General features: G+C 38.4%; 55 protein-coding genes (1 of these 55 only partly in view). 8 read left to right on the forward strand and 47 right to left on the reverse strand.

Annotated features, from left to right (window positions below; all coding sequences use genetic code 11):
* Positions 1–67: 67 nt before the first annotated feature.
* On the reverse strand, positions 68–997 hold the full coding sequence (glsA, locus tag KI375_RS18085; RefSeq protein ID WP_212974843.1) for a glutaminase A: 930 nt from the start codon (positions 995–997) through the stop codon (positions 68–70).
* Positions 998–1632: 635 nt separating this feature from the next.
* On the opposite strand from glsA, the gene KI375_RS18090 reads away from it, so the two are divergent.
* Entirely contained in the window at positions 1633–2448 is an 816-nt protein-coding gene (locus KI375_RS18090) for a ZIP family metal transporter (RefSeq protein ID WP_212974844.1), read from the forward strand.
* Between the two features lie 57 nt (positions 2449–2505).
* Here KI375_RS18090 and KI375_RS18095 read toward each other — a convergent pair whose 3' ends face one another.
* The 11 genes from KI375_RS18095 to KI375_RS18145 all read right to left on the reverse strand — a co-directional run bounded on the left by KI375_RS18095 (position 2506) and on the right by KI375_RS18145 (position 14881).
* On the reverse strand, positions 2506–3054 hold the full coding sequence (locus tag KI375_RS18095; RefSeq protein WP_212974845.1) for a hypothetical protein: 549 nt from the start codon (positions 3052–3054) through the stop codon (positions 2506–2508).
* 252 nt (positions 3055–3306) lie between these two features.
* Positions 3307–4557, reverse strand: a complete 1251-nt coding sequence (locus KI375_RS18100) for a YeeE/YedE family protein (RefSeq protein WP_212974846.1) — start codon at positions 4555–4557, stop codon at positions 3307–3309.
* 236 nt (positions 4558–4793) lie between these two features.
* Positions 4794–6839, reverse strand: a complete 2046-nt coding sequence (locus KI375_RS18105; RefSeq protein ID WP_212974847.1) for a DUF4179 domain-containing protein — start codon at positions 6837–6839, stop codon at positions 4794–4796.
* 382 nt (positions 6840–7221) lie between these two features.
* On the reverse strand, positions 7222–7806 hold the full coding sequence (locus tag KI375_RS18110) for a GNAT family N-acetyltransferase (protein WP_212974848.1): 585 nt from the start codon (positions 7804–7806) through the stop codon (positions 7222–7224).
* A gap of 265 nt (positions 7807–8071) precedes the next feature.
* Entirely contained in the window at positions 8072–9448 is a 1377-nt protein-coding gene (rlmD, locus tag KI375_RS18115; protein ID WP_212974849.1) for a 23S rRNA (uracil(1939)-C(5))-methyltransferase RlmD, read from the reverse strand.
* A 74-nt stretch (positions 9449–9522) separates the two neighbouring features.
* The gene (locus KI375_RS18120) at positions 9523–9732 is read right to left on the reverse strand and encodes a YdbC family protein (protein ID WP_212974850.1); all 210 of its coding nucleotides are present in this window, start codon (positions 9730–9732) and stop codon (positions 9523–9525) included.
* 73 nt (positions 9733–9805) lie between these two features.
* On the reverse strand, positions 9806–10036 hold the full coding sequence (locus KI375_RS18125) for a hypothetical protein (RefSeq protein ID WP_212974851.1): 231 nt from the start codon (positions 10034–10036) through the stop codon (positions 9806–9808).
* Between the two features lie 22 nt (positions 10037–10058).
* The gene (ftsH, locus tag KI375_RS18130; protein ID WP_212974852.1) at positions 10059–11894 is read right to left on the reverse strand and encodes an ATP-dependent zinc metalloprotease FtsH; all 1836 of its coding nucleotides are present in this window, start codon (positions 11892–11894) and stop codon (positions 10059–10061) included.
* 22 nt (positions 11895–11916) lie between these two features.
* The gene (locus KI375_RS18135; protein WP_212974853.1) at positions 11917–12369 is read right to left on the reverse strand and encodes a MarR family winged helix-turn-helix transcriptional regulator; all 453 of its coding nucleotides are present in this window, start codon (positions 12367–12369) and stop codon (positions 11917–11919) included.
* Between the two features lie 183 nt (positions 12370–12552).
* Entirely contained in the window at positions 12553–14139 is a 1587-nt protein-coding gene (dacB, locus tag KI375_RS18140; RefSeq protein ID WP_244852812.1) for a D-alanyl-D-alanine carboxypeptidase/D-alanyl-D-alanine endopeptidase, read from the reverse strand.
* Positions 14140–14164: 25 nt separating this feature from the next.
* Positions 14165–14881, reverse strand: a complete 717-nt coding sequence (locus KI375_RS18145) for a metallophosphoesterase family protein (RefSeq protein ID WP_212974854.1) — start codon at positions 14879–14881, stop codon at positions 14165–14167.
* A 390-nt stretch (positions 14882–15271) separates the two neighbouring features.
* Here KI375_RS18145 and KI375_RS18150 point away from each other — a divergent pair, with 390 nt between their 5' ends.
* Complete coding sequence (locus KI375_RS18150; protein WP_212974855.1) at positions 15272–15790, forward strand: hypothetical protein; 519 nt, start codon at positions 15272–15274, stop codon at positions 15788–15790.
* 9 nt (positions 15791–15799) lie between these two features.
* Here KI375_RS18150 and KI375_RS18155 read toward each other — a convergent pair whose 3' ends face one another.
* The 3 genes from KI375_RS18155 to KI375_RS18165 all read right to left on the reverse strand — a co-directional run bounded on the left by KI375_RS18155 (position 15800) and on the right by KI375_RS18165 (position 18585).
* Positions 15800–16420 (reverse strand): hypothetical protein, encoded by a 621-nt coding sequence (locus tag KI375_RS18155; protein WP_212974856.1) that lies wholly within the window; start codon positions 16418–16420, stop codon positions 15800–15802.
* Between the two features lie 95 nt (positions 16421–16515).
* The gene (locus KI375_RS18160; RefSeq protein ID WP_207448838.1) at positions 16516–16659 is read right to left on the reverse strand and encodes a paeninodin family lasso peptide; all 144 of its coding nucleotides are present in this window, start codon (positions 16657–16659) and stop codon (positions 16516–16518) included.
* Positions 16660–16800: 141 nt separating this feature from the next.
* On the reverse strand, positions 16801–18585 hold the full coding sequence (locus KI375_RS18165) for an ABC transporter ATP-binding protein (protein ID WP_212974857.1): 1785 nt from the start codon (positions 18583–18585) through the stop codon (positions 16801–16803).
* Positions 18586–19045: 460 nt separating this feature from the next.
* On the opposite strand from KI375_RS18165, the gene KI375_RS18170 reads away from it, so the two are divergent.
* Positions 19046–21100, forward strand: coding sequence for a right-handed parallel beta-helix repeat-containing protein (locus KI375_RS18170; protein ID WP_212974858.1), 2055 nt, complete (start codon positions 19046–19048; stop codon positions 21098–21100).
* 131 nt (positions 21101–21231) lie between these two features.
* Here KI375_RS18170 and KI375_RS18175 read toward each other — a convergent pair whose 3' ends face one another.
* From KI375_RS18175 to KI375_RS18320, 30 genes are all read right to left on the reverse strand, one after another.
* Positions 21232–23007: an ABC transporter ATP-binding protein gene (locus tag KI375_RS18175; protein ID WP_212974859.1), complete on the reverse strand. Its 1776-nt coding sequence runs from the start codon at positions 23005–23007 to the stop codon at positions 21232–21234.
* Between the two features lie 5 nt (positions 23008–23012).
* Positions 23013–24191, reverse strand: coding sequence for a glycosyltransferase (locus tag KI375_RS18180; protein ID WP_212974860.1), 1179 nt, complete (start codon positions 24189–24191; stop codon positions 23013–23015).
* Positions 24192–24193: 2 nt separating this feature from the next.
* A complete protein-coding gene (locus KI375_RS18185) occupies positions 24194–25390 on the reverse strand; it encodes a glycosyltransferase (RefSeq protein ID WP_212974861.1) in 1197 nt (398 codons plus the stop codon).
* 61 nt (positions 25391–25451) lie between these two features.
* The gene (locus KI375_RS18190; protein WP_212974862.1) at positions 25452–25985 is read right to left on the reverse strand and encodes an acyltransferase; all 534 of its coding nucleotides are present in this window, start codon (positions 25983–25985) and stop codon (positions 25452–25454) included.
* A gap of 34 nt (positions 25986–26019) precedes the next feature.
* Positions 26020–26436 carry an FAD synthase family protein gene (locus tag KI375_RS18195; protein ID WP_212974863.1) on the reverse strand — a complete coding sequence of 139 codons (417 nt, stop codon included), beginning with the start codon at positions 26434–26436 and terminating at the stop codon, positions 26020–26022.
* Complete coding sequence (locus KI375_RS18200; RefSeq protein WP_212974864.1) at positions 26423–27607, reverse strand: CDP-glycerol glycerophosphotransferase family protein; 1185 nt, start codon at positions 27605–27607, stop codon at positions 26423–26425. Before KI375_RS18200 ends, KI375_RS18195 begins: the two co-directional genes overlap by 14 nt.
* Positions 27591–28664 (reverse strand): glycosyltransferase family 2 protein, encoded by a 1074-nt coding sequence (locus tag KI375_RS18205; protein WP_212974865.1) that lies wholly within the window; start codon positions 28662–28664, stop codon positions 27591–27593. Before KI375_RS18205 ends, KI375_RS18200 begins: the two co-directional genes overlap by 17 nt.
* 50 nt (positions 28665–28714) lie before the next feature.
* Positions 28715–29056: a helix-turn-helix domain-containing protein gene (locus tag KI375_RS18210; RefSeq protein ID WP_212974866.1), complete on the reverse strand. Its 342-nt coding sequence runs from the start codon at positions 29054–29056 to the stop codon at positions 28715–28717.
* A gap of 27 nt (positions 29057–29083) precedes the next feature.
* Positions 29084–30241, reverse strand: coding sequence for an aminotransferase class I/II-fold pyridoxal phosphate-dependent enzyme (locus KI375_RS18215; RefSeq protein WP_280528659.1), 1158 nt, complete (start codon positions 30239–30241; stop codon positions 29084–29086).
* 149 nt (positions 30242–30390) lie between these two features.
* Complete coding sequence (locus KI375_RS18220) at positions 30391–31032, reverse strand: acetyltransferase (RefSeq protein WP_212974867.1); 642 nt, start codon at positions 31030–31032, stop codon at positions 30391–30393.
* A complete protein-coding gene (locus tag KI375_RS18225) occupies positions 31029–31643 on the reverse strand; it encodes a sugar transferase (protein ID WP_212974868.1) in 615 nt (204 codons plus the stop codon). The genes KI375_RS18220 and KI375_RS18225 overlap by 4 nt, the downstream gene beginning before the upstream one ends.
* Complete coding sequence (locus KI375_RS18230) at positions 31640–31807, reverse strand: YwzD family small protein (protein ID WP_212974869.1); 168 nt, start codon at positions 31805–31807, stop codon at positions 31640–31642. The genes KI375_RS18225 and KI375_RS18230 overlap by 4 nt, the downstream gene beginning before the upstream one ends.
* A gap of 23 nt (positions 31808–31830) precedes the next feature.
* Complete coding sequence (gene galE, locus KI375_RS18235) at positions 31831–32862, reverse strand: UDP-glucose 4-epimerase GalE (protein WP_212974932.1); 1032 nt, start codon at positions 32860–32862, stop codon at positions 31831–31833.
* Between the two features lie 86 nt (positions 32863–32948).
* Positions 32949–34151: a glycosyltransferase gene (locus tag KI375_RS18240; protein ID WP_212974870.1), complete on the reverse strand. Its 1203-nt coding sequence runs from the start codon at positions 34149–34151 to the stop codon at positions 32949–32951.
* Positions 34120–35283, reverse strand: coding sequence for a glycosyltransferase family 1 protein (locus KI375_RS18245; RefSeq protein WP_212974871.1), 1164 nt, complete (start codon positions 35281–35283; stop codon positions 34120–34122). The genes KI375_RS18240 and KI375_RS18245 overlap by 32 nt, the downstream gene beginning before the upstream one ends.
* A gap of 40 nt (positions 35284–35323) precedes the next feature.
* Entirely contained in the window at positions 35324–36400 is a 1077-nt protein-coding gene (locus tag KI375_RS18250) for an EpsG family protein (protein WP_212974872.1), read from the reverse strand.
* Positions 36397–37242 carry a glycosyltransferase EpsE gene (epsE, locus tag KI375_RS18255; RefSeq protein ID WP_212974873.1) on the reverse strand — a complete coding sequence of 282 codons (846 nt, stop codon included), beginning with the start codon at positions 37240–37242 and terminating at the stop codon, positions 36397–36399. The genes KI375_RS18250 and epsE overlap by 4 nt, the downstream gene beginning before the upstream one ends.
* Entirely contained in the window at positions 37232–38404 is a 1173-nt protein-coding gene (locus KI375_RS18260) for a glycosyltransferase (RefSeq protein ID WP_212974874.1), read from the reverse strand. Before KI375_RS18260 ends, epsE begins: the two co-directional genes overlap by 11 nt.
* A 289-nt stretch (positions 38405–38693) precedes the next feature.
* The gene (locus KI375_RS18265; RefSeq protein WP_212974875.1) at positions 38694–40526 is read right to left on the reverse strand and encodes a polysaccharide biosynthesis protein; all 1833 of its coding nucleotides are present in this window, start codon (positions 40524–40526) and stop codon (positions 38694–38696) included.
* Between the two features lie 301 nt (positions 40527–40827).
* The gene (locus tag KI375_RS18270; RefSeq protein WP_212974876.1) at positions 40828–41487 is read right to left on the reverse strand and encodes a CpsD/CapB family tyrosine-protein kinase; all 660 of its coding nucleotides are present in this window, start codon (positions 41485–41487) and stop codon (positions 40828–40830) included.
* Positions 41474–42214, reverse strand: coding sequence for a YveK family protein (locus tag KI375_RS18275; protein WP_212974877.1), 741 nt, complete (start codon positions 42212–42214; stop codon positions 41474–41476). The genes KI375_RS18270 and KI375_RS18275 overlap by 14 nt, the downstream gene beginning before the upstream one ends.
* A gap of 186 nt (positions 42215–42400) precedes the next feature.
* Positions 42401–43585, reverse strand: coding sequence for a nucleotidyltransferase domain-containing protein (locus KI375_RS18280; protein ID WP_212974878.1), 1185 nt, complete (start codon positions 43583–43585; stop codon positions 42401–42403).
* The gene (locus KI375_RS18285) at positions 43578–44060 is read right to left on the reverse strand and encodes a lasso peptide biosynthesis B2 protein (RefSeq protein WP_212974879.1); all 483 of its coding nucleotides are present in this window, start codon (positions 44058–44060) and stop codon (positions 43578–43580) included. Before KI375_RS18285 ends, KI375_RS18280 begins: the two co-directional genes overlap by 8 nt.
* Before the next feature lie 11 nt (positions 44061–44071).
* On the reverse strand, positions 44072–44368 hold the full coding sequence (locus tag KI375_RS18290; protein WP_212974880.1) for a lasso peptide biosynthesis PqqD family chaperone: 297 nt from the start codon (positions 44366–44368) through the stop codon (positions 44072–44074).
* Positions 44362–45300, reverse strand: a complete 939-nt coding sequence (locus tag KI375_RS18295) for a phosphoenolpyruvate carboxykinase (ATP) (RefSeq protein ID WP_212974881.1) — start codon at positions 45298–45300, stop codon at positions 44362–44364. Before KI375_RS18295 ends, KI375_RS18290 begins: the two co-directional genes overlap by 7 nt.
* Before the next feature lie 150 nt (positions 45301–45450).
* Positions 45451–45585: a paeninodin family lasso peptide gene (locus tag KI375_RS18300; protein WP_212974882.1), complete on the reverse strand. Its 135-nt coding sequence runs from the start codon at positions 45583–45585 to the stop codon at positions 45451–45453.
* 18 nt (positions 45586–45603) lie between these two features.
* Positions 45604–47535, reverse strand: a complete 1932-nt coding sequence (locus KI375_RS18305; protein ID WP_212974883.1) for an asparagine synthase-related protein — start codon at positions 47533–47535, stop codon at positions 45604–45606.
* Positions 47536–47849: 314 nt separating this feature from the next.
* On the reverse strand, positions 47850–48848 hold the full coding sequence (locus tag KI375_RS18310; protein ID WP_306419839.1) for a Gfo/Idh/MocA family protein: 999 nt from the start codon (positions 48846–48848) through the stop codon (positions 47850–47852).
* A 443-nt stretch (positions 48849–49291) separates the two neighbouring features.
* Positions 49292–50326 (reverse strand): acyl-CoA dehydrogenase family protein, encoded by a 1035-nt coding sequence (locus KI375_RS18315; protein WP_212974885.1) that lies wholly within the window; start codon positions 50324–50326, stop codon positions 49292–49294.
* Between the two features lie 17 nt (positions 50327–50343).
* Complete coding sequence (locus KI375_RS18320; RefSeq protein ID WP_212974886.1) at positions 50344–50880, reverse strand: GbsR/MarR family transcriptional regulator; 537 nt, start codon at positions 50878–50880, stop codon at positions 50344–50346.
* A gap of 497 nt (positions 50881–51377) precedes the next feature.
* Between KI375_RS18320 and KI375_RS18325 the strand changes: the two genes are divergently transcribed.
* From KI375_RS18325 to KI375_RS18340, 4 genes are all read left to right on the forward strand, one after another.
* Positions 51378–52595, forward strand: coding sequence for a quaternary amine ABC transporter ATP-binding protein (locus KI375_RS18325; protein ID WP_212974887.1), 1218 nt, complete (start codon positions 51378–51380; stop codon positions 52593–52595).
* On the forward strand, positions 52595–53440 hold the full coding sequence (locus KI375_RS18330; protein WP_212974888.1) for an ABC transporter permease: 846 nt from the start codon (positions 52595–52597) through the stop codon (positions 53438–53440). The genes KI375_RS18325 and KI375_RS18330 overlap by 1 nt, the downstream gene beginning before the upstream one ends.
* Before the next feature lie 57 nt (positions 53441–53497).
* Positions 53498–54448 carry a glycine betaine ABC transporter substrate-binding protein gene (locus KI375_RS18335; protein WP_212974889.1) on the forward strand — a complete coding sequence of 317 codons (951 nt, stop codon included), beginning with the start codon at positions 53498–53500 and terminating at the stop codon, positions 54446–54448.
* 167 nt (positions 54449–54615) lie between these two features.
* Positions 54616–55551 (forward strand): glycine betaine ABC transporter substrate-binding protein, encoded by a 936-nt coding sequence (locus tag KI375_RS18340; RefSeq protein ID WP_212974890.1) that lies wholly within the window; start codon positions 54616–54618, stop codon positions 55549–55551.
* A gap of 72 nt (positions 55552–55623) precedes the next feature.
* On the opposite strand, the gene KI375_RS18345 is transcribed toward KI375_RS18340, so the two are convergent.
* A complete protein-coding gene (locus KI375_RS18345; protein WP_212974891.1) occupies positions 55624–56328 on the reverse strand; it encodes an NAD-dependent protein deacylase in 705 nt (234 codons plus the stop codon).
* A 447-nt stretch (positions 56329–56775) separates the two neighbouring features.
* Between KI375_RS18345 and KI375_RS18350 the strand changes: the two genes are divergently transcribed.
* Positions 56776–57081, forward strand: a complete 306-nt coding sequence (locus KI375_RS18350; RefSeq protein WP_212974892.1) for a hypothetical protein — start codon at positions 56776–56778, stop codon at positions 57079–57081.
* Between the two features lie 418 nt (positions 57082–57499).
* Here the strand turns inward: KI375_RS18350 and KI375_RS18355 are convergent, their stop codons facing one another.
* Positions 57500–57671, reverse strand: the end of a protein-coding gene (locus KI375_RS18355) for a ThuA domain-containing protein (protein WP_212974893.1). Its footprint extends 551 nt past the window's final position; only the last 172 of its 723 coding nucleotides appear in the window; the start codon falls outside the window, past its right edge — the gene reads right to left on this strand; its stop codon occupies positions 57500–57502.

Here is a 57671-nt window from a genome sequence, read left to right on the forward strand (position 1 = left end):
AAGCAAAAATTTTATCATATTGCTGCCCTTCTTCAATGGTATCTTTGGCTTTTATTTAAAATAAACATTAAAACATACTCAACTCATACCGTTTAGAAAGCAGCTCCAATAATTTGATTCCCGCTATACTATTCCCTTTCTCATCTAAGGCGGGACCGAAAATGCCAATGCCGAATTTCCCTGGAACGGCTCCCATAATTCCACCAGACACACCGCTTTTTGCCGGTATACCAATTTTTATCGCAAATTCACCAGAGGCATTATACATTCCACAAGTCACCATGAATGTTTTACAGATACGAGCAATATCGGTAGGAATAATTTGCTTACGGCTTTCGGGGTCTACCCCATCCATTGCAAATATCATGCCAATGCGCGCTAGTTCTAGACAGTTCATTTCAATCGCACATTGTTTCGTGTATAAATCCATTAACACATCAACATCTTCCTGAATCATCTGATGTTGTTTTAAAAAATAACAAAGCGCCCTATTTAAAAAGGCGGTTTCAAATTCAGATTTTGCTACTTCCTCACAATAATGAATTGTCGAATCGTTGGCCATTTCTCTTATCAACGATAAAAGCCTGTCAAATCGATCCTCCATACTGTTTCCTTTTATCATATTTGTAACAACAAGTGCTCCCGCATTAATCATTGGATTTAATGGTTTTGCAGGCGTTAAATTTTCTAACTTGGCAATTGAATTGAATGGGTCCCCCGTCGGTTCCATCCCAACACGTTCAAACACATAATTTGTTCCTCTATCCATTAAAACTAAGGCCAAGCTAATCACCTTTGATATACTTTGAAGAGATATTTTTCGTTCAATATCACCGGCAGATGTACATTGCCCATCTGGATATTTAATCGCAATCGATAAATCGTGCGGATTAGCTTTTCCGAGAGCAGGAATATAATCCGCCACCTTGCCGTCCTTGGTATACTTCTTGGCTTCCCTCACTAATTCAAATAATTCATCATTCGATTGACATGGCATCATCATCACCCAAACATAGTATGGACTATTAAGGAAATATCACTCAAATTAATCAAAAGTTCATGAAGATGCCACTAAAATCAAATCGATTAACTATTCAATTTTCGTTTCATTTAGTAGGATCTCAGCAAATTTCTGTAAGCCCATATTAGTAGCAGTTTTTTTCCTTCACATGATTGGGTGCTTTCTAAATTGTTCCATAAAATTACTAATGGCTCCGCTATTTTTCATTCTATAAGTGTCTATTCGACAAATAAAGATATTATCCTCTAAAAAATAATCACTTAAACTGCCTTCATCAACTATAATTTCCTTTCAACATTAAACATTCATGAACAACGGATTTTCCTTCTCTTCCTCAATTTATTCACACTTCCAGCTATCGAAAGATGTGAAAAGACGTTACATGCAATTCCATTTTGCATATGATAAACTTGAAGGTATCGATTATGGATGGTCCTTCTCTGCCTGACAATTGGCTTGTGATTATAGCGGAGTGGAATTTTCTTGGAATTGATTTAGAACTGAATGTTGATGTTATTAGGTTCAGCAGCAGTTGCCAGCAAGCTTTATGAGCCTTGAGTAAGTCAGCTCCAATTCATTTTTACCATTATTTTTAGAGGAGTTCGTCCCATATGGTTGAGTTTTTTCAAAATTTTGATCCCATTACACAAGCGTTAATCGCTACTTTATTTACATGGGGAATGACGGCTCTTGGTGCTAGTGTCGTTTTTGCCACAAAAACTTTAAACCAACGCCTATTGGATAGTATGTTAGGTTTTGCTGGTGGTGTGATGATTGCGGCTAGTTATTGGTCTTTACTGGCACCAGCTATCGAAATGTCGGATGACCATGCGATTGGGAGTTGGTTTCCAGCAGCATCGGGATTTTTATTAGGTGGAGTTTTTCTATGGGGAATTGATAAAATTTTACCCCATCTACACCCAAATACCCCCATTGGGCAGGCGGAAGGATATTATCCAAAACAAAGAAAAAGAAGTACATTATTAGTACTCGCCATCACACTTCATAATATCCCGGAAGGCTTAGCAGTCGGAATTGCTTTTGGTGCCCTTGCAAATGGAGGAACAGAGGCAACTTTGGCAGGTGCCTTGACGCTCGCAGTTGGAATTGGTATTCAGAATTTTCCCGAAGGTGTTGCGGTTTCCATGCCCTTAAGAGGAGAGGGAATGTCTCGAAGGAAAAGCTTCTTCTACGGACAATTTTCAGGTATGGTCGAACCAATTGCTGCAATTCTTGGTGCAATCGCTGTCGCATTTATTGAACCTATATTGCCCTACGCTCTGAGCTTTGCGGCTGGGGCCATGATCTTTGTTGTAGCTGAAGAAGTAATCCCAAGTTCACAAGAAAAAGGAAATAAAGATTTGGCTTCCATGAGTTTAATGGTTGGTTTTGTTTTAATGATGATATTGGATGTGGCATTGGGGTAAGCCGGAGAGGACAAGGTGCGGCTCAATCCCAACACCCTTTGCATGATGCTCGTCCTATTACGCATTTTTGATTTTAAAAATTTCTCTTTCGTGTTCAGATATTTTTTTATCAAAATATTCTAGATCCTCTTTTGTTGCAAGGACCTCAAAATAGGAAATAGTTTCTGAGTGATATTCTGATAATTTTCCTGTTTGCTCGTGGATGGAATCTTGTTTTAATTCTAGATTAGATAGGCGCTCGTCCATTTTAGCCATGTGTACGGATGTTTTTTGTTGTTCAACTTTTAGTGTGGAGACATCTTCTTTGAGGTTTGAAACATCAGTTTTGAGAGTTGTGACATCTTCCTTAAGGCTCGAAACATCAGTTTTGAGAGTTGTGACATCTTCCTTGAGGCTCGAAACATCGGTTTTGAGAGTTGTGACATCTTCCTTAAGGCTCGAAACATCGGTTTTGAGAGTTGTGACATCTTCCTTAAGGCTCGAAACATCAGTTTTAAGAGTTGTAACATCTTCCTTAAGGCTCGAAACATCGGTTTTGAGGGTCGAGACGTCAGTTTTTATCCCTCTTATTTCTACAAGGATTTGATTTAATATTTTTTCGGACATTTTCCTTTCACCTCCTTTTTTATAGAAACATAAATCCATTATACTACAAAATTCTACACTATTGTCGTTATTTTGTTTCTTTGTCGCCAATCTGAATTGGAATAAACTGAATCTTGATAAGTGGATTATTTTAATTTGATCCAAAGCTTATTGCTCCCCCACAAACTTTCAATATGGAATTTTATAAAAATACAACGATGCTGTAATCAGAGCACCGTTGTATTTTTATAGGAATATAGGAAGCCAATGTAATCAACAAAACGAATCATTTTTACTGGGATTACTCAAACCAAAGATTTTCCTGCAATATAAGCCAAAGAAAGAGCCCGCAAGTGCCATGACCATCCAGACCCAGCCATGTAAACTGAATGAAGCAATCCCACTGAAATATGCCCCTATATTACAGCCAAATGCAAGTCTAGCACCATACCCCATTAGAAGCCCGCCAATAATCGATGAAGCAGCTACACCTGGCTTGATTTTTCCCGGTTTAAAATTACCTTGAAATGCAGCAGCAATAAATGCACCAAGGATAATACCAAAATTCAATACACTTGTAGAGTCTGCCAACACTGTTTGTTGTAATGCTTGTGTATTACCTTGCCAATAAGACCAGCTTGCTACATCCATTCCAAAAAATTGTAGAAATTTAGATCCCCAAAGTACAAAAGCTGATGTAACGCCCCAAGGTGTACCTCTCACTGAAAGTACTAGTGCATTGAGTACAGCAAGTACAACACCAGCTGTCACTAATGGCCATGCTCCTCGCCATATTTTTTTGAAACCACTTGTTGTAGCGAGTGGCTTCATTTGTGGAGGTTTTTTCTTTTTAGAAATTTTTACAGTTACACCATAAATGCCAAAGAAAATAAGCAGCTGCACAATCCATCCACCAAAATATCCAAGCCCTGTTGATTCTGCTAAAGAAATTGGCGGAAGTGATGGCAAATCTAACCAAAACCCAAGATGATAAGCACCTATAACAGACCCAGCAATAAATGCAATTAAGGTTAAAATCATCGAGGATTTACCGCCCCCTAAATTATATAGCGTACCGGACGCACAGCCATTTCCCATTTGCATGCCAATACCAAATACAAATGAACCAACAAGAATACTGACACCCACTGGAGAAACAGATGCTGATGGTGTTACGCCTGTAAAACTGAAACCAGTACCCAGTATAATCGCAAATAGTGTTGTCGCAACTGCTAACATAATCATGTGGGCCTGTATTCCTTGCACATTCCCAACCGATACCAACCGTCTGAATGCAGATGTAAACCCAAAGCGCGCATGTAGCAAAGTTACACCCAAAGCAATGCCCAACAGATATAAAACCGCTTGTATGGAACCTGAAGTAACCAAGATCATTACAAGTAATATAGCAGCCGCGATTGCACCAATCCATAAAAACGGCTTTTGAATAGGATTAAGCTTCGTCACGATCGTAGTTGGTTGCTCTAGATTTCGTACATTTAAGCTTCTCGCAACTTGTGCCATTCTAATCCCCTCTAATTCCTATAAATTTACTCGACTTTAATGATTAGAAATATTGTAATACATTTTGGGAGGAATGTAAATGGCAAATTTAAAAATTAGCACTTCCTAATGCGATTGCCTACTTCTTCCTACATGCAATGAAATAAGCAACTATTTCATTGCATGATAGCTTGATTGTTTTTCATTTTCCGTATTTCTTATCTATTCATTTTCCCACATCATGTAAGCGATCAATATTACTCCAACGAAATCTCCACATTCTCATTCAAATATTTTGTTGTACTATATTCATAAATCTCAAGGCTTTTGGGGATCACATTCTTATCAGCACGGTTACCGTATAACTGTATCGTTTGGACAGTAAAGAAATAACGAGGCTGGTCAATTTCTTCATATGGGACAGGATTTTTATTCATATCATATTCGATGCCATTTATATCAACTAGTACACCTTCAGAATTCATTTCCATTGAACTAATTCCTTCACCATCCTCATCCAAAATATGGAATTGAATCCTCTCATATTCTCGATTCTCAATTTCATGATTGCTGATGACGACTTCGGTAGGCCCCCCCACTTCAATCTTGTCGATTGAGATTGTACTGCCCATATATTCAAAGGTCTGAGGATATTCTTTGGTATCATCCAGCTCGATCGTTTTATGGTCTTCAACGGTTAGTTGAACAGATTGGAATTGCACGTTAACATCCTTTGGTTTTTTTCCAAAAAATGGGGCAAAGGATGTTTGAAAAGTAAGCCCATTATCATACGAAAGACGACCGCCATATGGATCCGTTTCCAACATTTTATTATTTATTGTAATATGATCAAGATTCAGAAATTCTATCCACTTCTGTTCCAGTTCGTCATGGATAGACACATCCAGAATCGTCTCCGTTGGGGCAATCGTTAGTTTATCAAATCGAATTGGCATCCCCTCAACTTCTGTTTCTTGATCCAATTCATATTCAATCAAGGGCTGTTTTGTTACAGGAATCTCGAAGTTCCACTCACCTGTTTCAGATTCCGCCCCCGTAATATTATTTTGGTCAGAAGCATCACGACTCAATCTTTGAAGTGTTGTGATGTTCAGTTTAATGGTCTCTTCATCCTTTATTAGTGGCAGTAGACTAATTTTTCCTTGATACACATTCTTTTTTTTATTATTTAGATCCGATGTAAGATCAGGAGGAGAGTACCTTGGGAATATTTTATGATTCATGATTTCATATTCATTCTCCACAAAAGCGCCCCCATTATAACTCATTATATATTGGTTATCTTTATCTGTGTCCTCTATTTCGTAAAAAACAAGTGTTTGAATATCATCAGCAATCACACTTTTAATCTTAATTTTCACCCCATTGCTTTCCGCTTCCAGGTTCAACCTTTTACCCAGTCCCTGTTGTAGAAAGGTGCGTAATTGCTCGTCTTCTTCTGTCCATGTATAGTATAGGTTCGTAAATGAGCCTGTAAACACTTCTATAGCTATTAACAATGCGCAAACGCTTGCAAAAACAAGCCCCATTTTTTTGCGCTTCTTGCTCTTCTTTTGTCTCTGCTTCTCCTTTGCTTTCAACCTATCTTTGACGTTCTCCATGAAACCAGCGGCCATATGGAAATCCTCAATTTTTCCAGCAAGACTTACCAGGACTTCCTGAAAGGTCCCCAAATCCTCTTGACAGTTTTGGCAATGATAAAGATGCATCTCGAAATCAATCTTCTTAGGCCGATCCAGGTTTCTTTCCAAGTAATCGAGGTAATACTTATAATACTCCTCACAGCCATTAAAGGATAAGCCAAACCCCATTTCTTTTCGAAGTGACTGTATGCCGGAAAACAAAAGCTCTTTCACCTTTTCAACTGATGCTTGGAGAAGATGTGCGACTTCCTTCTGTGGGGTTCCTTTTACATATGTAAGAACCACCGCTTCTTTCTCATCCTCTTTCAACTGATCGAGTGCCCTAAATAAATCCTGACTCGCTTCCCCTTCCTCAGACACTTGTAAACTACTATTATCAGAAAACTCTCGGCATATATGTATAAAAATTGATGTTATCCACATGTCTAATGATGTTTCCCCATTAAATCGAGGCAATTCCTTATGTACTTTGATAATCGACTGGTAAAAAACCTCTTCCAATTGCTGCCGATGTCTAAGATAGCACCGACCAAGTGTATAGAACAATCGTTGATGCTGCTCGAACCAATCAAAGATGGATTCAACGTCTTTTTCTTTTATCCTAGTGATTGAGATGGGATCTATTTTTGCTGGGATCATACATGTATCTCCCCCTTCCTTTATAGCTATATTTATTTTTTTAAATCTTTTATTATTCTATTTGAAGGTAAAACCAAAAATCTAGGTACCTATCTGCAATTGTTGGACTTAGATGCCGGATAATATATGGTTTAGATCTATTATAGCGTGGTTCAAGTCTTTAATAAATTTGCCTCAAGCTGGAAAATTCAAATGAAATTAAAGCTACATTGTTATTTCTCCATTGCAAATACCTTTCATAAAATCTAGGTGGCTGAGACTTTCACTCAAGACAAAACCAAGACTAGGTGCATATCCCCCGCTCCGGAAATATACTTCGCTAAGGCAATACATTCGTCTTTGGACTTAACATTTTGGTTATGTCACAGCCTCTTTTTTGTACTCACTCCCTCTCTTTCTCCTCCATTAGATCAACACCACGTTGTTCATCAAATGTTAACACTTCTTCCACCTTTTGTTCAGGCTTACCATAAATTTCTTTCGCTTTATAAGAATGAACGGTTTCATACATCATTTGAACTTGTTTAAAAATATCTTCTTCTGTTTCGTTTTTATTTGGTGACCAATATAAAATTTCTAAAGCGAACGGTTCATCCGTCATTAAAGAACGGGATTTGTAGCCAATCGACTGAGCATGAATAAATCCCTCACGATTATAAAAACGCAATCTTTTTTCCGTATCAGAATCATCGTAATCAATCGGTTCAACCTCTAATAAAATGGGCTTATTTTTCTTTTTCATTTTTTCAATTAATGTGCGCCCAATACCTTGCCCCCTTGATTTCGAGGATACCCATATATAATCAATAAAAATAAATGAATCGAACTCTGCGTACATCATCACATGATATGGACCTTCATCCTTATAATAAATATCCCCTTTTTCACTTAATAATTTATCCATATGCTTTTTTGATTTCATTTCCTCTGCAGGAAAGTATTCGTTTAATTTATTATACCAACTCATGACACGTCTCCTTATTATTTCGTTCAATAGAAGTATAAAATGTATGTTCTAGTATCTGCAAAAACTCAACTTTCATTCACGAATCGAGGCGTCATTTACCAAGCTTTCGGTTCACATGAATGGGGCTTTCTGATTCATTGATCGTCCCTCATTATGGTATAGATAATTTTAACAAGCTTCATGCATAGATTCATTTCCATGCCAAAAACCTCAGAAAAATATTGTTCTGAGATTTTTATTATGAAATAGACAGAAATCGGAGAGTTTATTTTCTTAATTCCAGCTTTGCAACGGACTCAACATGTGCAGTCATTGGAAACATATCCACCGGCTGCACTTCAATTGTTTTATACCCGCCATCCTCCAAAACGCGTAGATCTCGGGCCAAGGTGGCAGGATTGCAAGAGACATACACAACCTTCTTCGGTTTCATTTGGATAATCGTATCTAACAGTGCTTGATCACAGCCTTTGCGAGGCGGATCTACGACTAGAACATCGGCTTCGATTCCTTGCTTGTACCAGTTTGGGATAACTGTTTCTGCTTCCCCAACAGCAAATTCTACATTTTCCAATCGATTAAGTTGGGCATTTCTCTTGGCGTCTTCAATGGCTTCTGGAACGATCTCGACTCCGTATACCTTTTTTGCCTTTTGGGCTAAAAATAACGAGATGGTACCAATTCCGCAATAGGCATCAATCACAGTCTCTTTTCCTGTTAATTCTGCATACTGAAGGGCTTGATCATAGAGGACCTTCGTTTGCTCTGGGTTGACTTGGTAAAAAGAGCGAGCTGAAATTGCGAATTGGATATTCCCGATATAGTCTGTGATTGTTTCTCTTCCCCACAGCACTTTCGTCTCATTTCCGAAAATGACGTTCGTCCGTTTTGAATTGACGTTTTGCACGATTGATTTGAGATTTGGAATAGTTTCTACCAATTCTGCGACAAGCTTTTTCCGATTCGGAAATTCGGCTGTTCTTGTAATCAAAACAATCATCATTTCACCAGATATCTTTCCATAGCGTGCCATCACATGGCGAAGCAAACCTTTATGTGTTTTTTCTTCATAAGGCTTGATTCCATACTTTCCACATATCTCTTTTACCTTTTTCAAAACATGATCATTTTCCTCGACCTGAATCAAACATTCCTTCATATCAATAATATCATGTGTTCGTTGTCGATAAAATCCACCAATTAAGCCACCTTCTCGTTCACCGATCGGGACTTGCGATTTATTTCGATAGCGCCAGGGATTTTCCATTCCGAGAACAGGGTGGATGGGAACATCTTCTATTTTTCCAATCCGCTGCATCACATCACGGACTTGCTTTTCCTTGGCAATTAATTGCCCTTCATAGCTTAAATGCTGAAGCTGGCAACCACCACATTCCTCATAAATCGGGCATTCGGGAATAACCCGATAGCGACTTTTTTCATAAATATCAATAACTTTTGCAAAACCGTAGCCTTTATTCAGCTTCGTTACCTTTACTTTTGCCTTTTCGCCTGGCAGCCCATTGGCAATAAACAGTGGATATCCTTCCACTTTTGCTACACCATTACCGTCATGGGTTAGATCCTCAAAGGTCACATCGATGATTTGATTTTTTTGAACTGGTAATTGTACTTTCCCCATTATTGTCGTCCTTTTCCAAGTTGTCTTCATTGTCTCTGCACATTCCCCGGGTAATATATTTTAGGGACCTTATCTTATTTTAATGCAGCTTTTATCTTTTCAATTTCTTCTTCCGTTAATGTGACACCTTTTCCCATTTTTTCATGGTTAGGAGCCCAATCGCGAATATCGTATTTTGGTTCTCGTCCGTTCCAACTAATTAAATTAAGCTCCTTTGTCCAACCCTTTGGTGATTCTGAAAGAACAGCAATTTGCTCAGTAATTTCAAATTTAATCTCGGCCATTTCTCATTTCTCCTTTCATTTCACTGGTTGTATTAGTTAGATATTACCACAGAATGACTTCCTTACATAACCACTATACTTCAGTTTCTTCAATGGAGATGACACTCACTCGCCCTTCCCTTTTTCTTCTACTTTCATCAAAACGGGGACGGCCAAACCTCTCGCCCTTCCCCTTTTCTTCTCCTTTCATCAAGACGGGAAGGGCCAATCCTTTCACTCTTCCCTTTCCGTCTACTTCCTCAAAAATGGAGATGGTGTCACGGCAATGCCTTTCCCATTTCCCATGCTGAAAAAGAAGATCCAACAGCCAGTTGGATCTTCCTTGCTTATAGATTTGATTCTTTTGCTTCTAGGATGGTCATAAACTCTTCACCGGTAATCGTTTCTCTTTCTAATAAATACTTTGTGAGTTCATGTAATTTTTGCTTATTGTCTTCCAAAATTTGAATGGCCTTCTGATGGCAGCTTTTGATGATATTTAAAACTTGTTCATCAATTTTGGCAGCTGTTTCGGATGAAACTAAGAGTGACGTGTCGCCACCTAGATAAGGATTATTGACCGTTTCGAGGGCCATCATATCAAATTCTTCACTCATTCCGAATCGCGTTACCATTGATCGCGCAATTTTTGTCGCTTGTTCAATATCATTGGAGGCTCCTGAAGTGACTCGATTAAAAATAACTTCTTCTGCCGCACGTCCGCCCATAAAGGTAGTAATTTTATCCAAGGCCTCTTCTTTGCTCATGAGGACCTTCTCACCTTCTTCTACCTGCATCGTATACCCTAAAGCACCAGAGGTCCTTGGGATAATCGTGATCTTATGAACAGGAGCAGAATGACTTTGTTTTGCAGCTACAAGTGCATGACCAATTTCATGGTAAGAAATCGTTAATTTATCTTTCATGGAAATAACGGAATTTTTCCTCTGATATCCAGCTAATACCACTTCAACCGATTCCTCTAAATCACTTTGGTTCACTTCTTTTCGGTCCATTTTCACTGCACGAAGCGCGCCTTCATTTACCATATTGGCTAAGTCAGCACCAGAGGCTCCTGATGTCGCTCTTGCAATTGCATTAAAGTCAACATCTTCCGCCATTTTCACTTTGTGTGCATGAACTTTTAAAACTTCTTCCCTGCCTAAAAGATCAGGTAATTCGACAGGTACACGCCGGTCAAATCTTCCAGGCCGCAGCAATGCTTTATCTAATGTTTCTGGTCTGTTTGTCGCTGCCAAGATGACAACGCCTTTGTCAGCATCAAAACCATCCATCTCAGTTAATAGCTGATTCAGAGTTTGTTCTCTTTCGTCATTTCCGCTTGGTCCACCTGAGGTCCTGCTTTTTCCGATTGTGTCGATTTCATCAATAAACACAATACAAGGTGCCTTTTCTTGAGCTTGTTTAAATAGGTCTCTTACTCTTGCAGCACCCATTCCAACAAACATTTCTACAAACTCTGAACCGGAAATTGAGAAAAACGGAACTTTTGATTCTCCAGCTACAGCCTTGGCTAATAAGGTTTTTCCTGTACCAGGAGGTCCTACTAGCAGCGCGCCTTTAGGAATAATGGCGCCAATTTCCTGGTATCTTTTCGGATTATGAAGAAAATCGACAATTTCTTGTAAAGCTTCCTTCGCTTCCTCTTGTCCTGCTACATCTGCAAATGTTTTACCAGTTTGTGCTTCTACATAGACCTTTGCTTTGCTTTTTCCAAAAGTCATGGCATTTCCGCCGCCACCCATTTTTCCAGACAATTTACGCATAAGAAATTGTCCGACTGCAATAAAAATGACTAATGGTAAGATCCAGGCTATGATAAACTTTAAAAACGGAGAGACTTCTTTTGGGACAACCTTTGTAAACTCTACATTAGCGTCATAAAGGCGATTTACGAGCTCTGGGTCATCCATTCTTCCAGTCACATAGACCTTTTCCCTGCCACTTCCATCTACAGTGGTATAACCAATTTGGTTATCTTGGATCTCAACTGTACTAATATTCCCTTGTTCAATTTGGTTTAAGAAGGTCCCATAATCCACTTCTGATACTTTTTGCTGAATAAGAGAAGGAAAGACAAAAGCATTTAGGACTAATACCACCATCACGGAGATTAAAATATAATAGATGAGTGGTTTCTTTGGATTTTTTTGTATTTTCATAAATGTTTGCTCCTCATTCTGATTAATACCTTTCAGTTTGCCCCATCTTTTGCAATAGCTTATTTAATTGTTTTAAGCCAATAATAATCTCATGCATAGTTTGCTCAGATTCTGCTTTTGTATATAAAGTGATTTTTTCAATAATAATCTGATCAATTTCTGAGACAATATCTTGTCCTTTTTGAGTAAGGATAACCAAGACAACTCGTTCATCCTCAGGTTTTCTAATACGCTCTAATAGCGCCATTTTTTCCAACTTTTTACACATTGTTGAGATATTGGTGCCAGCCATTTTGATTTCATTCGCCAGACTTCCGATGGTGTGGGAGCCACTCTGGCGAATCCCCATAAGGATGCGAAACTGAAGTGTTGTCAGGCCAAATTGTTCAATGATCGGATTAAACACTCTATTTGTATTTTCGTTTATTTCCCGTGAATAATTCCACAGACATTGTTTAAACTCATCCATATCCATAAAAGTCCCCCCTATCCGAAATATATATAAACTATATATATTATATTTTATATTATCTATAAGGTAATTTCAATATAATTGCATACTACAAAAAGCCCGCTCTTCAAGTATGTTTGAAAAACGGACATAATATTATAGACATTTTTCCGGCTATGGATGAGAAGCGGTAGTGTTTAGATTACACTAACCATCCTCTATCAGCACCTGACAGATTTCATCCTGTATTTTCCTCATCGATCCATGTATGTAATTATTCATCATAATGGAAAAAATTAGCTTTTCCCCGTTTGCATTTGTTACATATCCAGAAAGTGTGCTTACCCCTGTGAGTGTACCTGTCTTCGCCTTTACCTTACCTTTCAGGCCTTCCGCAGTCATACGGGAGCGTAAAGTTCCGCCGATCATCCGATCTCGTTCACCCGCAACAGGTTGTGCCTGTTCAAAAGCAGGGTACCAGCTTTTTTTCTGGACTTCAAACAGTAATTTTGTTAATTCATTTGGCGGGATTAGATTTTTGTCAGAAATCCCGGAGCCATCCCGGAGTAAAATTTGCTTTTGATTTAATTCGAAATCATCAAGCGTTGCCTTCATAACATCCAGTCCACTCGGCCAACTTCCGTCATCATGGATCACTTTCCCCATTTCTTTTACCAATGTTTCAGCATGAATATTATTGCTCAGTTTCATAAAGGGGACGAGTAACTCCTGCAATGGCATCGATTTTATCGTCGCTAAAACTGAGGCAGACTCTGGTGTGACTCCTGTCTTCGCTTTTCCATTCCAAGTGATGCCATTCTTCTTTAAAGCTCCTCCCATTAAATCAACAACAAAACCAGTCGGTTCCCAAAGCGCAATCTTCACCCTTGTATGATTTGTTTCAAGTGGGATTTCTCCTTGAATAATAATTCGATTGCTGCCATGTTCTCTTCCAATCGACAGCTTATCAGGCTCTGCATTTTCGACTGTTATGGCCTTGTTGACAATCTTTACATAGCCTGTCTCCGACTTCATTTTAATTATGACAGGTGTTCCTGACTTTTCCCCTGGCTGTATATCCAGAAGTATACTGCCTGCATCATAATCCTCATCAGGGGAAATCGTAAGGGCTGAAATTTGCCCGCCATAGAACTGCTGTTCATCAGACCACATTAAATCTTGGGAGTAGCGGACATTATCATACCAGCTGTCGTCCCCAATCATATCGCCTTTAATTTTTTTAATCCCCTTTTTCTTTAAGAGGAGAGCCAATGTATCTAGGTCCTTTTGCAAAAGGGTTGGATCGCCTTTCCCCTTCATATACAAGTTCCCTTGCAGTACACCTTTTTTTATTTTCCCATCTGTTAAAATTTCTGTAGAAAAACGATACTCTGGTCCCAACACTTCCATCGCTACTGCAGCGGTCAGTAATTTCAGATTAGATGCTGGACGCAATTGTGTATCTCCATGATGGGAATAGATCAATTCTCCGTCCTCTGCTTTTCGCACACTAACACCTGTCACGACTCCATCAAGTGACGTTTTTTGTAAAATCGAATTGATTTTTTCGGCTAAGGAGGTGGATTCGGATACAGGCTCTGTTTGCTGTTTACTGAACGCAGGATAAACGACCGTACTTAACTGCGAAAACTTTCCTTCTAATATGGTTAATGGATGGGGGAACTGTTGAGCTTGGGCAGGGAGCGGTTGACTTGGCAAGGTAAAAAGGAGCAAGCTAACCAAAGCAAGAAAGATAACAAATTTGGTTTTGTTCACATAGCTTTTTTGCTTCAACTGCTTGTCCCCCTGTTCAAATCAATTAAACGCTGCCGCTTCTCCAAACATTTATAAGAAAATCTTTATTAGGATAATCCGATTGCTGTAATTTATGAATGGTTTCATCAATATTATAATTTACCCGTACTATCGATGCCTGCGCACGCCCAGGTTCCAAATCGATGAGACAGTAGGATGCTTTTTTGACTCCATCAAATGGTAAGCCCACACTTCCTAAATTCACAACTGTTTTTCCATTAATAAAGCGAATATAAGCTGTATGGATATGACCATAAAGATAGACATCTGCTTCCTGGATCATTATACGATCCTGTAACTGCTCATTACTTGCAAAGGCTGGCACAACATCAAACAAACTATTCGGTGTTGCATGAAAAGCATGGACATTTATGCCTCTTAACGTTGTGATAATTTCAGTTGGTAGATTCTGTAAATAAGTGGCATCTGCTTCATCAAGCTGAGCATGCGTCCATTCCCGTTCTTGTTGCATGATTTCCAATGCTTGACTGGGAACTTCTCCTTCTTGGACTCCTCTAACAACCCACTCATCGGCATTGCCCTTAATCACATCACATCCGAGCGATTGAACAAGTTCCAGCGAGCGCTTTGGCTCTGGTCCACGAAAGCATATATCTCCTAATACAAAAATTTGGTCTACTCCTTTATCCTTTATGTCCTCTATTACGGCTTCTAGAGCGGTTGCATTCCCATGTATATCGGAAAGAAACGCGACTTTCATTTCAACATCCCCTCCTGTATCTTTTTAAAAAGCTTATCCTATTTAATCCGATGATTCAATCACGAAACACTTGGTTCCTAATGCATGAAACTTTTCCTCATATAAAACGTATGTATTAATAGAGACAAGATAAGTGTTATGGACGTTCTCTTTCTGCTCCCTCTTCTGTATATGAGCTTTTTAAACGAAGGAAACAATCAAGTCGTTCTATCTCTTCTCGTGATGATTGCTATCGCTATTATGGTGTGAATTAGCTGGTGAGTTCTATTGCAATGGTAAAATTCATCCTTGCAGCTCTGATATTATTTGCATGTGGAAGTGGGTCCAACAAAGTGTTAAGACGGGTAACATACGGAGGATGAAACTCTCGATATACTGGATGTGTGTGTTTTGAAAATATTAGTATTACTGACGATTGTATTCAGCATTTCATTTTTGCTGATCTATACAATTATTTATAAAGAAAATAAAAAAGAGGATGAAGAGAAAAAGCTGAATGGATTTGGCCGACTGTTCGTAGCATGCATACTTGCATTAGCACCTACAGCCGTAATTGCACTTATTCTCTTTGTTTTGCTCAGCTCAACCAGTGCTATTAATATGCTATTTTCACTACAAATAAGCACAAAACAACTGATTATACTTGTAATTTCCTTCATTATCTATTTGTTCTCACTTGATAGTTTAATCGAAATAATAGTGAAGCATATAGTCGGCAAAAATCCACTTTATTATCTACTGCTACTGTGCATACGGATTTTTGCAGCTTATACTATTGGCCTCTTCATCGGTTTAAATCAACTAAACAGCTTTGCAATTGCAACGGGAGCCACGATGATTGTGTTACTCATCGAAATTTTATATGAGTTACATGGAAAGAAGAAAGGTGAATCATCCAATTCCAATTGAACATTCACCTTAGCGACGAGCGATTTTTTTCAATACGGGTTGTAGGGTAAGGAAGATTCGATTGCGACGGGGAGACTTATAGGGAGACATTCCAAAAAATCGATTTACGGCTTCCTGATTCTGCATAATTTGCTCAACATCGAAAATAACAGGGACAAGCTCTGTACTTTGCCCAGGCAATGATTCTCCCCTTTGTTCCACGGCTAATCCAAAGCAAATACGCATCATGCGAAAAAGGCGTTTTTCCATTAACCCAATATAATATTTGGGCTGATGTTGACACATATGATGATAAAACACAGACCAAAAATGCTTAAAATAGCCTTTCCGTTGATAATCCTTATGCAGACAAAGTTTGTCAATCTCCCATACACGCTCTTGATCATCACGAATATCTGTGTATTGTGAAAATGCCCATCGTCCTTCCACAGTGCTATTAGGGTTTTTCGGATCATATGGTATAAATTCGATTGTCCCAATAACAATTTTTCTTTTGTTGGGATTTAATAAATTATAACGGATGCCATTTTTAGCATAAGGGTCATTATACCAGCCATATAATGCACAAAAATATTCCCATGTCTCTGCAAATCGTCTTTGCTGACGGGCGGTTTTGACGATCTCAAACATTCATTTCACCTACTTTATTTTTTAAAAATAAGCCTCCCATACTTCTTTCCCTATACTAAGAAGTGTATGGGAGTCTATATATTTTCCTGTGCTATCTAACTATCAAGACCTGGAGTCGATGGATCTGTTGGATCACCCGGATCAGGATCTTTCCCTCCACCTTCTGGAGGATTATGCCATTTCATCGTCATGCTTACATCTAGAATTTCTAGATCTGGTTTCTGCCATGTTTTCTTCATTCTTTTCACCCTTTCTTTTTCTTCTATAGGACTATTACTAGCTCTCTATGGGAAATCCTAATATTTGAAATGACTCACCCCCTTAAATGCTTTTTCCCGAAATCCTCACCCCCTTAAATGCTTTTTCCCGAAATCCTCACCCTATGAAATAATCTCCATCTGTCCGGCTAATAGTTTGTGAAACACATTGTTTTTTTCTTGTGATAGTTGTCTGAACCCACCTTGTTGGATCATTTCTCCATGTTCTAAGACAATAACTTGATCCGCGTTCCGGATGGTGGAAAGTCGATGAGCAATCACCAGAATCGTCATTTTCCCCTGCAATTTTTCTAAAGCTACTTGAATTTCCCTTTCACTTTCAGTATCAAGCGCACTTGTCGCCTCATCTAACACAAGAATAGAAGGTTTCTTTAAAATCGCTCGCGCCAGCACAATCCGTTGCCTTTCTCCACCCGAAAGCTTAATCCCTCGATCTCCTATTAACGTATCTAAGCCTTCTGGGAGCTTTTGCACAAACGTAGCAGCAGAGGCAAATTCTAAAGCCTCCCAAATTTCCCGCTCACTTGCCTCAGGCACAACCATTAGTAAATTTTCACGAATGCTCGTATTAAACAAAAATGGGTCTTGCGGAACATAGCCAATCATTTGCCGCAGCGACGGTATATTTTCAGTCATTAAGGGTTTGCCATCTATAAAAAATTCACCCCGTTCTGGTTGATTAAGTCCCATAACGATGTCAATTAAAGTGCTTTTCCCTGCACCTGATTTTCCTACAAAAGCGGTCATCTGTTTGGCAGGAAGGAACAGAGAAATATTTTTTAAGGCAAAGCACTCTTGGTTATAACGAAAGTCAATCCCCTTTAGCTCAATTCCCTTTTCTAATCTAAGAGGGGTTCCCCTTTCACCTTCTATACATTCTACGGATTGTAAACACTCCAACTGTAAGGATTTTACTGCCTTAAAGGATGGTATCGTTTTTGCAATTTGTTCTAAAGATGATTGAATACCCGCTACCCTTGGCCATAGTCGCGAAAAGATAATAATAATAAGCATTAACTGACCAACCTGTGAATGGAACATTTGCACAGTGAAAAAGAGAAACAAGACCATAAATACGGCCGCAGCGATTTTATAATATTGCTGAGAGGTCATTCTTAATTTCGTATATTCTACCTGTTCTTGCTCCATTTGTTTGGTTACAGATAAAAACCACTGCAATCGAGATTTCTCCAAGGTATTACTTTTAATATCTTTAATACCATTGATTTGGTCCGTCATCCCAGCTAGAAAGGTTTTCCCAAGCTCATAATTTTTCTGTCCTAATGTCATGGATCTTTTGAGAAACTTTCGATTCAAAAAAACAATCAGAACCCCTGATAATAAAACAAAGATCGTAATTTTTGCAGATAAGAAAAAAGCAAGAATGATTTGAACGATCGTAAAAATCAGGGAAGCCATAAATTGTAAAAACGCATATGTGCCTCCACTCGTACGAGTAACTTCTGTCAGCAAAAGATTCACGAGATCTGATTTTCTCTTTTGGATAAAAAACTTCCAATTCGATTGGATTACAGCTGTGTATGTCTGGATTCGCATATGACGGAGAAATCGATTTTGAATAATTGCATTTCGAATCATAATTTGTTTCTCTATCAAATTATGTACAATCACAATGAATAGATAGATTCCTAAAATAAGTGGTAAACCGATTGTAATCGAGTCATTTTGAAAAAACTGAAATAAATTTCCAATGGAAGAATCCCCTAAATCAAGTTCGATCAGGCCACTCATGCGAATCATGGGAATAAGTAATAAGATGCCAATACCATCCAATAATCCAATCAGTGACATCGCAATTAAATTTATATAGAGGATCTTTCCTGAAAACAGATGAATTTGCTTTAAAAAATACAATAGATCGCTCATATATGCTTCTTTCCTCCCTTCTTATTTTTCATCAGCAATTCCATATAAAGAACATTAATTTGTTTATTTTTCTATATTAAATACCATTCCCTTTATTTTCGTTCTCAATAGTGAACGACATACCATTACTATATCCCCTCCCGCTACAGTAGTCAACAGTTATTTAGTGAATTTTTCTACTTTATCCCGGTGCAAGCGTCCGTATGACCTACGCTTCAAGACTAGGAGATTTCAAAGAAGTCTATGTGGGGGTAACGGATGCTAACACCCCGCTAAGTCTCACTAACTATCAGTGAGGGATGAAGAAAATCCCATTGAGAGCAGTCTCGCTTTATAAAATCCTCTTTGCACAAGCCGTTACATTCATGCCGTCTCCGAATACCTTACTAAAGAGGGGTTTTTTTGAGCCCTAGCAAACCAAATGGAGGTTATAAGATGAACAGATGGAATCTGAACCAATATGCCTGAGGGGCTGTATTTAATTGAGTTAGATCGTTGGAAAATAAAGAATGATGGAACCGAAGCTAGCCAAACTGCCAAAGGCATTAATGAAGCATTACTTTGGGCAGCCAAACAGGGAAATGCAGAAGCAATTTTACCGAAGGGCACCTATTTAATTGATGAAAATATCCCAATTCAGCCACAAAGCTATATGACTTTCAATCTTGGAGGAGCAACGTTAAGAATAAAAAATAATAACCAATCTAAGTATTCGATCGTGTTGTTTCAAAATAATCGATACGCACGGATCACAAATGGAAAAATCGTCGGTGACCGCCATGACCATGACTTCTCGAGTGGTGGAACTCATGAGTTTGGTGTTGGTGTCGAGCTAAGACATGATGTTGAATACATTACAATTGATAATCTCGAGATTTCCGATTCAACAGGTGATGCCATTTTTGGGATAACCTCTTTCGGTGGCATTGGTGGAAACTTTCCGAAACTAGCTGGGAATATGGAAAGTGGTGGAATCAATACCTCCACTGGGGCCTTAACCGCAGACACAAATCGAATTCGTTCAAAAGTAAGTATTCCTATGGTCTCACAAATTATGAATGCTGGTTACTTTGGCCTTTATGGTGACAGTTATGGCGGGATCGGCAAAGACATTACCACCAACACCTATGATGTAATCTTTTACAAGAGTGATGATACGTTCTTAACCTCTATTCAAAATCTTCATTTCTTCGATGAAGTCGAAGTCCCTACAGATGCTAACTATGCTAAGATCGTACTCCATCAATCCACAGTCCCTTCCACTACCGGGAACACCATTACCATCCGCACTCCCCAATTCCCAAAACATATTTACATTGAAAAGTGTAATCTCCACCATTGTCGCAGATTAGGGATTGCCATTTGTGGCATGAAACATTGCTATGTACGCGGGTGTGCAATTCATCATATCAGTGGAACTTCTCCCCAAGGGGCAATCGATATTGAAGATGGTTATGATATCAACCAATTTATCCATATAGATGGCAACAATTTTTATAATAATAAGAGTTACAATATTATCGTCGTTGCAGGAAAGCATATCAATATTACAAACAATAAAATTCGTGATAACATTTTTACAGTTAATAATGGAGTTGACAAAGCAATTGTTGTAGATAATCACTTTCTACATTGCAGTACCCGTCTTACAGGAGAAATAATTTTTGCCAATAATCACCTCTATCACACTCGAACACTTTTAAACGGAAATGGGAAAGTGTTGGTTGACAGTTGTTCCTTTCATAATAGTCCATTGAATTTTGATAAACAGGAAGCCTATATTGCCCAAGTTAATAATAGTCGTTTTTTATTCGATCAAGATTTTGCCACAGAATCGAGTAACTCAGGTGCTCCTTTGATCTTTAGTACAGAACCTCAAAGCATCACGAATTCTACCTTTGAGGGAAGTGGTCAGCAAGCCTTCACAGTAGTATCCAATCAATCACATAATTGGGTTTTAACAAATGTCTCGTTTCTCAATATTAAACACAAGGAAAATCGAATTACCCCCTTGCCCCCTGGCACTTATCATGGATGTCGGTTTATTAATAGTGGAAGACTACGAGAAAATGCCAGTAATGACGGCGTAAGTAACTACGAATTTAATCACTGTTATTTTGAGTGGGATTCCACCCAGTTATTCTATATGAGACCAGAACAATCGATTGATTTTTTTCAAGTCCATGACTGCTATTTCCTTAATACAAAAGATGTAAATCCCGCCTTTTTTATCGATGGAAAATGGGGAACTCTCCGTTTTTCACAAAATACCTTCTATTTTCCAGAGGGAGACACTCGCTACATGATTGATATCCGTCCGACCGTGGTTGCGGAAACCATCTATTTTACAGATAATATTTTTCAGTCAAAGCAAGGTATGACAAGTGTAAGTGCCGATAAATCACCAAATATCCCTTTATTTTTCAAAGAAAATATATTAAAAAATGCACCCGCTAATTTAAGTAGTAATCACATATCTGACGGGAATATGAACAATACAAAACTGCAGCCGTGATCTGGCCTAACTGCTGATTTTGCCGAAAGGAGAGTTCTCTCCTTTCCAGTTATTTTGCTCCAAATGAACGTATAGATTATTGGTTTTAATATACTCATATTGTTTCTCACTAGTCCTCCGTACCCTCTTTTTTAAATTACAGACTTTTCGATTCCATATTGAATAGCCTCAATACGGCCACGCTTTACTTTAAAAATCCGATCACAATTTTCAATGGTACTTAATCGATGAGCAATGATGATGATTGTTTTTTCTCCTTTTAAACAATCGATCGCTTTCATCATTTCCTGTTCCGTTTGATTGTCTAATGCCGAGGTTGCCTCATCCAGAAAGAGAATTTCAGGATTATGATATAGAGCACGTGCAATGCCAATTCTTTGTCTTTGCCCTCCAGATAGCTGAATCCCTCGCTCTCCAACGGTTGTATTAAGTCCATCAGTCAGATTTTCCACATATTCTCTTAATTGTGCTTGTTCAATGGCTCTCCATACTTCCGTATCATCAATACAAGCAGGATCTATCCCAAATGCCACATTATTGCGAATGGAATCATCCGATAGAAAGATCGATTGCGGAACATAGCCGATTTTTTGTTGCCATGTTTCGATTTGTTGAAAAAGCGGCTTTCCATCCACTAACACCTCTCCTTTCTCTGGCTGAAATAATCCGAGAATAATATCGACAATCGTTGTTTTTCCAGCTCCTGATTCGCCAATAAAGGCAACCGATTCACCAATAGGGATTGTAAGTGAGACATTTTCAATAGAAAACTCCTGTTGATTGGGGTAACGGAAAAATACTTCTTTTAAATCAATACTGTCTTGAAAATATCCTTTGCCCTTAAATGGCGCCCTTGATACTTGATTAAGATTAGTTTCTTGGAAAGGTTTCTCTTCTTTTAATAAATCTTCATAGATAACAGTTAAAGCAGGTTGACTATACTTAATGGTTGTAATCATCGCAACAACACGATTAATTGAAGGCATCAAGCGGAAGGCAGCCATTGAAAATAAAGCCATTGTGGAGACTAGTTGTGATGTATCTGTTCCTTGAAAAATAATCATTAGCATCGTGATCAAAATAACTGATACGAGTAATGTCTCAATAAATAGTCTTGGAATCTGTTCCAACACTTTCATATAACGACTATTATTGGCCTTTATTTGACTTTGTTTCGTATAGGATTGCACAAAAAATGCTTCTTTGCCAGAGACCTTCACTTCTTTACTAGCTCCCAATCCTTGATTCACCCATTTAATCACCGATCCACTCACGACTTGTTGTTCTTTACCGAGAGTACTGATCTTCTTACGAAAGACTTTAAAAAACAAACATACACTTCCGCCTAATAGAATAGAAGCTATCACCGTTGCTTGAAAAGCTGTCACTAAAAGTAAAACAAAAATACAAATAATCACAAGAGCTTCTGTCAATAATTGGAAGGTCGATAATACGATCCCTTGAAATACTCGCGGCACTTCCTCATTTACATTTCTCAGCAATTCTGCTGAATTACGTTGCAAATGGAACGTATAGGGTTTTGTCAAATATCTCTGTAGCAGTCTTTGTGAAAGTCGCACCTGTTCATTGAGAACAATCCGATACTGAATATAATGAAAGAATAAAAGATAGCTATTTTTAAGCATAAAAATCGATAATAATACCACAGTGGCAAAGATCATAAAAGCACTCGTCGATTGAAAGTGAAGCATATCGTAAAGAAAAGATAACAAAGCGTTTTCTTGAATAACAGACGGATTGGTCATCATCCCTACAAAAGGCACAATCAAACCAATTCCGCCTGTTTCAAAGACCGCGGCCATTATCATCATAAAAAGTAAGATAACCAATTTCTTCTTTGCCCTTTTATTAAACAGCATTAGCAACTTATCAATTGTCGTTCTCAATCTATTCACACCTCTATATTACGTTTAATCGAGCATTCAACACATTCTAGCTGTAAATTCCTAATCAGCTTTCTTTGTAATCCTTCATCTGTAATTAAGCAGATGATCGCCTGGTAGATCTGTTCCTCATCAAAATCTGTTAAGAGTCCTGTTTCTTCCTGTTTGATTTGTTCACATGCCCCGGTAAACTTTGTACTAATAATTGGTTTTGACAAGTACCGTGCTTCCGTCAAGGTAATACAAGAGCCTTCATGTCTGGATGGCTGAACATAAATGTCACATTGCTTCATAAATGGGTAAGGATTAATCTTTGTACCTAATAAAATAAAGTCATCTTCAAGCTGGTGCGCTTCAATTAGCTTTTCGTATTCATGTCTTTCCTTACCATCCCCGATGCAATACCATCTGACTTTAAAACCAACCATTTTTAATTGCGCCAACACTCGAATCGCTAAATCTTGCCCCTTTTCTTTACTAAGCCGTCCAACAGTCAAGATCCTCATGCCATCATATGGATCGCCAAAACCAGTTCCTTGAATCGCCATCTCTCTTACTACTTCTTGTGAAACTACATTGGGAAATACCTCTGTTTTGTATCGAAGTGTAGGCATTAGTTGATCTAATCGAGCTTTTCCTTCATGTGAAACAACATAAATTCTTTCAAATTCCCTATATACCTTTGCCGCAAAAAAGCGATTAAATCCAATTTTTGTTACATCAAAATGTATCCATTGGAATTTCCTTTTCGCTTCGATCTTTCGGGCAATAAAAAAGCTTATCAAGTCCATAGGACCTGCATAAGCGATCGCAATATCATACTCTTTTTCAGCTAATGGTTCATTCCTTAAAAGATATTGATACAATAAAGTGCTATCCTTTGTCAATTTACCTATGATAGAAAAGCCTGCCAAGACGAGGGATTGGATAATTTTTCCCTTTTTAAGAGAGTGCCAAGCAGTTACATGTAATGGATGATGGACGATCTGTTTGATTTGTTGATAGTCTGATATATATGTCACCTTGATATCCTTTGGAATTGATTCAAGAAACCCTCCATATTCTTCCAACAGTAACAGCGTAATCTCGTATTGCTCTCTCGGCATTTGCGTCACCATATTGAGCCATGCCTTTTCGGTACCGCCTACATTCATATTAATCAACATAAAAAGGACTTTTTTCTTCATATTTAATCTCCATTAATCAATTGGTAGAATTTCTCTATTTCTTCTATATTTCCTTTTTTCTCAGCTTCAAGATATGCAATAATATCCTTTTGTAATGGCTTATCTGTTATCAGATTCAAAATTCCTTGACATATCGCTTTCGCATCGATATCGACTACCAATCCATTTTTCTTGTCAATCATTTGGTTGCAAGCAGCAGCAAACCTTGTGGTCACAACCGGGATATTGAGTATCCTCGCCTCTGTAATCGCTAAACCAAATCCCTCTACTCTTGATGTTTGCACATAGATGTCTGCATCCTTTATAAATGGATAGGGATTGGCTTTCACCCCAAGTAAAATAAAATGCTCCGATAATCCCTTTTCGGCTATCATCTGTCTTATCTCTTTTTCTAATGGCCCCTTCCCAAGGACATACCACTTAAAATGAACGCCTGTATCTCTCAGTCTTGCACATGCCTCGATCGCCAATTCATAGCCCTTCTGTGCCGAAAAACGACCAATTGTTAAGATTTTAATCCCTGTAAAATCATCATTATAGCTATCTCCTATTTTTATCATATTCGCAATAAATAAAGGATTGATCATATCATAAATGACCTTCATATGGTTTCTAAATTCAGGAAAGGTTTCAGCTAGTATATCCCTAGCATAATCAGAAACAGCCACAATATTATTAAATTGTTGATAATACTTTTTTTGAAATTCCTTATCTGCTGCTTCCAAGGAATAACTTGCATTAACCCAAGCATATTTTTTCTTTGCTGCTACTTTCTCTGCCACATAAAAGGTGGGAATCCCCTGTGCATAACTAATCGCAATATCATATTTTTTTGGTTGATCTTCAATGACTTTGGAGATAGCTTGCCAGAATATCCTTGCCTTTTGCGGGTTCGTATATTTCTTTCCACGAATTCTCACTGAATACTTGATCCTGGAAACGAGCATCCTCCCATTTGAATGTTTCATTGATTGAATGAATGCCTTCTTTAAAGGAGTCTTTGAAAAAAGCGTATATTTTAAGGGTGGGAGAAGATTGACATCCTTTGGTACTATTTCCTCTAATGCTCCCCCATGGCTAAATAATAAAAGGTCAACAGAGTATCTGGAATAATCCAATAGTGATAGTAAAGTAACTAAGCTTTTCTCCGCTCCAGCACATTCGAGGGAATCGATCACAAATAAAAGGCTTTTTTTCATTTTTATACTTTCCTTTATCATATATTCAGTTTCTAATAAACCATCTTAATTTCCCAATCGGTTACTTTATGTTTGCATTGACTTCCCTATTTTCGAGTGGACGAATTTCTTTTGCTGGTACCCCAGCGTATAAGGTATGGGCCTTACAATCCTTGTTTACCACTGAGCCAGCTGCAATAATACATCCATCTCCGATCGTTACCCCTGGGAGGATGGTTGCCCTTGCTCCAATCCAACATCCCTGGCCAATCACAATTGGTTTTCTGTCAGAATCCCCCACCCTCTTGAATGGCCCTCCAATTTTATGACTTGATGTGCAGATTAACACATCAAAGGCGATCGCTGTATTTTCTTGGATCAATACCTTCTCCCAACTATCTATGAAGACATTATGATTTAGAAAAACACCTTGTTCAATGACGAGATTTTTCCCTCTGAAACTACATCCAGATCTAATATTAGCCGAAGCAGTTCTCATCCCAGCCATTTTATATAATAAAAACCGAATCGATTGAGGAGTAAACATTGATTTTCCAAGCGTATTGACAAACAAATTCCATACGATTAATGAAAGATAATATTTTAGCTTCAGCATCTGCTTATTCCTCTTCTTTTTAAGAATGGGCCCTTTACACCTTCATTTTTTCCTTCACCAATGTTGACGACACTCCTTTCGTATATGGAAAATAGACAATTTCCACCCCTACTTGAGAAAGTTTCCTTTCGACTTCACTAAAAAGAGGGCTCCCCCTCCAGTCATCGCCAACAAACATGACATCAAATTGAATCTGTTCCCATGCTGAAAGCTTATTCCGATCCAATTGCGGAACAGCTTTGTCAACATATTTAATACCTTCGATAATTTCCAATCTTTCATGATAGGGGATTACCGGTGATTTCTGTTTATATTCCTTAACAAGCTCATCAGTACTAACCCCAACAATTAGGTAGTCACACTGATCCTTTGCCTTTCTGAGAATATTTAAGTGTCCGACATGAAATAGATCAAATACCCCAGTCGTATAGCCAATTTTATACGGCTTCATTTCTCTTCTTCCCCCCTTCAAAACAAATTTCAGTGATTCGTTCTACTACTTTTTCACTTGCTTTTCCTTCCTCAAATGAGCCCACTTTCTTAAAAAAGGTATGAAGATCAACATGATAATTTTCTCCGTCAAATGAAGCAATTGTTTTCAGTAATTGTTCTTGGTTCTTGGCAATTCGGAATGGGAGTGCTTTTAGATCGAAATATAGTGAACGATCATGTCGAGTATACTCTTCCAAATCCGGAACATATAAAAAGCAAGGTTTCTGAGTTATTCCGTAATCAAACATTAAGGATGAATAGTCTGTAATTAAAACATCCACAATACTTAACAATTCCTGGACATCATCATATTGGGTTACATTCAACACATTTTCATGAGACTCAAGTTTAGAGGATTCCAAAAGTAAATGAGGATGTAGTTTCACTAGAGCCATCCACTCTCCTCCAAATTTTCTACGAAGTGATTGCAATACACTCGCATAATTTAAATCATAAATCGCCAAATCCTCGTTTTTTCGAAAGGTTGGGGCATATAATACAATTTTATAATGTGTAGGGATTCCCAAAGCAGAGCGTATGTTTACTTGTTTGGTAGGGTCCTCTTTAAGCAGTACATCATTTCTTGGTGTTCCTTGTTCAAAGATTTCTCCCCCATACCAAAAAGATCTCTTTAAAATCGCGGTGCTGTACTGGCAACCCGATAATAAGAGATCACATTTTTGTGAATCCTTTTTTGCCATTTCCACATAATTGGCAGGTAAGCTTGCGATTGCATCCTTCTCAATTTGCTTTAAACGCAGGGAGCTATGCCATGTTTGGATGTAATACTGACCCTTTCTCTTCCTAAATAAATTTGTTGTACGGAAATTCGTAATGATTACTTTGGATGTACATATTTCATAAAAGTAAGAAATGGACATCATCTTAACCTTTCTTATCCCCTTTATATCCTTTATTTTCGTTGGTTCCGAAAAGGCCCAGACAATGTCAAACTTGTCTTTAGGAATATGTTCGATTATATATTCCGTAATATATTTAGGATTACACCCATATTGACTCCCATAATAACTAAAAAAGAAGAGTTTATTCTTTTTAATAGGAAGGAACTGGAAAAAATATTGAATCACGAAGATAATGTGTTTTTTTACTCTCTCAACCAATCGACTCATTGACTTCATCCCCTTCTTTAAAGTGAGAGCGCAGGTTCATTCGTTCCAGCCCAGGTGGCTTCTGTAAGATTCGTACTTTCCTTAAAATCTTCCGTATAACGAGAAAACAGATATTTAGATAAGGATGAATGGTGAATAAAGTTAATTGTCTTTTTAAAGCAACATCTAAATTTACCGCCTTTTTAAATTGAGGATTGTTTTCCTTAATATACGCATAAATTTCTTTCTTTCGTATGTGTGCTTTGTCTTTTCTCCCCTTCATCACTAATAGATTATAGTGAATGAGTGCAGTCTGTATGATCAGTTTATACGATTCTGCTTGCAGTTCTGGGTAATATTGTTCAACAAATTGATGTCTTTCTTTTAAAGCGTCCAAGATATCTAGATTTTTTGGCGTATAGTTGGAAACAATGCTATTTTCTCTTTGGTAGTAGTAACATAGAGGTTCGTGAACCATCACATAGGTCTCGACTTGTTGCATGACGTGATGGGCCCAGAATACATCTTCAAATAGTACGCCTTTTTTGAATGGGATATTCTGAATCAGTTGCCTTCTATAAAGCTTTCCCCAAGCGAAATTTTTGACCTTGTCGTTTCTAATTAACTCCGCCATTAATTGATTATTCGTTAAAATGGTTGGAGCGTCTTCCTTTGCATAAAAGCGAGAGTCAGACAATAAATGGTCTTTATAGGCATAATAAAAAGCCGATTGAACAATATCAGCTTTATACAAGGAAGCAGTATTGACTAATGTACGAATCATATGTCTTTGCAGCCAATCATCACTATCGACAAAGAGGATAAATTCCCCGCTAACATATTCCATCCCAGCATTTCTTGCATCTGATAACCCGCCATTTTCTTTATGAATAGAGATGATGCGTGGATCCTTCGCAGCATATTCATCAACAATTTTTCCAGATCGATCTGGAGAGCCATCATTGACTAAAATGATTTCTAAGTTTGGATAGGTTTGCTCGCAAATACTATCAATACAGCGATGGAGATATGCTTCTACCTTATAAATCGGGACAACCACACTTACTTTTGCTGACATATCGACTCCTCTATTTCTTTTTAATTTATTCATTGAATTTCCGGGAGCTTTCACTCCTCTGATTGTTCGTTCTTCCATTTTATAAATTCAATCAAGGTTTTATATTTTTGAATTTCTTCCTTCTCAATGCCAGTTTCTTGCAACTCGTATATAAATTTGACCCATTCTTCATCCAATTCTTGTGATTTTACTCTTTTTGAAGATGATAATAACGAGCGCACATCCACCCCCAATACTTCTGCTATTTTTTCCATCACTTGAATGGAGGGGTTCTGATTAACATTTCGTTCAATATTACTCAAATTTGATTTGGCTATTCCAGCGCGTTCTGCTAGCTCCGTTAGTGTGAGTCCCTTTTGTCTGCGAATCTGCTTGATCTTTTTCCCTATCATATTCGTACCCCATTTACCTGAATGATTCTAAGCATGTTTCAATGTATATTTAAGACAATTTACCACTCTTCGTATTTCTTCTTCAGATAAATTGGTCCCTGAAGGTAAGCAAATGCCCGTCAAAAATAATTGTTCAGATACGCTCTGATTTTGATGTGGATAGTAAGGGACTCCTTCAAATAATGGTTGGAGGTGAAGGGGTTTCCATACTGGTCGTGCCTCAATATTTTCCCTAGCAAGTGATAAAAGGAGAGCCTTTGAAGCAATACCTGTTTCTTTTTCGTTTACTGTAAAGGTTGTAAGCCAACGATTGGAATGAGAATAGGCCAATTCAGGCATCATTTGAATCCCTGGTATCTTCGACAATTCCTGTTCATATCGTGAGAAAACCCATCTTTTGGCTTGAATCCTTTCCTCTAAAACTTCCATTTGCGCTAGACCAATTCCAGCTAAAATATTACTCATTCGATAATTATAACCAATCATACTGTGCTGATAATGAAGAGCAGGATCTCGTGCTTGTGAAGCTAAAAAGCGAGCCTTTTTTAAAGCTGTTAAATCATCGGATACAAGCATCCCCCCACCCGATGTCGTAATAATCTTATTCCCATTAAACGAAAAAATCCCGAATTTCCCGAAGGTACCACTAGGCTTCCCTCGATAACTTGAACCAAGTGATTCAGCTGCATCCTCAATCATCGGCACCTCATATTCCTGACATATCGAGGTGATTTCATCCATTTTTGCGCTTTGTCCGTACAGATTGACGACAATCACAGCTTTTGGAAGCTTTCCAGTATGAGAAGCCTGTTCAAACGCGACTCGAAGGGCATGTGGTGACATATTCCAAGATTCCGGTTCAGAATCGATAAAGATTGGCTGTGCGCCTTGATATAGAATGGGATTCGCACTGGCAACAAAGGTGAGAGAAGAACAAAACACTGTATCTCCTCTCTCCACTTCTAACAAGGCTAGCGCTAAATGAATTGCCGCTGTTCCTGAACTGACGGCAACTGCCCCTTTTACATCCAGATATTGAGCCATTTCCTTTTCAAAAGCATCGACATTTGGTCCAAGTGGCGCTATCCAATTAGATGTAATCGCCTCCTGAATACACCCTAACTCCTTACCAGATAAATGCGGAGGAGAAAGAAAAATTCTTTCGCTCACTTTCGATTGAATCATTTACGCACCTCCATTCATTATTAATATGTGTTAAAAAAGGACCAAGTCGGTTAAAGTTGCTGAAGTCAATCACAAACACTGACATTAGTACATCCTGTACGTCGAAAGTTCGAGACAGGACATGTCGGTACTTGGTCGAAGTATCATTTTTACTGGACTTTTTTAACATCCTTTTTAATCATTGCTGGTACTCCCACTGCTTTACTAAAGGAAGGAATAGCGTGGATGACAGTCGCTCCTGCGCCAATCACAGACCATTCACCGATTTTGATCGCAGGAATAATCGTAGCGCCAGCCCCTACTTGTGCCCCTTCTCCTACTGTGACATTTCCGGTTAGGGTTGAAGATGGAGAAATATGAACATAATCACCCACCTGACTATCATGTTCGATCACTGCATTCGTATTAATAATCGTATGATTGCCAACGCGTGCATCAGCTTGCACAACAGCATGTGCCATAATAACAGATCCATATCCTATTCGGGCTGTTGAACTCACCGTTGCTGTAGAGTGGATCAGTGTGACATATTTGTTTTTTGGCAGTTGCAGTCTGTTTGTGATTAATTGTCTGACCTTGTTATTGCCAATTGCAATAAGAAATTGAGCTTCAGGATACATCTCTAGCATTCTTTTAAAGGCAAAAATGGGGCCAATGTATTGGCCATGCTTTCGTTCCAATACTTGATTTTTATCATCTAACGAAGCAATGATTTCATGATCTGGCTGGGAAGCTACGAGATCATAAATCACCTTACTATGACCACCTTGACCAATCATCACTATTTTCATCCATGTCCCTCTTTCAAAGTAGACTTTGAACCTTTAAATGTCTCCACTGTGACATTCCCCGGTTGACTGACCCCCTCTGATTGGATTACCTTCTTTAAAGTCAACATAAGAATCTTGATATCTAGTAAGAAGGATTGATTCTGAACATACCAAACATCTAATTTAAATTTCTCCTCCCAGCTAATGGCATTTCTCCCATTGATTTGCGCCCACCCTGTCACTCCTGGCCGCACAAGATGCCGCTGGGCTTGCTCCTTTGTGTATAAAGGTAAATATTCCATTAATAACGGACGTGGGCCGACCAAGCTTAATTCTCCTTTTAATACATTCCATAATTGTGGCAATTCATCTAAGCTAAATTGGCGCAAAAGTAAACCGAAACGAGTAAGCCTATCTTCATCAGCTAATAAACTTCCCTGCTCATCCCTTTTATTTGCCATAGTACGAAATTTGTATAGACAAAATGGTTCTCCATTTAATCCTGGTCTGATTTGAATGAAAAAAATAGGGCCGCCTCCTGTCAGCTTGATGACTAGACCAATCAGCAACATGAGGGGAGAAAAAAAGAGAAGCAGGAGGAGAGCACAAATGAAGTCAGTCAGTCTTTTCATTTGGTTTCCACACCTAATTCTCCTTTTTCTTTAACCGTTATAAGTAACCATTTTAATTGAATTAGTTTAATAATATCCTCTAATTTAATGGTTTCACACTCTTCTCCTGCTTGATAGATCTCCTTTAGTAATTGCTTGAATTGCTGTGATGAAAGACTTTCCATTTGCTCCACTTCTCCTTCAAAATTCACTTCATATCAATGGCTTTTTTCTCATAACCATTCGGATTTCGTATTTGCCAATGCCAAGAATCTCTACACATGTCTTGAATGCCTTTTTGCGCACTCCAGCCGAGTTCCCGTTTCGCTTTTGTAACATCAGCAAAACATACAGCAGCATCACCTGGTCTGCGCTCTACGATTTTATAAGGTATCTTTACCCCTGAAGCTTGTTCAAATGCTGTAACTAATTCCAATACACTATAGCCCTTACCAGTTCCCAGATTATAAGGCTCCACTCCTGTTGTTAGCAGCATTTTTTCTAATGCCTTGACATGACCTTTAGCAAGATCGACAACATGGATATAATCGCGAATTCCTGTTCCATCATGGGTGGGATAGTCAGCACCAAAAATAGAGAGCTCCTTTCGTTTTCCAATTGCTACTTGAGTGATATACGGCATGAGATTATTCGGAATTCCTTTTGGGTTATCCCCAATCTCCCCACTTTCATGAGCGCCAATTGGGTTAAAATAGCGTAAAAGGGCGATGCTCCAGTTTGAATCTGATTGATACAGGTCCCTTAACATTCCTTCAATGAGCAATTTTGTTCGTCCATAGGGATTCATTGCCCACAAATTAGCACTCTCACAAACTGGGACTTGCTCAGGCATCCCATAAACCGTTGCAGAAGAGCTAAAAACTAAATTTTTCACATCATATGTCTTCATCATTTCACATAAATAGACGGTACTAATGATATTTGTTTGATAGTAGGATAAAGGAAATGAAACAGACTCTCCTACGGCTTTTAATCCAGCAAAATGAATGACGGCTTCAATGTCATTTTGCCGAAACACAGTTTCTAAAGCTTTTTCATCCAGCAAATCGACTGGATACACCTTAAAGGCTTTACCTGTAATGTCCATCACCCTTCTTAATGATTCAGGATGACTATTGCTGAAGTTATCCAGCACCACTACTTCATAACCTGCTTGTAATAATTCAATACATGTATGACATCCAATATAACCTGCTCCGCCTGTCACAAGAATGGCCACTTTATTTTCCAACCTCCTTTGAGAGGATGTGCCGTCAGCTTCTATAGCCGACTGGTTCTTTTGATCCTCCTTTTTGAACACACTTTTCATTCTTTCTCGATCAATTGATAAAGCTTCTCGATTTCTGTTTCATTCCCATAGTCTGTTTGGATGGTGTTATCGATCAACCGCTTCCTAAGATCCTGATCATCAATCAATCGCTTAACTCCATTGACAATCCCCTCAATCGAAAGTGGTGTCACCCACCCATCAATACCATGCTGAGTTTGACTTTTGGCTGTTGGAAAATCCGTTAACACCACTGGTTTTCCTAGTATTTGCGCCTCACGAATGGTGACCGCTTTTCCTTCATAGCGTGATGGCTGGACGTAAAGATCGCATGCTCGAATATATGGATATGGGTTGACTTTCTTCCCTAATAAGAAAAAATGTTTTTCGAGTCCCAATGTATGAATCAGTTGCTGTAATTCTTCTGCAAGTGGTCCGTATCCGACGACATACCATTCCAGCTTATATCCCTGATTTATTAATTCCCTGCAGGCATGGATCGCTTGATCGATCCCTTTCGCATGGGAAAGGCGTGCTACTGTTAAGAGTATCGTATTCCCAGGCCCCCTCTTAATCTCATCAGGGGTCGCAGCCAGAGCTTTGGCCTTAATCATGGCTGGAGATAAAATGTTTTCAATGACTTTCATGTTGTCCTTATAGTACGGAAATTGCTGTAAAAACGTATTCCCGCAATCCTCGGAAACGGCCACAATGTTATCCAGTCGATTCCACATGCGTTTCTCTAATGTTTTATTTATATGAATATGAGAGTAGTCCGTATGAATCCAACCAATCTTTTTCTTTGCTTTCACCTTTTGACCAATAAAATGATGGGGCCAAAGAAAACTGATCGCCACATCATACATGGGCTCAACCCTCGGTAAAAACGCATTCGTCCATTCCCAACCATACTGAATCGTTAAATAGTCTGGTTCATCCATTTTTTTAAATTTTCCATACAGGGTGCTAAAGGATTTGGCTAACAACCTAGTGATGGCAATCGGAATATAACCTTCTTGGGCAATCTGCTTAATTGACTTCCGAAAAGTTGCATAGCTTGGAACCTCTTGTAAAAGCTGGGGCCCCTCTGGCAAATAGGAGAGAAGTTCCCCTTCATGTCGAAATAGAAGCAGGTCCACATCATATTGTTCATAGTCAATTTGCTGCAGCAAACCAATTAAGCTCCGTTCCACTCCCCCAATTGCGAGATCAAACGAAGTGATTAAGATTTTTTTCTTCATCTTGTTGGACCTCGATCCCATATAAGGCTAACCAATCTTGAATATTGTCTTGAATATGAAACCCTAATTTCTTTATATTTTCTATAATCTCAATGTTACTCAATCTAGGCATAAGCAAGGATGACTGAATCTCTTTCGTCCAGATTTCGATGGATTCATGAAGACTAATATACTTCACTAAACCAAGACCCATGTCGGTTTCTTTGGGAACGGAAGCCGAAGCAATACAAGGCGTTCCTGCACTTTGTGCCTCGATCATCACAATCCCAAACCCTTCGAAGCTGGAGGGAAAGAAAAAGGCATCGAAGGCATTCATCAGTCGAGGAATATCAGCTCTTACACCTAAGAAGCGAATACGTTCGACCATTCCTTGCCTCTGTGCCTCTTCTTCAATACTTGCTCTTAAAGGACCATCCCCTACCAAAACAGCAACAAAACGATCATCCTCTTCTACTAACGTTTTCAATACTTTTAGGAGGAAAAGATGATTCTTTGATTCTGAAAAACGCCCAACATGGCCTAGCAGAACGGCATCGTCGGCCAAATTAAGTTCCTTCAATACACTCTTCCTATTCCATCCATCTTTATTTATATACTCACAAAGGTTAATTCCATTCTTTAATATTTTCACCTTATTATGGTTCCTTGGACCAAATAAAAATGCAGCCGCCTCTTCACTACAACTACATAAATTTGTAGCAAAAAACTTAATGAATAGTTGGAGAATTTTTAACATCAGTTTCTCCTTTAATACACCTTGCTTAGGCCAATTATTACTATGTGAATGGCATATCCTTTTTTTGATTCCACAAATTTTTGCTGCAAATGCTGGTATCCCACTCTGGTAATCTGTATGTGCATGAATCGCAATATATGGATGGTGGGACATGATGTCTCTCAACTTTCGGATATATTTAATTGGACCAATTTCTCCTAGGCTTGGTATATAAAATAATTCACCTCCCAAGGAACGAATCTCTTCATCATAGTCAGCCTGACGATGAGTAATAAAATCAAATTGAATGTTTGCATGATCGATGTTTCTATAAATATTCATTATCAAAGATTCAGTCCCTCCGCGCCCCATGGCACTGACAACGTGCAGGATTCTTTTTGGTTCTTTCTTCTCCATTCTCCTACTCCCTTCCAATTTAGGGGATACCTCGACTTCCTTAAAAAAAGTTCAAAATATTACTTTTATATATGGTTTGTAAATTAATAACATTTTCATAGAAATAATATAAAAAGTAGCAAACAATAAGAGAAAAGTAGATAACTCTTTGGTCTTCTTTTCTAAATAGCTTTACAATCCAGGAAATTAAGATTAGTTGATACAATGAAAAGTAAATTGAAAACCTTGCGAAAATCCAATTTTGTGTTGAAATAATCATAAAAACAAAGCCAATTAAGGCCATATTGACTATATAATCACTGCTTGGAAAGATTTCTCGAAGCTTATCTCTACCAAGAAAAGCAATCAATAATGGTACTGCATCAACGACAACACGAACAGTATTCGCCCCACCTTCATGAAACTCCGAATAATGTCCATATTGGCTATCTTCAATGGCTGTAAATAATAGATCTGAAAATTGCTCATAGCCTACGACAATAATGATAGAGAAAACTAATAAAATATAGGTCGCTTTTGACCATGCCTTATATCTGACAATAAAGTAAATGGGGATTAGTATGAGTGCACTCTGATGAAAAGTGGAAGCAATCAGGACAATAAGAAAATACCTTAACCACTTTCCTTCCATTAAATATTTTGTTCCTGTAAAAATGATCGCCGCAGCTAAAAGTTGTCTGATGCCATTCATGGACACAAGAAATAATCCACCAGTAATATAAACATACGTACTGATCTCAAACAATCTCGAATATTTAGCTAAGACACCTACAATTAAAACATTCGTCAACAGGGCTGTTGTAAAGATCATCATTTGCGGATCATCTGAAATCTTCTTTAAAAGCATTTGTAGAATGCCAAATCCGATATCCTTTTGAGATAAAATATACTCCCATGTAAATTCATTTGTTTCGTAGATCGATTTATATACGTACGTATCACCAATATTGCTTCTTAATCCTGATACAATGACTAATAAAAATAAGCTACCAAACATTAAAGATTTATTTAATTGAATTGGAACCGATGATAATGTTCCGAACACTGGTTTTGCAAAATATCTGGAAAAAAGCGAAAAAAAATATACTAAGGCAAAGTTGATCCAAAGTACCGTCATAATTGCTCCTTTATATTCCTGCTTCGTATATACTTCTCATCTCGATGCTGATAATACCTCTTCACTATAAACCTTGGGGCAGCCCCTACAATAATCGGCTTAAAGATATATACATAATATTTCAGCGGGAGCTTCAATCGATAACACCCTCTCAATATGAGAAAAGCATGATCCAAAGAATAGTTGAATTTCCTTCTTTTTAATGCGTTTCGATCTTCCTTCACTTTATATAAAGCTTCCTGTAAATTGTACCCCCTATAACCAGCAGCAAAAAATCGGATCCACAACTCATAATCCTCTGCCCTTCTCGTTCGTTTTGTTACGCTATACCCGTTTAATTGTTCATAGCCCTCTTTCCGCATCATGATCGTCGCATGCATAAAGCTCTGATTCATCGGGAGATCTTCTTTTTGAGGTTCTAATTTTCCAATTCGAACCACTCTTTCTCCATGTTCATCAAAAGGAATCATCCCCGCACCCACGAGCATATAGTCAGGATGCTGATCCAGAAAAGCAACCTGCTTCTCTAATCTTTCAGGCACTGATAGATCATCACCATCTTGTCTCGCGATATATTCACCCTGCACAACCTTAAGACAATGGTTTAAAGTAGCAGCAAGTTTTAAATTCTTTTCATTTTTTAGTAGTTTAATCCTGTTCGGATATAATGTTGCATACCGCTCTGCGATTTCATAAGAATGGTCTGTTGAGCCATCATCGCAAATAATAAATTCCCAATCTGTATAGGTTTGATGAAGAATGGACTCAATACTTTGTGGTAAGGTTTCCGCACAATTGTATATCCCCATGATGACAGAAACCTTTGGATGGTCATTGGGCATTGCGAATGTTCCCCCTCCTGTTCGTTAACTTATCCCGATCTAATAATATATAGTGCCATAAGGTCGTTTGATTAAAATGACTGCGAGAGAATAGGTAGGCACTCCTTCCCATTTCATCGCATAATTTTTGATCGAAAAATAACTTTTCCATTGCTTCCTGAAGTGGTTTAATTTTTCCCTTTTCTACCACCAACCCTGTCACATCCTGTTTCATGGCATTCGTGGGACCAGGTATATTAGTCACGATCACAGGCACTCCCATGATTTCAGCTTCAATGACAACACTGCCAAAACCTTCACGATAACTTGGTAAAATAAAAACATCCATTGTCGCATAATACTTTTCAATTTCATGGATATATCCGCAGTAAATCACATTCTTACATTGCTTCGACCATTCATAAATACCCGCTTCTATCGAGTTTATTTGATCTTTCGGTCCGGCAATAAGTAATTTTACATTGTTAGCTTTTTCATTCATCTTCTTAAAGGCATGAAGCAGCTCATTTATCCCCTTATCTTTATTTATTCTGCCAATAAATCCATAAACGAAATCATTCTCAAGGATTCCATAACGCTCTCTAATCTCAGCTTTCCAGACTTCCTTTTGGTGGATATCAAACCTCTTTGTATCAACACCGTTTGCACTTCCGTTCCAAATAACTCTACTTTTTATCGATGAATATAACCCCTCTTTCCTTCCAAATAGTAAATTCCCATGACTATCTGGTTCAATCTCTGTTGAAAACTGACAGGTTACCTTTTCTATCCTCTTTAACAATTGCCTCATCCATCCTTGGTACCCGACATAGCGAATTCCCCATTGACAATAAAGGCGAACAGGTATCTTAGCCATTCTGGCGGCAATGGATGAATAAAATGCGGCGTTCGGTGTTGAATATTGGACAATATCATATTTCTCCACTTTGAAAATTTTATACAAATGCCAAATACTTTTGAACATCCCAATTCCCTCAAATCCACGATTCATGGCTACTGGTCGGTATTGAATACATTTCGGTAATTCCTTCGCCAAATTTGAATCCGGATCGCAAATAACCGTGATATGATAGCCATTTCGGCTTAGGAACATTAACTGGCTGATCAAAAAACTCCTTACAGTAATGGAGGTCGTTGTGACAACACAAAGTTTTTTATTCACATTTCTCACCTAATAGTTTTTATTTTATAAAGTGAAACTTCATTCAGTGGTTTTTTTCATCCCCCACTGAATTGGTAAGGATCAAAGGCTAAATTCGCAACATCCTGTTGCCAGACTCAAACGCGACGTCCTGTCGCTTTGTCTGCACTAGTACATCCGATACGTCGCTACGCCCTTTGTGACCTGCGTCCTGCAAGCCCGATACTGGCAGTTGTCCCTCACTTACCTCGAATTCTTGAAGTCGGGGGCTTACTGCCAGTTAATTCGAGATAAATCAAAGCCAACCATTTTAACCTGAATAGGACATCAATGGCTGAGCTTCTGGAATCAATTTATTATTAGCTAAGTCAATTAAGCGTTCTTTTAATACCACTCGATCCATCCCAGAATACGTTGCAATTAGCTCCTCTATTTCAACAATATAAAGTTTCGCCGTCTTCCCAACATAAATATTCGGGTATACCTGTTGCTCACGGATTTCATCTACTTTTAATAGTTCTTCAAATAATTTTTCCCCGGGTCTAATACCGGTAAATGCAATCTCTATTTCCTCCGAAGAATAGCCTGAGAGTTGAATTAAGTTTGTCGCTAAATCTACAATTTTTACGGGTTTTCCCATATCTAACACAAAAATTTCTCCCCCATTTGCCAATGCGCTTGCTTGAATGACGAGTCGAGAAGCTTCCGGGATGGTCATGAAATATCGAATCATATCTGGGTGGGTAATGGTAATCGGCCCCCCTTTTCTGATTTGCTGTTTAAATAATGGAATCACACTGCCACGACTTCCGAGCACATTTCCGAAACGAACGGTTACAAACTTGGTTTTGCTTTTTTGATCCAGATCTTGAATCACCATTTCAGCTAACCTTTTACTTGCCCCCATCACACTTGTGGGGTTCACCGCCTTATCTGTTGAAATCATCACGAATGTTTCGACACCATGCCAGCTGGCTGCTTCTGCTACATTTCTTGTACCAATTATGTTGTTTTTCACAGCTTCCTCCGGATTTCTTTCCATCAAGGGCACATGCTTGTGGGCGGCCGCATGGTACACAACATTAGGTTGGTATGTACTCATGACCGACATCATCTTTTTTTCATCTTGTAAATCAGCAATTTCCGTTAGAAATTCAATTGGTTCATGCCTGAATCTTTCTTTTAATTCCAATTCAATCGAATAAATGCTGTTTTCCCCATGCCCTAATAACACAAGCCGTTTAGGATTAAATTGGGAGATTTGCCGACAAATCTCAGAACCAATCGATCCGCCAGCACCAGTAACTAGGACAACTTTATTCGTTATATCTTTTGAAATACTCTTGAGATCTAAGTCAACAGGTTCCCTTCCCAATAAATCCTCCACTTGCACATCACGAAATTGATTTACCGATATTTTTCCGCTCACAATATCCTCCAGTTTAGGTAAAATTTGTGTTTTGACATTGGTTTTGGCACATTCTTGGAAGATCGTATTTAATCTCCGTTTATTTAGTGAGGGAATTGCAATAATGACATGTTCTATATTTAAATCTTCGATCACCTTCACGAATTGATAGATCCCACCGAATACCGGAACACCTAAGATGTCAAGCTGTTGCTTTTTTATATCATCATCAATAAAAGCAACGGGAAGCAGCTCAGCATCCTTGCTTTTCAATAATTGCCTCGCCACCATCGCTCCCGCTGATCCAGCACCAATAATAAGGGTTCTTTTTTGCTTATCCATCCTGTTCAAATAACGATCCCGATAGATTCGCCAACAAAATCTAGATCCACCTATCAACAACAGATGAAGTAAGCAAGTGACAGCGAGAAAGCGGAAGTTTATTTGCTGAAAGAAGATTTGTTGGATTCCCCCTGCCGTTAATAAGGTAAATAGCGCTACTTTAAAAATAATGATTAATTCACCAATACTCGCATATTCCCACGATTTTCTATAAAACTTAAAGATATACGAATATAGATAATGGCTTAATAATATAGAAAGAGAACTGATCATAATGGGGTAGGCAAACACAGAAAACATAGGACTTACTAAGAAACCACCTAATAAAATAGCTGTCAAAATAATGACAGTATCTATAACCATAAACATCGATAAACGTTGAACATAACTCATCCAATCCCTCCTCGTCTGCTGTATACTTTTGGGTATTTTTAAAAATCTTAATGACATGGTTTTCTAAAAAACCACATCATTAAAATCTTTAAATTGACTTGGGCATCTAACCCGCCCTCACATCACACTACCGACAACTTGTGTCTAAGGTCTTTCAACCCACAGTATGATCGAGTGCCTCCATTGATAGTGGGAAAGAGACATCCCCAGACTAAAATTCTTAATAACGAACATCTTCTCCAAAAAGTAATCATGAGGAGGAACCTCACGAAAATTTGTTCATTTAGACCATTGTCGTTGATTAACCCGTTTTTTCATTAAAAATAACACCGATAATTCTCGCATTTGCAAAATCTAGCACTTTCTTTGTCTCAACCGCTGTTTCAATCTTTGTTTTATCTTGTCGAATAACTAAAACAACCCCATCGCTTAGATGCGCAATGATTTTTGTATCGGTTACGTCCAAAACACTTGTAGAATCCAGTAACACAATATCATATAGCGATTTCGCCTTTTTTAATAAGTGCTGCATTCTTTCAGAGGCGAATAACTCCGCAGGATTATAGAGTACTGCACCGCTTGTTAAAATATCTAAATTTGTAATTTGCGAATAATTCACAGCTTCTTCGAACGTTGAATTTCCTAAAAGGACATCTGTTAACCCAACATTATTCGCTACTCTAAAAATATGATGAATACTTGGATTTCTTAAATTACTATCAATCAAAAGAATCCTTTCTTTCTTTTGTGCCATCGACACGGCGATATTAGCTGCAGTCGTCGTTTTTCCTTCTTGCTTATCAGGAGAAGTAATTAAAAGGGTCGTGCTCCCCATCTCGCCATTTATAAATTGAATATTGGTGCGAATGGTACGAAATTGTTCCGAAATAACAGATTCAGGATTCGTGTACGTGATTAAATTCACTCGTTTTTCCAACTCTTTGCTTTTATTTAGAACCAATTGAGTCACCTCTTATTTTTAATACCATTCGCATATTTTTCTTCTTTCTCACATTCTTTTTACTCATTTTGGAAATACTTCCAAGGACCTGAATACCAAGGATGGACTCGACATCATGCTCTGACTTAATGGAGTCATCTAAGGAATCAAGCAAAAAGATCAGCCCTAACCCAACAATAATTCCGGAAATAAAAGCAACCACTAACAGCTTATTTTGATTATCTTGGCTAACTGGAACAGGATTGGCCTTTGCCTCCGAAAGAATCCTGATATCTTCAAACTCAATAATGCTTGGTATCTCTTTTTTAAATACTTTTGCCGTTGTATTTGCAATATCTGCTGCTGTTTGCGGATTTGCATCTGTCACACTAATTTCTACAACCTGGGAGCCTTCGATATTTGTTACCTCGATTTGTCCAGCCAAGGTCTTTGCTGATCTATCCAGCCCAAGTTCATTGATCACACTCTCTAAAACAATCGTATCCTTAATAATCACTTGCAGAGTATTCCGGTATTCACTATTAGCATCAATAATAATATTGGTAGAAGTTTCATATAATGGCGCTGTCTTATTTTGACTACTATAAAACCAACCAGCCATTGTCGTTAAAAACGTAATGATCAAGATGATCCAAAAACGCCGTTTGATCACTCTAAGCAATTCTTTTATATTGATTTCTTTTGCTATTCTCCTGTCCGCACTATGCATTTGACCGAATTTATCCATAAAGACCACCTTTACAACAATCGTTCCTAATAAAGAACGAATCGAGTTAAAAAAATAAACTTGCTTATAGATTTATATGAGTGGCTGCCTTTAACCATTCTACATTCATGATGGTTCTTTATAAAGAACATGTCAATAGATATTTATAATAAAATAAATATACTTTAGTAATTGTTCTTTGTGCCTTCAAAGTTCAACCTTTGGTGATGGTTTCTTTTTTGTTTTTCTCCATAGCCATAAAAAGGGACGTAATGGAAAATAGAGAAAATGGAATTTAGTTGGTAAAGCCAATGTCTCGGCATCCGTATAGTAAGGATATAATGTGCTTAATAGATAAAAAGTCTTTTGCCTGTTGGGCATTAAGGAAAATAAATGTTTTGCGTGATATTCGGCCACCTCTTTTGGCACTGGATCTGAATGTAAATGAACCATTTTTTCTACATAATAAACGGCTCCTTCAGCTAATTTTAGCGGTCGTCTTCCCTTAAAAAATGACCTCATCTCCTCAGTGATATTTGTCTTCAGCAACTGTTGCGAAAGAATTAATGATTGACCTCCAACTGAACAGACTTGATATTTTCGAAGCTGTTTAAGAATTCTTCTCCAATCTAATCCTTGTTGTGTAAGTTTATGGATATCCACAAGCCAGCGCAAACGTGACCAACCATGGCGGGCACCATGTGTGACAAGAAAAAAGAATAAGTCTTCTTTACTTAACATGTATACAACACTATTTGTCAGCAAACTTCTTCTTTTTCTGTCCCATAATTCAGCAAAGCTCGGCTCTCTACTAGGAGCGGGATTTAACCGCCAATGAATTTCGATCTTTGTCCCTTGGATAGGGTGATAATAAGTAAAGTGATGATGTCGCCATTTCCAGTCATTTAATAATGATTGAATATATTCATCCTTTTGATAGCCTTGTGCAATCAGCAGGTTCTCTGTCTGTTCAAGCTGATGAATGGGAATAAGAACATCCAAATCTCCGGATGTACGTTTTGATATATCCCCATATAAATCTTCTGCTAATAGGGGCCCTTTTAAAAATAGAGAGCGGATTCCTTTTTCTTTAAATAATTGGCCAAGTCCCTCAATTTCAGCACATAAATGGAGCATTCGATAAGTGTTCTGTTTAAATAGGTTTGTAAGTGTTGTTTGGACGTTTTCTGGAACCCTTGGGTCATCCTTTATCTTCGTAGCTAGTAATGGATAGAGACGATGATGGATCGCTAACTGAACGAAAAAATCCCAGTCAATCGCTTGAAACTTTTCCCAGTCTATCTCCTCATTATTTTGTTCATTAACCCATTCCAACATTAATTTTAATTCTTGAGGAACATTTCCTAAATCAAGTTTCTGAAGTTTATTCATAACTTTCCCTCTCAACTGATTGATTGCTTATGTTTTTCGCGAACATACTAACAACCGTAAATTTCTCCATTCCTTCTGCGCCAGAAATATAAATAGAACCGCTCCTTAACCATGCATGGGCAATCAGCTTTCCAACCTCATCTCTAGCAGTCCCCAAATACAGCGTGCTATCGATGCCCCGTTTCTCAAGCATTTTCATCCCAGCTATCGCTTTCACAAGACATTGACTTTCCCATAATGTATATTTGCTCATAATCTGGATGGCATTGGAGATATTTTTCAAGATTTGGGTGTTTGATTGGATTGGATGATAGGTCGTTTCATCCATATGATTTCCTAATGTAGAAGCGACCTTTGAGAATGGGATGTTTTTCAGCATTCTTGCCCATCCTAAATAAATATACGCTTCAATCAAAAGAAATCCTGTTTTTGGATGTAAACGCAAAAACGTCATCAGCTTCGTAAAGACTCTCATTCGACATTCTCCTATTTTTCGGAAATCCTTTTAACCAGATCTTCCTCTAATAAATGGCTTATAAAAGCTTGAACCTGTTCTTCACATTCTTTCGTTTCCACTTGATAACGAGTAAGCAGAGATGTAATGATTTGCTTAATAGAAACTGGTTCTTTCATAAGTTCCCAAATTTCTCCGCCAATCTCACCTAGATTATAGTATTTTCCATTATGAATACTTAGCATCACTTTCTCATCACCCATATTGCTAACAATATTTCCTTCAACTTGAACAACTGCTTGATCAAGAGACCATTTTGTCGTTACCATTTCTCTTCACTCTCCTTACGAATAGTCTTTAATATCAATGTTGTTAATTTATCGGCTGTAAATGAATGAGTTGGTCGCTGGATTTGGTATAGCTGAGTACAACTCGCGATTCTTGTCATCAGATGAAAATGCCATTCTTTTAACCCAAGATGTGATAGTAAAAAATTCCGGTACGTATGCTGAAACAAGGTTTGTAATCGTTGCAATTTTAGAATAGGTTCCATAACTACTTGTTGACGATTTGTTTTTACTAATTCAAATATGCCGGCCAATGGCAAAGGGGACGTAGCAAATTGAGTAGAAACAGGAATTGCAAATTTGCTTTCTCTTTGGAAGATAGGCCGATATCCCTCCGTCCCCATTCCGAACGCTTCCAAGCTTTCTTGCCAAAGTTTTTGCTGTGGATATGTGGGGGAAACCACAGGAATATTCTGCTGGGTAAAAGTGATTGGTATAACATCATCTGTTAATAACTGAAACCCTTGGTGCAAAAAAGCTGAAGCAAGCGTTGATTTACCTGCCCCGGAATCGCCGATAATTGCATAAGCCTTGCCATTAATGGCAAGTGCACTTCCATGTAATGGTAAAACCCTTCTTTGCAAAAGTAGTGCCCCCATACATGAGCCAAGAATATACAAGCGGACATGGTCTTCATGGGCATGCTGCAACGGTGATACGGTAATTTTATTTCCATCTTGAATACAATAAATGGCTGTATGAGGGATGTGAAATAGCACTTTATTTTCCACAACTTTGAAATAGCGATTGTCCCCCTCAGCGTTATTCCACACTTCTGTTAAATCTCCGATTTCAATGGAAATCGTCACTTCCTCACTTTGCTCGCCAATTTGACGCAACTCTGGCAATGGGAACTCACTTCGTACATGCATCCCAAATGCTTTATAGACAACTGGATTAAATGTAATAACCATTTTTCCTCCATGCTACTGAAATTTTGTGTTGTAGCCCTTATCCCTTTTTCAAGTTATAAGGGCTCCTTAGTAAAGCCCTTTTTCTCTTAAGTACGTGTTTATTACACCCCTTAAGTAGTTAGAAGGTTGTAATTAGAAGCTAAAAGACACTTAACTATCATAATGAACCGTGTCTTCTGGATCTGGATCCGGTTGAACTGCATCTGGAATGGATAATCCGGGACCCGCCATCGTCATTCCAATTGTTAGAACTTCTAATTTAGGCTCTTGCCAACTTTTTTTCATCCTCTCACCTCCTTCGCATTAAATGGTCTGGATAAAACGATGTAAGATTAAACTTCGCATAAGCACCTTAAATTCAAATTGGAACACCCATGCATCTTTTGGCTTTTCTTTCATAATGGCTAAACACGACTGAATAACATCTTGATCAATCATCTCTTGCAGGATGGGACTTTTTTGTAATTGCTCTATATCCCTAATAAAATTCCCCCAAATGGCTTTCATTCGATGGACACCATCTGCTCCTTGAATCCCTTTTGTTGTCCGATTTAGACGAACATCATCAGGCAAGTACCCCTTCATAGCTCTTCTAATTAATGATCGATCCATACCTTTTTGAACATATTGACTTTCAGGCAATGACAAACAAAAACGAACAACCCGTAAATCATTAGTTGGATCACGATCAACGACTCCGTATTTTAGGGATAACTTAGTTCCATATGTACCTGTCGTATTCCAGTAAAATAATTGTTGATATTGTTCGGAGCGAATCTTGTAAATATCTGTCTCCAACTTCCCCTGCGGATCAATATTTTGGGCTTGAAGTTTTTCGTGCACCTGGGTCTTCTTAGCAAAAGCTTTATTGATAAACACCGGAAAGGTCGATGTATGATTAAACTTGCTTGGATAAATTGTAGGAAAAGCTTTATTCCCAATTCTCTGGATCATGCTCTTTCTTCCTATGCCTGAATTTTGACTAAACAACTGAATTTCAATGTATAGCCTCCACCATTTCATTTTCTTAAATAATCGGGCATAGTAATCCCAAATCGGCCCCCAAGAAATGGACCAGTTGCCCCTTTGCCCTGTTAAAAGCACACCAATTTCCCTTTGATTTGCTTCTTCATAAATTCCTTTTAACCAATAGGTATTTTCAAAAAATTTATAAGGCATTTCTAAGAGATCAAGCCAATCATCAATTTCTGAATAAGGGTGGCGATCATGAAAACTTACATAGTTTGGAGAAATATTGCCAATATGCTGGACAATTGATTCGATTTGCGGACGTTCATTTGCAACCCTACTCCTTGGTGTCCAATCTTTAAAATCCTTTACAGGAACATAGCTAAAAGTATGCAGCCTTTTATTTTTTGTCTTTAAAGTCTTTGCCGCCATACTTGCAACAGAACTAGAATCCAATCCTCCACTTAGATGAGCACCTACTTGACGAAAAGTTCGTAAACCTCCATTGACTGCGCTTAAGAAAACATCGCGAAAAGCCTCTTCATATTCATGATCTGACTTTAGTCTTAATCTTGTATCTTCTGGTAATGTGCAATAGCGACTAAGTGTAAGCCGATCATCTGTCACAGTAATGGAATGCGATGGTGGGATTTGAAATATATCCTTATACACTGTTGAGGCTGAATCAACTGAATCGACCAAACCCGGATTTGCCAGAAATTCTGCGATCCATTGTTCATTTAGCTTCTTTTGTATGAAAGGTATAGTAAATAATGGCTTAACGATTGTGCAGAAAATAAATTGATGATGTTGATAAGCATAATAGAGCGTTCTTTTTCCTGAGTAGTCCCGCGCCCCAAATAGCTTTCTTTGTTTTTCATCCCAAATGATAAAAGCAAAATCTCCTACCAAAAATTTTGGAGCATCCTCGCCCCACTTATGATATGCCAATAAAATCAATTGACTATCTGTAATCTCTTGACGGTCTTTATGATGGATTTGTAATCGTTCAAATAATTCTTGGCGGTTATCAATAATCACATCTGCTGTAATGGCCAGTTGCCGTTGAGCATCATAAAACGGTAACGACTCTCCAATTGATTCAGGTGTTATCCACTGAGCATGACATCCAAGAAAGATAGAATCCTTTTGCCATGTCTGGATATCGTCTGCTGGAAACCGCTCTAATTCCTGCATGATCCGATTGCCATCATCATTTAATAACGGTCCCTGCGATTGACGAAAAATTCCAGCAATGGCACTCATCTTTTTTCCTCCTTGTAGCATATGTTTAAGCATTTTTTATCAAGAAAAACCGAATAATCTTATTTTATAAGTTTATGATTGTTCTAGTAAAAAGCACAGTTTTGTTCTTCATAAAGAACGATTAACATAAAATTATCATCAATTATTTTTCTTGTCAACTAGTTTTTCAAAATTTTTTTTATTTTCTCTTATCCGCTGTTAGGGGATTGAAGAAAACAGCATAAAAAAAAACGACTCTGCCTTCACATTTTGAATGACAGAGTCGTTTTTTACTTTCAATTGATTGCAATTGTTCCCTCAGTTTAAGGGAGCATTTACAGATTTACTTTTTTACCTTCGGCTTGTGATTGTGCAGCTTTTTCATTGATAGCAGTTAGAGCAAGTACATCCTCTTTTGTAATGGAAGGTGTTGTGCCCTCTAGAATCGATGAGGTCCACTGTTCCATTGGCATTGGTAAGGCTTCCGGTAATTCCGGTGTTTGCCAACCCCTTTCATTCAAATGACTGCTTTGAATACGAACATTTCCTTCCTCAATCAGTAAAACCCCTTCTGTCCCGTATAATTCTAATTGGAAGGGACTTCCAAAGGAAGTAAATCCAGATTCAATGATCCCCATTGCGCCAGATTCATATTCAACTAAAACAGCTGCATTATCATCCACATCAAATACTTTTGATTGTTGCAATTGAGCTTGTACAGCTTTTGCAGGACCAGCTAAGCGATTGGTTAAATAGATCGGATGAGCACCAAGATCCATTAGGGATCCACCGCCGGCTTGTTCTTTATTAAAGAATCGCTCAGGTAACCACCCTGTTTTTGCGCCATTTTGTCCAACACCGCCATTATGCGCGAGACGGCAACGAATAGTTGTCAGTTTTCCTAGTTTACCAGAATCCAAAGCTTCTTGTGCATACAGATAATAGTTTTCTGTTAAACGTGGAAGCGACAACGTTAATTTCACATTATTTTCTTCCACTGCTTGATAAATGTCTTCACAATCCTTCACATTGAAAGCGAGTACTTTTTCAGTGAAAATATGTTTCTTATTTTTAGCGGCTGCTACAATAATGTCTTTATGTAGATTCGTAGGTGTGCTGATAATCACTGCATCTATATCAGGATTAGCCAACACTTTATCAATATCCGCTTCAAAAGGAACATTTAATTCTTTGGCCCACTCTTCTCCTCTTTCTCTTTCCTCATCCCATATCAATTCGATCGATACGTTTGGATTTTCCTTTGCACTGTTTGCATAATCATTTGCATGTACATGCCATCTACTTAGTAATGCGACTTTAATCAAAGTTGACACTCCTTTTTTTATAAATGTTTACCCTTCCATCTTATAAGAAATAGTAGAAAATTGATAGTAAAAACTATTAGTTCAGTTCAAAAAGGAGATAAAAAGGAACAAGTCGGTTAAAGACGCTGACGTCCTGTCAGCAACACCGACACTAGTACATTCTGTACATCGAAAGTTCGAGGCGGACTTGTGCGTCTTGTACTGACTTCTATGTTGCCCACAGGACTTGGACTGTTTTAGTGGAAGATCTTTTCTCCTAATGCGTGAGCGAAAGAAAATCTTCCCTGAATCCGCTTCACACGATGGAAACCGAGCCGCACAGAAACAAGCTAACGAGCTTGCACATGTGTGGTGACTGCGACGTTTGACACAGGATGTGTCAGTATTAAGTATTTAGTCGAAGATCATTTATCTCAAGTGTCATTTTCACCGGATTTTTTGAACATTCTCTATTATAATGGCGTAATAAATCCATGTTGACTAGCCGTATGTAAATCTCGCCAAATTTTATTCAAGGAGGACGTTTCCATAACAGCATCCATTCCTAAATATCGCAACAGGGTATCAACCCCTTGCATCATCATTTGTAGATCCTCTTTACACATTTTACTAAATTGGTTCATCTCCTTTTCAGAGAGGCTGTTCCCTTCTACATGGAGATTCCATAATTTTTCGATTTCTCTATAAAATATATCGACCTTTTGTTGAAAAATGGTTTCCTGCTCAGTCAATAGAAGATCTACAGGCTCAAATTTTGTATCCCCATTCTTTATTCGCCTTTTTACAATCTTTCTAGCCTCTTGATAAAAATGCTCCGTAATCCCGAGACAAACCGACATAAACGATGATTGCGAAAAAGGTAGAAATGGGAAGGTATGAACTGGTCCCGAGTATTCATTTTGCGGAACATCCAATTTAAAGGTATATTCCTCTGAAACTAACGCATTCCTTACTCTCATAGTATGGCTGCCTGTTCCTCGCAAACCTAGAGCATTCCAATCCTCGATGATCTCTACTTGGTGCGGCATGAATATAAAGCTAAGCATTTCGCCTGCTTCTGTCAAACTATTGGCTGTATAGAAAGAAGCAAAAGGAGAACCACTGCAATATTTCCACTCTCCACTTACGATATAGCCTCCATCTATTTTCCTTGCTTTTCCATTGGGGTACCCACTGCCTGCAATAACCGCCTGCTCATTTTTAAATAATTGCGCAGCCAACGACTTTTCAATAGTGGGAATAAACATGCCGCCGCCTGAGCCAATCGCTGTAAGCCAGCCTAAATTCCCTTCCATTTCTGATACTTTTTGGAATACCTGCAAAGCAGCCGGTAGATCCAGCATTCTTCCGCCTAGTTCTTTCGGAATAAATAATTTAAATAATCTTTCTTCATATAACCATTGCAATAAACCCTCAGGAATTGCTCCTGAATAATCAATATACATTGCCTGACTTCTCACATCATCGACCAAGGCCTTGCTATACATATCAGTCCACCAACCCATTACTCTTTTTTCTTCGGTACGAAATCAAAAATTTGATGTTCTTCAAATGTTTCCACGACTCGTTCTAACCATTCAAAGTACTCAAAAACATATTCCAATTTCTCAAGATCTTCCCTTGCTAATTCTATCACATCTTCACTTGTTTGTTCGTCTTCAAGTAAAGTTTTTAATTCAGCAATGGACTTTTTGATTGAAATTTTGTGGACGGAGATGGATCCTTTCCATTTCGTTGAAAACAGATCTATAAAACCTTGATACCAATCTTCTTCTACTTGATATAAATCTTTTCTTACACCTTTTTTCCAAACCCTCTCGACCATTTTCAAATCTGATAATGCTCTTACAGATGTACTCATACTTGTCTTACTCATCCCTAATTCTTCCTTCATCTCATCAAGGGTGATGGGCTTACGCTGAAAAAACATCATACCGTAAAGTCTGCCTGCTGAGGGGGTTAGTCCATATAAATGAATGTTTTGGGCAATGGTCTCAATAATTCTCTCTCTCGCTTTATCAAGCTGTTCCATACCTTCCATCTTATTCACATCCTAAGTGCATGATAATTTATAAGAATTTTTCATTATACTTCAATCAGTGGAGGTGTTTTTTCATCCCAACTAATTTCAGAAGATCAAAGGCTAAATTCGCGACGTCCTGTCGTTTCGCATGCACTAGTCGTAACCTTTGTGACCAATATCCTGTTGGCCTGAATCAGGCTTTTACTGGCTGTTGATCCCACCTACAATTCTAGGTTTTTCCATGGATCAGTTAATACGTGATAAAAGTAATTAAGCCTTTTCCATTTTAGCAAAACTACTTTAATGTCTCTACTTTATTATAATCATAGTAGGAAAGTAAAGATTCACATAGATAAGGAAACGGCAGGAAACAGGAGGATGTTTAAGAAAACCACGCGTTTGCTTTGTACAGTTTATTCTGTACGTACAAAACCACCAGAATGAAGAGGTATATGCTCTTTGTTATTTCTCTGATCTTTCCTTAACATTGTATAGGTAACCAAAGGGGGAACACTATGGGAAACAAAACTATAGAGATTAAGGTAGAAAAATTAACAAAGGTGTTTGGCAAGCATCCAAAACGAGCCGTTCAACTGCTAAAGGAAAATAAATCGAAAGATGAGATTCTGCGTGAAACAGGAATGACCGTTGGAGTTAACCAAGCTTCGTTCGAAGTGGCCGCAGGAGAAGTATTTGTAATCATGGGTCTTTCTGGGAGCGGAAAATCCACACTCATCCGATTGTTGAACCGTTTGATTGAGCCGACATCTGGTAATGTTTGGATTGATGGAGTAGATATTACCACGATGAATAAAGAACAGTTACGTGAGATTCGTCGCAAGAAAATGAGTATGGTTTTCCAGAAATTCGCTTTACTTCCTCACAAAACAATCCAACAAAATACCGAATATGGTCTAGAAATACAAGGTGTCGATAAGGAGGAACGTGCCCAAAAAGCTCGTGAATCGTTAGATTTAGTCGGCCTTGGTGGCTATACGGATAAATATCCAAATGAACTTTCAGGTGGAATGCAACAACGTGTAGGATTAGCACGGGCCCTCACAAATGACCCCGATGTTTTATTAATGGATGAAGCTTTCAGTGCGCTTGATCCCCTGATTCGTAAAGATATGCAGGATGAGTTATTAGATTTACATGAATCAGTTGGAAAAACCATTATTTTCATCACCCATGACTTAAACGAAGCTTTGCGCATCGGTGACAGAATCGCACTAATGAAAGATGGAGTAATCGTACAAATTGGTACTGCTGAAGAAATATTAATGAATCCAGCTAACGATTATGTAGAAAGATTTGTTGAAGATGTCGATCTTTCTAAAGTATTGACAGCAAGTCATGTAATGAAAAGAGCTGAAAGTATAACACCAGATAAAGGGCCGCGTGTCGCTTTACAAATGATGCGTGATCAAGGTATTTCCACAATATATGTGATGGACAAAAAAAGAAAACTGTTAGGTTATGTGACAGCCAGTCAAGCATCTGATGCGATTAAAGAAAAGCAGTCGGTTGAAGATGTTATGACAAAAGATGTCCCTACCGTAAGTAAAGATACATTCTTAACCGATTTGTTTGAATCAATGGCCTCAGCAGATGTACCCTTAGCTGTTGTCGATGATCAACAACGCTTGCTAGGTATCGTTGTTAAAGGCGCGATCATGGGTGCTATGGCTGGGAACGATGAGGTCATTAATGGAAATGGGGTGATCTCATAATGACAGATCAACTTTTCCCTAAACTTCCATTAAAAGAGTGGATTGAAACTTTCGTAAAGTTTTTAACGGATAATCTCGGAGTCATCTTTGATGGGATCTCTAGCGGGATTAAAAGTGTAACGGATGGACTTGTATGGCTATTATCGATTGGCCATATTCCTGGTTCAGCTTACATCCTTATCGTGATTATCTCACTAATTGCTTGGCGAGTTGCAGGTTGGAAAACAGGACTCTTCTCACTTATTGGGCTTGCTTTAATCGATAATCTCGGTTATTGGTCTGAGACACTTGATACATTATCACTTATCATTATCTCGGTTATTTTTTCCATGATTATTGGGATACCGATTGGTATTTGGATGTCTCAAAAAGCTTCAGTACAGTCCACAATTACACCGATTCTAGATTTCATGCAGACTATGCCTGCATTTGTTTATCTGATTCCATCTGTCGTCTTCTTTGGTATTGGTATGGTTCCAGGAGTCATTGCAACGATTATCTTTTCTATGCCACCAACAGTTAGAATGACCAATCTGGGTATTCGGCAGGTAGACGGAGAGTTAATAGAAGCCGCGAATGCATTTGGTTCAACAACAGCACAAAGACTTGGAAAAGTGCAAATTCCACTTGCAATGCCGACTATGATGGCAGGAGTAAACCAAACGATTATGTTATCACTATCGATGGTTGTCACCGCCTCTCTTGTTGGAGCACCTGGTCTTGGAGAAATTGTCTATCGCTCGGTCACTCAAATTAAAATTGGATTAGGATTTGAAGGTGGCTTGGCTCTAGTAATTATTGCCATGGTGCTTGACCGTATTACTCAAGGAGTAAACAAAAAGTAAGCAATATCTCCATTTATGGAGTTGCAAATATACATTATATTTAGGGGGACTTTTTACATGACAAGAAAGAAGTTTTATCTTGTAGGTTTTGTATTTATGCTTGCACTTTCTATGTTCTTAGCAGCATGTGGGAACAGTACTGATGATGATTCTAACGGGAACGATTCAGCTGGTTCTGACACAGACGGAGATAGCGGAGTTGAGTTAGGACAGAAGGATTTAACCCTTCCTTACGTGGCATGGGCACGGGAAACTCCCGCAAGCTATTTGATAGCTGCTGTCCTTGAAGATGTTGGTTATAACGTAGATGTGAAGCAAGTTGAAGCAGGGCCAATGTGGTCTAGTGTAGCCGACGGCTCCGCTGATTTTATGGCATCAGCTTGGTTACCAGCTACACACGCTAGTTATTGGGAACAATATGAAGATGATGTTGAAAAAGTAAATGAAGTATTGGATAAGGCACCATTAGCCCTTGCTGTGCCAAGCTATGTGGAAGATATAAACTCCATTGAAGACTTGAAAGATAATGAAGAATTTGGGGATTCAGTTGATTGGACGATTACTGGTATTGATGCTGGTGCTGGGATTATGCAAAATACTGAAACTGCTATGGAAGAATATGGTTTGGACAATTGGAACCTAGTATCAAGTTCTGAGGCAGCGATGATCGCCGAATTGCAGTCTGCATATGATAAAGAAGAACCAATCGTTGTTCCACTTTGGAAGCCACACTGGGTATTCGGTGTGATGGACATGAAAATGTTGGAAGATCCTGAGGAAATTTACGGCGGAGATGGAGATCAAATCTACATCGTAGCCCGCAAAGGATTAAAGGAAGACGCTCCTGCAGCTTATAAAGTGCTAGAACAATATACAGAAGACTATGAAATGGTAGAGGAACTAATGCCACCAGTCTTTGCTGAAGATAAAGACCCTGCAGATGTTGCACAACAATTTATGGAAGACCATCCAGATCTTGTTGAACAATGGACTGAAGGTGTAAAATAAACTCATTTTTATTCAAGAATGAAAAAATCCCTCTGCCGTTGTATTAGTAGAGGGATTTTTGTTTTATAAATTTTGCTATTCAACATACTGTGTTGATGATATAAGCAATGAAAATATATACTTCACGATGAAAAAATGTTTTTAAAAATAATAGGAGGATTGATTATATGGGTAGGAAATGGTCATTTATTAGTTTAGTATTTGTTCTTGTTCTTTCCATGTTGCTGGCCGCTTGTGGAAGCGATACAAAGGAAGATAATTCTAATACAGGGTCGGAAGAGAATAATGGGATTGAACTAGGACAGAAAGATTTAACCCTTCCTTATGTCGCATGGGCGAGGGAAACTGCAGTAAGCCATTTATATGCCGCTGTGCTTGAAGACATTGGATACAATGTTGAATTAAAACAAGTAGAGGCTGGTCCAATGTGGTCAAGTGTGGCGGACGGTTCAGCTGATTTCTTTACAGGTGCTTCATTACCAGTGATTCACAGTGAATATGAGAAAACTTATGGTGATGATGTAGTAAAAGTGAAAAAGAACGTTGAACAATCACCAAATTCACTAACTGTTCCAAGTTATATGGAAGATATCAATTCCATAGAAGACTTAAAAGACAATGAGGAGCTAGGAAAATCAGTCGATTGGAAAATCACTGGTATTGATGGTGGTTCTGGTATTATGCAAAATACCGAGAAAGCGATGGAAACTTATGATCTAGATGACTGGGAGCTTCTTTCCAGTTCTGAAGCAGCAATGTTGGCGGAACTAAAGTCTGCATATGACAAAGAAGAGCCAATTGTCGTTACATTATGGAAACCACACTGGGTATTTGGTGTAATGGATATGAAAATGTTAGATGACCCCGAGGAGGTTTATGGTGGAGAGGGAGATCAAATCTACACGGTAGCTCGAGAAGGATTGGAAGAAGATGCACCTGCTGCTTATAAAATATTAGAACAATATACGGAAGACGGAGAAATGGTAGAAGATGAACTAATGGCACCTATCTTTAATGATGATCTGGACCCAGATGCTGTTGTACGAGAATTTATCGACAATCATCCAGAACTCATTGAAGAGTGGACAAAGGGTGTAAATTAGTCTAAAGAGGCTGGGACAAAACTAAACATTTTTGTCCCGGCCCCTTTAAACTATTCAGATTTCATGACCAAGTCACTGATCTATTTCACTTAGAACGTCACCAATTTTTCGCTCATGAATCACTAGATCAGCATAAACATCAAATTCTGTTGGCTCAAGATTAATGATCACAAGCTTGGTCCCATTTTGTTTGGCGATCAAAGGAAATTGATTGGCTGGTGTCACACTTAATGACGAACCAAGAACAATGAATAAATCAGCTTTTTCACTTTCCTCTGTTGCTTGCATAAGGGCTTCTTCTGGCAACATTTCACCAAATAAAACAACAGAAGGACGCAGTTTGCCTCCACATTCACAGATAAATTGCTCATTGGCATATGTTTCATTTCCATATTCACGACCACAAGATTGACAATGCACCTTTTTCATCGTTCCGTGCAACTCGATTACATGTTGACTTCCCGCATCTGTATGAAAGCCATCAATATTTTGCGTAATAATACCTTGAATTCGTCCTTCTTTTTCCCAACTAGCTAGAATTGAATGACCTTGATGATGCTTTGCTTCATTCAACCCCAAAACACGCTGACGATAAAATCGAAAAAACTCCTCGACATTATGATTCAATGCTTCCGTGCTAGCAATTTGGCTAGGATCCTTTTTTGTCCATAATCCTTTACTAGAAGAACGAAAATCAGGAAGCCCACTTTCTGTTGACATCCCTGCCCCCGTTAAAATAACAGTGTAATTAGATTCCTTCAACCATTGAGATAACAAAGCAATTCGTTTCCTTTCTCAACTTATTTCCAAATCAACCTACTGCACCTAAGGTCATTCTATATAATCATTAAAAAAACTGCAACTAAAGCTAGTAATAGCCTTTAGTTGCAGTCTTTGTTTACCTCTTTGGACAAATAGTCAGGAATAGTCATTTGTGGAACACCAACAACTCCTTCAACACCTAGAGCACCAAGTGCACCAATTTATATTTATCATTTTTCACAATATATTTTTTAGTTTCTTTTTCAAGTAGTGCTTTTCTCCCGAAGCTTTTCTTTCTTATAAAAAGATTGTTACAATATAGCGAGACTGCCATCAGTAATCCCCCACTGATGATTAGCGAGACTTATCGGGGTGTTAGCGTCCGTCCCCCTATTTCCTAGTCTTGCAGTGGGGGTCTTTCGGACGGTTGCACGGGGATAAAGAAAAGGATGAAGGGAAGAGATGAATTTGCTTGGTATTCTGGCTATTATTGGTTCTTTTTTATTTGTTATACTGTCTTTTATTTGGGGCTTCATTGATATTCGAAAAAATCGCGATCAGGAGAAACGGAAAAAATACCGTGTCGCCGCCTTTTTGTTTACAATTGGTTTTATTCTTTCAGTGGGCTATGTATTAGTGGCAAAGAGGTTTGATAATATCGATCTTACGATTTCCTGGATGCTTCTTTCGTCTGGTTTTCTGATCTCTTCTGCTGGAATTTTTGCCACTGGCCTTCTGTCCCAACAACAAAATATCGATGAATCTTAGATCCAACGAACAAAAGCGGAAGCGCCTTGATGTAAAAGAAAGGCTAAATTCGCGCCGTCCTGGCGCAACGCCTTCCTGACCAACATCCTGTTGGCCTCCGACAAGCAAATGTTCCTGAACCTATGAAGGGGCTTTTTCCCTTCATAGGTTCAGGGTTATTAAGCAGAACATCGGCTAAGTTCGCCACGTCCGCATGTCTTCGCCGATGAACTCACATCCTGTAAGCTTCTTGGGCTAGGCGCTGGAGCTGGATGACAAAACTCAAAATTACAACTTATCCACAAGCCAAGAATTTTATAGTTTCCTTAACAACGAACGAAAGCACTAAGCTGGATGTCGCCCCCAATATAATTTCCTAAGCGACAAGAAAAAATCCATGGAGTGTTTCCATGGATTTCTTCTTGGATAGAAATTAAACTCAATTTTTAGGAGAGATCTCTTCGATCGGTTTTACATTCCCGTACTTTGGATAAGCGCGATCAACTGGTTTTACCCAATTGGCTGCATTGAATAAAACTCGTTGGACATCTTTATTATAGTAAGTAGGATATGTTTCATGTCCAGGACGGAAATAGAAGATTTTGCCGTTT

The sequence above is a fragment of the Bacillus sp. J14TS2 genome (assembly GCF_018333015.1).
Lineage (GTDB): Bacteria > Bacillota > Bacilli > Bacillales > Bacillaceae_C > Lederbergia.

Bases quoted from the DNA above. Each gene is read 5' to 3' on its own strand.
- KI375_RS18195 (WP_212974863.1), bottom strand. From the start codon at position 26,436: ATGAAGCCGTATAAAATTGGCTATACGACTGGGGTATTTGATCTATTT.
- glsA (WP_212974843.1), bottom strand. From the start codon at position 997: ATGCCATGTCAATCGAATGATGAATTATTTGAATTAGTGAGGGAAGCC.
- KI375_RS18230 (WP_212974869.1), bottom strand. From the start codon at position 31,807: ATGGAAAGTCTTTCATCACAGCAATTCAAGCAATTACTAAAGGAGATC.
- KI375_RS18225 (WP_212974868.1), bottom strand. From the start codon at position 31,643: ATGAAAAGACTGACTGACTTCATTTGTGCTCTCCTCCTGCTTCTCTTT.
- KI375_RS18180 (WP_212974860.1), bottom strand. From the start codon at position 24,191: ATGAAGAAAAAAGTCCTTTTTATGTTGATTAATATGAATGTAGGCGGT.
- KI375_RS18330 (WP_212974888.1), top strand. From the start codon at position 52,595: ATGACAGATCAACTTTTCCCTAAACTTCCATTAAAAGAGTGGATTGAA.
- KI375_RS18095 (WP_212974845.1), bottom strand. From the start codon at position 3,054: ATGTCCGAAAAAATATTAAATCAAATCCTTGTAGAAATAAGAGGGATA.
- KI375_RS18275 (WP_212974877.1), bottom strand. From the start codon at position 42,214: ATGGATAAATTCGGTCAAATGCATAGTGCGGACAGGAGAATAGCAAAA.
- KI375_RS18325 (WP_212974887.1), top strand. From the start codon at position 51,378: ATGGGAAACAAAACTATAGAGATTAAGGTAGAAAAATTAACAAAGGTG.
- KI375_RS18245 (WP_212974871.1), bottom strand. From the start codon at position 35,283: ATGGAGAAGAAAGAACCAAAAAGAATCCTGCACGTTGTCAGTGCCATG.
- KI375_RS18290 (WP_212974880.1), bottom strand. From the start codon at position 44,368: ATGGTAACGACAAAATGGTCTCTTGATCAAGCAGTTGTTCAAGTTGAA.
- rlmD (WP_212974849.1), bottom strand. From the start codon at position 9,448: ATGGGGAAAGTACAATTACCAGTTCAAAAAAATCAAATCATCGATGTG.
- KI375_RS18285 (WP_212974879.1), bottom strand. From the start codon at position 44,060: ATGAGAGTCTTTACGAAGCTGATGACGTTTTTGCGTTTACATCCAAAA.
- KI375_RS18335 (WP_212974889.1), top strand. From the start codon at position 53,498: ATGACAAGAAAGAAGTTTTATCTTGTAGGTTTTGTATTTATGCTTGCA.
- KI375_RS18100 (WP_212974846.1), bottom strand. From the start codon at position 4,557: ATGGCACAAGTTGCGAGAAGCTTAAATGTACGAAATCTAGAGCAACCA.
- KI375_RS18090 (WP_212974844.1), top strand. From the start codon at position 1,633: ATGGTTGAGTTTTTTCAAAATTTTGATCCCATTACACAAGCGTTAATC.
- KI375_RS18315 (WP_212974885.1), bottom strand. From the start codon at position 50,326: ATGTATAGCAAGGCCTTGGTCGATGATGTGAGAAGTCAGGCAATGTAT.
- KI375_RS18110 (WP_212974848.1), bottom strand. From the start codon at position 7,806: ATGAGTTGGTATAATAAATTAAACGAATACTTTCCTGCAGAGGAAATG.
- KI375_RS18105 (WP_212974847.1), bottom strand. From the start codon at position 6,839: ATGATCCCAGCAAAAATAGATCCCATCTCAATCACTAGGATAAAAGAA.
- KI375_RS18220 (WP_212974867.1), bottom strand. From the start codon at position 31,032: ATGAAAATAGTGATGATTGGTCAAGGTGGTCATAGTAAGGTGATTTAT.
- KI375_RS18300 (WP_212974882.1), bottom strand. From the start codon at position 45,585: ATGAAAAAAAGTTGGCAAGAGCCTAAATTAGAAGTTCTAACAATTGGA.
- KI375_RS18160 (WP_207448838.1), bottom strand. From the start codon at position 16,659: ATGAAGAAAACATGGCAGAAACCAGATCTAGAAATTCTAGATGTAAGC.
- KI375_RS18215 (WP_280528659.1), bottom strand. From the start codon at position 30,241: ATGATTCAATCGAAAGTGAGCGAAAGAATTTTTCTTTCTCCTCCGCAT.
- KI375_RS18205 (WP_212974865.1), bottom strand. From the start codon at position 28,664: ATGTCAGCAAAAGTAAGTGTGGTTGTCCCGATTTATAAGGTAGAAGCA.
- KI375_RS18190 (WP_212974862.1), bottom strand. From the start codon at position 25,985: ATGCTGAAGCTAAAATATTATCTTTCATTAATCGTATGGAATTTGTTT.
- KI375_RS18265 (WP_212974875.1), bottom strand. From the start codon at position 40,526: ATGAGTTATGTTCAACGTTTATCGATGTTTATGGTTATAGATACTGTC.
- ftsH (WP_212974852.1), bottom strand. From the start codon at position 11,894: ATGAAAATACAAAAAAATCCAAAGAAACCACTCATCTATTATATTTTA.
- KI375_RS18305 (WP_212974883.1), bottom strand. From the start codon at position 47,535: ATGAGTGCCATTGCTGGAATTTTTCGTCAATCGCAGGGACCGTTATTA.
- KI375_RS18320 (WP_212974886.1), bottom strand. From the start codon at position 50,880: ATGGAAGGTATGGAACAGCTTGATAAAGCGAGAGAGAGAATTATTGAG.
- KI375_RS18295 (WP_212974881.1), bottom strand. From the start codon at position 45,300: ATGGTTATTACATTTAATCCAGTTGTCTATAAAGCATTTGGGATGCAT.
- KI375_RS18240 (WP_212974870.1), bottom strand. From the start codon at position 34,151: ATGAAGAAAAAAATCTTAATCACTTCGTTTGATCTCGCAATTGGGGGA.
- KI375_RS18350 (WP_212974892.1), top strand. From the start codon at position 56,776: ATGAATTTGCTTGGTATTCTGGCTATTATTGGTTCTTTTTTATTTGTT.
- KI375_RS18340 (WP_212974890.1), top strand. From the start codon at position 54,616: ATGGGTAGGAAATGGTCATTTATTAGTTTAGTATTTGTTCTTGTTCTT.
- KI375_RS18145 (WP_212974854.1), bottom strand. From the start codon at position 14,881: ATGAAAGTCGCGTTTCTTTCCGATATACATGGGAATGCAACCGCTCTA.
- KI375_RS18185 (WP_212974861.1), bottom strand. From the start codon at position 25,390: ATGAAAAAAAGCCTTTTATTTGTGATCGATTCCCTCGAATGTGCTGGA.
- KI375_RS18200 (WP_212974864.1), bottom strand. From the start codon at position 27,607: ATGAGTCGATTGGTTGAGAGAGTAAAAAAACACATTATCTTCGTGATT.
- KI375_RS18120 (WP_212974850.1), bottom strand. From the start codon at position 9,732: ATGGCCGAGATTAAATTTGAAATTACTGAGCAAATTGCTGTTCTTTCA.
- epsE (WP_212974873.1), bottom strand. From the start codon at position 37,242: ATGCCCAATGACCATCCAAAGGTTTCTGTCATCATGGGGATATACAAT.
- KI375_RS18250 (WP_212974872.1), bottom strand. From the start codon at position 36,400: ATGACGGTACTTTGGATCAACTTTGCCTTAGTATATTTTTTTTCGCTT.
- KI375_RS18280 (WP_212974878.1), bottom strand. From the start codon at position 43,585: ATGAATAAACTTCAGAAACTTGATTTAGGAAATGTTCCTCAAGAATTA.
- KI375_RS18135 (WP_212974853.1), bottom strand. From the start codon at position 12,369: ATGGATATGGATGAGTTTAAACAATGTCTGTGGAATTATTCACGGGAA.
- KI375_RS18170 (WP_212974858.1), top strand. From the start codon at position 19,046: ATGCCTGAGGGGCTGTATTTAATTGAGTTAGATCGTTGGAAAATAAAG.
- KI375_RS18155 (WP_212974856.1), bottom strand. From the start codon at position 16,420: ATGTTTGAGATCGTCAAAACCGCCCGTCAGCAAAGACGATTTGCAGAG.
- KI375_RS18210 (WP_212974866.1), bottom strand. From the start codon at position 29,056: ATGATAGGGAAAAAGATCAAGCAGATTCGCAGACAAAAGGGACTCACA.
- KI375_RS18165 (WP_212974857.1), bottom strand. From the start codon at position 18,585: ATGAGCGATCTATTGTATTTTTTAAAGCAAATTCATCTGTTTTCAGGA.